The 57671-nt window shown below is 34.4% G+C and carries 64 protein-coding genes and 1 tRNA gene (2 of these 65 cut by a window edge); 8 read left to right on the top strand and 57 right to left on the bottom strand.

The window, feature by feature from the left end; genetic code table 11:
- The 11 genes from nusA to rpsB form a co-directional block, all read right to left on the bottom strand.
- A protein-coding gene (nusA, locus tag BLT22_RS05570; RefSeq protein WP_091761466.1) for a transcription termination factor NusA crosses the window boundary here: on the bottom strand, positions 1-561 show its 5' end (the start). 876 nt of this gene lie to the left of the window's left edge; 561 of the gene's 1437 nt are visible here — the first part of the coding sequence; the start codon lies at positions 559-561; its stop codon lies off the left edge, out of view.
- A gap of 47 nt (positions 562-608) precedes the next feature.
- Entirely contained in the window at positions 609-1100 is a 492-nt protein-coding gene (gene rimP, locus BLT22_RS05565) for a ribosome maturation factor RimP (RefSeq protein ID WP_091761464.1), read from the bottom strand.
- A gap of 162 nt (positions 1101-1262) precedes the next feature.
- Positions 1263-5594: a PolC-type DNA polymerase III gene (locus tag BLT22_RS05560; protein WP_091761462.1), complete on the bottom strand. Its 4332-nt coding sequence runs from the start codon at positions 5592-5594 to the stop codon at positions 1263-1265.
- Between the two features lie 174 nt (positions 5595-5768).
- Positions 5769-7478 carry a proline--tRNA ligase gene (locus BLT22_RS05555; protein WP_091761460.1) on the bottom strand — a complete coding sequence of 570 codons (1710 nt, stop codon included), beginning with the start codon at positions 7476-7478 and terminating at the stop codon, positions 5769-5771.
- A gap of 23 nt (positions 7479-7501) precedes the next feature.
- Entirely contained in the window at positions 7502-8776 is a 1275-nt protein-coding gene (gene rseP / locus BLT22_RS05550; protein ID WP_091761459.1) for an RIP metalloprotease RseP, read from the bottom strand.
- A gap of 26 nt (positions 8777-8802) precedes the next feature.
- Complete coding sequence (locus BLT22_RS05545) at positions 8803-9585, bottom strand: phosphatidate cytidylyltransferase (RefSeq protein ID WP_091761457.1); 783 nt, start codon at positions 9583-9585, stop codon at positions 8803-8805.
- Positions 9586-9609: 24 nt separating this feature from the next.
- A complete protein-coding gene (uppS, locus tag BLT22_RS05540) occupies positions 9610-10350 on the bottom strand; it encodes an undecaprenyl pyrophosphate synthase (RefSeq protein WP_236048869.1) in 741 nt (246 codons plus the stop codon).
- A gap of 400 nt (positions 10351-10750) precedes the next feature.
- Complete coding sequence (gene frr / locus BLT22_RS05535) at positions 10751-11308, bottom strand: ribosome recycling factor (RefSeq protein WP_087059046.1); 558 nt, start codon at positions 11306-11308, stop codon at positions 10751-10753.
- On the bottom strand, positions 11301-12032 hold the full coding sequence (gene pyrH / locus BLT22_RS05530; RefSeq protein ID WP_087059044.1) for a UMP kinase: 732 nt from the start codon (positions 12030-12032) through the stop codon (positions 11301-11303). Before pyrH ends, frr begins: the two co-directional genes overlap by 8 nt.
- A 146-nt stretch (positions 12033-12178) precedes the next feature.
- Positions 12179-13063 carry a translation elongation factor Ts gene (tsf, locus tag BLT22_RS05525; protein WP_091761455.1) on the bottom strand — a complete coding sequence of 295 codons (885 nt, stop codon included), beginning with the start codon at positions 13061-13063 and terminating at the stop codon, positions 12179-12181.
- A 52-nt stretch (positions 13064-13115) separates the two neighbouring features.
- Positions 13116-13874 (bottom strand): 30S ribosomal protein S2, encoded by a 759-nt coding sequence (rpsB, locus tag BLT22_RS05520; protein WP_087059040.1) that lies wholly within the window; start codon positions 13872-13874, stop codon positions 13116-13118.
- A 238-nt stretch (positions 13875-14112) separates the two neighbouring features.
- Between rpsB and BLT22_RS05515 the strand changes: the two genes are divergently transcribed.
- On the top strand, positions 14113-14703 hold the full coding sequence (locus tag BLT22_RS05515) for a lysophospholipid acyltransferase family protein (RefSeq protein WP_087059458.1): 591 nt from the start codon (positions 14113-14115) through the stop codon (positions 14701-14703).
- Positions 14704-14767: 64 nt separating this feature from the next.
- Here BLT22_RS05515 and BLT22_RS05510 read toward each other — a convergent pair whose 3' ends face one another.
- The 5 genes from BLT22_RS05510 to BLT22_RS05490 all read right to left on the bottom strand — a co-directional run bounded on the left by BLT22_RS05510 (position 14768) and on the right by BLT22_RS05490 (position 21366).
- On the bottom strand, positions 14768-16558 hold the full coding sequence (locus tag BLT22_RS05510) for an ABC transporter ATP-binding protein (RefSeq protein ID WP_091761453.1): 1791 nt from the start codon (positions 16556-16558) through the stop codon (positions 14768-14770).
- A complete protein-coding gene (locus BLT22_RS05505; protein WP_091761451.1) occupies positions 16558-18309 on the bottom strand; it encodes an ABC transporter ATP-binding protein in 1752 nt (583 codons plus the stop codon). The genes BLT22_RS05510 and BLT22_RS05505 overlap by 1 nt, the downstream gene beginning before the upstream one ends.
- Before the next feature lie 157 nt (positions 18310-18466).
- The gene (locus BLT22_RS05500) at positions 18467-18706 is read right to left on the bottom strand and encodes a YneF family protein (protein WP_087057096.1); all 240 of its coding nucleotides are present in this window, start codon (positions 18704-18706) and stop codon (positions 18467-18469) included.
- A gap of 295 nt (positions 18707-19001) precedes the next feature.
- Positions 19002-20999, bottom strand: a complete 1998-nt coding sequence (gene tkt / locus BLT22_RS05495) for a transketolase (protein ID WP_091761449.1) — start codon at positions 20997-20999, stop codon at positions 19002-19004.
- 124 nt (positions 21000-21123) lie between these two features.
- Positions 21124-21366, bottom strand: coding sequence for a DUF896 family protein (locus BLT22_RS05490; protein WP_087057098.1), 243 nt, complete (start codon positions 21364-21366; stop codon positions 21124-21126).
- Positions 21367-21670: 304 nt separating this feature from the next.
- Here BLT22_RS05490 and lexA point away from each other — a divergent pair, with 304 nt between their 5' ends.
- Complete coding sequence (gene lexA, locus BLT22_RS05485) at positions 21671-22306, top strand: transcriptional repressor LexA (RefSeq protein WP_087057099.1); 636 nt, start codon at positions 21671-21673, stop codon at positions 22304-22306.
- A 76-nt stretch (positions 22307-22382) separates the two neighbouring features.
- Here the strand turns inward: lexA and BLT22_RS05480 are convergent, their stop codons facing one another.
- Complete coding sequence (locus BLT22_RS05480; protein WP_091761447.1) at positions 22383-22952, bottom strand: NADPH-dependent FMN reductase; 570 nt, start codon at positions 22950-22952, stop codon at positions 22383-22385.
- Positions 22953-22966: 14 nt separating this feature from the next.
- The gene (locus tag BLT22_RS05475; protein ID WP_091761444.1) at positions 22967-24040 is read right to left on the bottom strand and encodes an LLM class flavin-dependent oxidoreductase; all 1074 of its coding nucleotides are present in this window, start codon (positions 24038-24040) and stop codon (positions 22967-22969) included.
- 114 nt (positions 24041-24154) lie between these two features.
- On the opposite strand from BLT22_RS05475, the gene BLT22_RS05470 reads away from it, so the two are divergent.
- Together BLT22_RS05470 and BLT22_RS05465 are read left to right on the top strand one after the other, a co-directional pair.
- Positions 24155-24496: a winged helix-turn-helix transcriptional regulator gene (locus BLT22_RS05470; protein WP_087057101.1), complete on the top strand. Its 342-nt coding sequence runs from the start codon at positions 24155-24157 to the stop codon at positions 24494-24496.
- Positions 24497-24531: 35 nt separating this feature from the next.
- The gene (locus tag BLT22_RS05465; protein WP_091761442.1) at positions 24532-24846 is read left to right on the top strand and encodes a hypothetical protein; all 315 of its coding nucleotides are present in this window, start codon (positions 24532-24534) and stop codon (positions 24844-24846) included.
- 237 nt (positions 24847-25083) lie between these two features.
- Here the strand turns inward: BLT22_RS05465 and BLT22_RS05460 are convergent, their stop codons facing one another.
- The 30 genes from BLT22_RS05460 to BLT22_RS05315 form a co-directional block, all read right to left on the bottom strand.
- On the bottom strand, positions 25084-25596 hold the full coding sequence (locus BLT22_RS05460) for an adenine phosphoribosyltransferase (RefSeq protein ID WP_091761440.1): 513 nt from the start codon (positions 25594-25596) through the stop codon (positions 25084-25086).
- A gap of 12 nt (positions 25597-25608) precedes the next feature.
- The gene (gene recJ / locus BLT22_RS05455; RefSeq protein WP_091761438.1) at positions 25609-27942 is read right to left on the bottom strand and encodes a single-stranded-DNA-specific exonuclease RecJ; all 2334 of its coding nucleotides are present in this window, start codon (positions 27940-27942) and stop codon (positions 25609-25611) included.
- A gap of 89 nt (positions 27943-28031) precedes the next feature.
- Positions 28032-28898, bottom strand: coding sequence for a DegV family protein (locus BLT22_RS05450; RefSeq protein WP_091761436.1), 867 nt, complete (start codon positions 28896-28898; stop codon positions 28032-28034).
- Positions 28899-28928: 30 nt separating this feature from the next.
- Positions 28929-29321: a LapA family protein gene (locus BLT22_RS05445; protein WP_091761434.1), complete on the bottom strand. Its 393-nt coding sequence runs from the start codon at positions 29319-29321 to the stop codon at positions 28929-28931.
- A 74-nt stretch (positions 29322-29395) separates the two neighbouring features.
- Positions 29396-30187: an SDR family NAD(P)-dependent oxidoreductase gene (locus BLT22_RS05440; RefSeq protein WP_087057107.1), complete on the bottom strand. Its 792-nt coding sequence runs from the start codon at positions 30185-30187 to the stop codon at positions 29396-29398.
- A complete protein-coding gene (gene rnz / locus BLT22_RS05435; protein ID WP_091761432.1) occupies positions 30188-31132 on the bottom strand; it encodes a ribonuclease Z in 945 nt (314 codons plus the stop codon).
- A 58-nt stretch (positions 31133-31190) separates the two neighbouring features.
- Entirely contained in the window at positions 31191-32492 is a 1302-nt protein-coding gene (gene obgE / locus BLT22_RS05430; RefSeq protein WP_280525129.1) for a GTPase ObgE, read from the bottom strand.
- 180 nt (positions 32493-32672) lie between these two features.
- Positions 32673-33818, bottom strand: coding sequence for a glutamyl-tRNA reductase (locus BLT22_RS05425; RefSeq protein WP_091761430.1), 1146 nt, complete (start codon positions 33816-33818; stop codon positions 32673-32675).
- Complete coding sequence (gene yihA / locus BLT22_RS05420) at positions 33815-34420, bottom strand: ribosome biogenesis GTP-binding protein YihA/YsxC (RefSeq protein WP_087057110.1); 606 nt, start codon at positions 34418-34420, stop codon at positions 33815-33817. The genes BLT22_RS05425 and yihA overlap by 4 nt, the downstream gene beginning before the upstream one ends.
- Before the next feature lie 232 nt (positions 34421-34652).
- Positions 34653-35906, bottom strand: coding sequence for an ATP-dependent Clp protease ATP-binding subunit ClpX (clpX, locus tag BLT22_RS05415; protein WP_091761428.1), 1254 nt, complete (start codon positions 35904-35906; stop codon positions 34653-34655).
- 165 nt (positions 35907-36071) lie between these two features.
- The gene (gene tig, locus BLT22_RS05410) at positions 36072-37385 is read right to left on the bottom strand and encodes a trigger factor (protein ID WP_087057112.1); all 1314 of its coding nucleotides are present in this window, start codon (positions 37383-37385) and stop codon (positions 36072-36074) included.
- 204 nt (positions 37386-37589) lie between these two features.
- Positions 37590-38537, bottom strand: a complete 948-nt coding sequence (locus BLT22_RS05405) for a tetratricopeptide repeat protein (RefSeq protein WP_091761426.1) — start codon at positions 38535-38537, stop codon at positions 37590-37592.
- A 116-nt stretch (positions 38538-38653) separates the two neighbouring features.
- Entirely contained in the window at positions 38654-39436 is a 783-nt protein-coding gene (locus BLT22_RS05400; protein ID WP_371861799.1) for an acetyl-CoA carboxylase carboxyl transferase subunit alpha, read from the bottom strand.
- Between the two features lie 58 nt (positions 39437-39494).
- The gene (gene accD, locus BLT22_RS05395) at positions 39495-40355 is read right to left on the bottom strand and encodes an acetyl-CoA carboxylase, carboxyltransferase subunit beta (RefSeq protein ID WP_091761422.1); all 861 of its coding nucleotides are present in this window, start codon (positions 40353-40355) and stop codon (positions 39495-39497) included.
- 3 nt (positions 40356-40358) lie between these two features.
- On the bottom strand, positions 40359-41732 hold the full coding sequence (locus BLT22_RS05390) for an acetyl-CoA carboxylase biotin carboxylase subunit (protein ID WP_091761420.1): 1374 nt from the start codon (positions 41730-41732) through the stop codon (positions 40359-40361).
- A 77-nt stretch (positions 41733-41809) separates the two neighbouring features.
- On the bottom strand, positions 41810-42241 hold the full coding sequence (fabZ, locus tag BLT22_RS05385; protein WP_091761418.1) for a 3-hydroxyacyl-ACP dehydratase FabZ: 432 nt from the start codon (positions 42239-42241) through the stop codon (positions 41810-41812).
- Positions 42242-42294: 53 nt separating this feature from the next.
- Positions 42295-42786 (bottom strand): acetyl-CoA carboxylase biotin carboxyl carrier protein, encoded by a 492-nt coding sequence (accB, locus tag BLT22_RS05380; RefSeq protein WP_091761416.1) that lies wholly within the window; start codon positions 42784-42786, stop codon positions 42295-42297.
- Positions 42787-42789: 3 nt separating this feature from the next.
- On the bottom strand, positions 42790-44031 hold the full coding sequence (fabF, locus tag BLT22_RS05375) for a beta-ketoacyl-ACP synthase II (RefSeq protein WP_091761414.1): 1242 nt from the start codon (positions 44029-44031) through the stop codon (positions 42790-42792).
- Between the two features lie 15 nt (positions 44032-44046).
- Positions 44047-44784, bottom strand: a complete 738-nt coding sequence (gene fabG / locus BLT22_RS05370) for a 3-oxoacyl-[acyl-carrier-protein] reductase (protein ID WP_371861798.1) — start codon at positions 44782-44784, stop codon at positions 44047-44049.
- Positions 44785-44801: 17 nt separating this feature from the next.
- Positions 44802-45737: an ACP S-malonyltransferase gene (gene fabD / locus BLT22_RS05365; protein WP_091761410.1), complete on the bottom strand. Its 936-nt coding sequence runs from the start codon at positions 45735-45737 to the stop codon at positions 44802-44804.
- A gap of 173 nt (positions 45738-45910) precedes the next feature.
- The gene (gene fabK, locus BLT22_RS05360; RefSeq protein WP_091761408.1) at positions 45911-46861 is read right to left on the bottom strand and encodes an enoyl-[acyl-carrier-protein] reductase FabK; all 951 of its coding nucleotides are present in this window, start codon (positions 46859-46861) and stop codon (positions 45911-45913) included.
- 28 nt (positions 46862-46889) lie between these two features.
- Complete coding sequence (locus tag BLT22_RS05355) at positions 46890-47117, bottom strand: acyl carrier protein (protein WP_087057128.1); 228 nt, start codon at positions 47115-47117, stop codon at positions 46890-46892.
- A gap of 20 nt (positions 47118-47137) precedes the next feature.
- Positions 47138-48124: a beta-ketoacyl-ACP synthase III gene (locus BLT22_RS05350; protein WP_091761406.1), complete on the bottom strand. Its 987-nt coding sequence runs from the start codon at positions 48122-48124 to the stop codon at positions 47138-47140.
- Positions 48121-48576: a fatty acid biosynthesis transcriptional regulator FabT gene (gene fabT / locus BLT22_RS05345; protein ID WP_087057124.1), complete on the bottom strand. Its 456-nt coding sequence runs from the start codon at positions 48574-48576 to the stop codon at positions 48121-48123. The genes BLT22_RS05350 and fabT overlap by 4 nt, the downstream gene beginning before the upstream one ends.
- A 289-nt stretch (positions 48577-48865) precedes the next feature.
- Positions 48866-49231: a DUF2187 family protein gene (locus BLT22_RS05340; protein WP_091761404.1), complete on the bottom strand. Its 366-nt coding sequence runs from the start codon at positions 49229-49231 to the stop codon at positions 48866-48868.
- Between the two features lie 125 nt (positions 49232-49356).
- Positions 49357-49974 carry an alpha/beta hydrolase gene (locus BLT22_RS05335; protein WP_226910347.1) on the bottom strand — a complete coding sequence of 206 codons (618 nt, stop codon included), beginning with the start codon at positions 49972-49974 and terminating at the stop codon, positions 49357-49359.
- Between the two features lie 16 nt (positions 49975-49990).
- Positions 49991-50431: a MarR family winged helix-turn-helix transcriptional regulator gene (locus tag BLT22_RS05330; protein WP_072694704.1), complete on the bottom strand. Its 441-nt coding sequence runs from the start codon at positions 50429-50431 to the stop codon at positions 49991-49993.
- 115 nt (positions 50432-50546) lie between these two features.
- Positions 50547-51131 carry an NADPH-dependent FMN reductase gene (locus tag BLT22_RS05325; protein WP_091761402.1) on the bottom strand — a complete coding sequence of 195 codons (585 nt, stop codon included), beginning with the start codon at positions 51129-51131 and terminating at the stop codon, positions 50547-50549.
- Between the two features lie 82 nt (positions 51132-51213).
- Entirely contained in the window at positions 51214-51786 is a 573-nt protein-coding gene (locus BLT22_RS05320; protein WP_072694702.1) for a CDP-alcohol phosphatidyltransferase family protein, read from the bottom strand.
- Positions 51787-51959: 173 nt separating this feature from the next.
- Positions 51960-52448, bottom strand: coding sequence for a hypothetical protein (locus BLT22_RS05315; RefSeq protein ID WP_091761400.1), 489 nt, complete (start codon positions 52446-52448; stop codon positions 51960-51962).
- 153 nt (positions 52449-52601) lie between these two features.
- On the opposite strand from BLT22_RS05315, the gene BLT22_RS05310 reads away from it, so the two are divergent.
- Positions 52602-52675: transfer RNA gene (locus tag BLT22_RS05310), tRNA-Arg, on the top strand.
- Between the two features lie 152 nt (positions 52676-52827).
- Here BLT22_RS05310 and BLT22_RS05305 read toward each other — a convergent pair.
- Together BLT22_RS05305 and BLT22_RS05300 are read right to left on the bottom strand one after the other, a co-directional pair.
- Positions 52828-53082, bottom strand: a complete 255-nt coding sequence (locus BLT22_RS05305; RefSeq protein ID WP_091761398.1) for a hypothetical protein — start codon at positions 53080-53082, stop codon at positions 52828-52830.
- A 73-nt stretch (positions 53083-53155) separates the two neighbouring features.
- The gene (locus BLT22_RS05300; protein ID WP_091761396.1) at positions 53156-53404 is read right to left on the bottom strand and encodes a hypothetical protein; all 249 of its coding nucleotides are present in this window, start codon (positions 53402-53404) and stop codon (positions 53156-53158) included.
- An 88-nt stretch (positions 53405-53492) separates the two neighbouring features.
- On the opposite strand from BLT22_RS05300, the gene BLT22_RS12330 reads away from it, so the two are divergent.
- The 3 genes from BLT22_RS12330 to BLT22_RS05290 are packed head-to-tail and all read left to right on the top strand — an operon-like array spanning position 53493 to position 54831.
- On the top strand, positions 53493-53645 hold the full coding sequence (locus BLT22_RS12330; RefSeq protein WP_176935348.1) for a hypothetical protein: 153 nt from the start codon (positions 53493-53495) through the stop codon (positions 53643-53645).
- Positions 53599-54012, top strand: a complete 414-nt coding sequence (locus tag BLT22_RS05295) for a hypothetical protein (RefSeq protein ID WP_143020630.1) — start codon at positions 53599-53601, stop codon at positions 54010-54012. The genes BLT22_RS12330 and BLT22_RS05295 overlap by 47 nt, the downstream gene beginning before the upstream one ends.
- A gap of 12 nt (positions 54013-54024) precedes the next feature.
- The gene (locus BLT22_RS05290; protein ID WP_091761392.1) at positions 54025-54831 is read left to right on the top strand and encodes a hypothetical protein; all 807 of its coding nucleotides are present in this window, start codon (positions 54025-54027) and stop codon (positions 54829-54831) included.
- A 59-nt stretch (positions 54832-54890) separates the two neighbouring features.
- On the opposite strand, the gene BLT22_RS05285 is transcribed toward BLT22_RS05290, so the two are convergent.
- The 7 genes in view from BLT22_RS05285 to BLT22_RS05255 are tightly spaced (at most 38 nt apart) and all read right to left on the bottom strand, a layout consistent with a single transcriptional unit that may run on beyond the window.
- Positions 54891-55838, bottom strand: coding sequence for an N-acetylmuramoyl-L-alanine amidase (locus tag BLT22_RS05285; protein WP_091761390.1), 948 nt, complete (start codon positions 55836-55838; stop codon positions 54891-54893).
- A gap of 1 nt (position 55839) precedes the next feature.
- A complete protein-coding gene (locus tag BLT22_RS05280) occupies positions 55840-56103 on the bottom strand; it encodes a holin (RefSeq protein ID WP_091761387.1) in 264 nt (87 codons plus the stop codon).
- Positions 56084-56488: a hypothetical protein gene (locus BLT22_RS05275; RefSeq protein ID WP_143020629.1), complete on the bottom strand. Its 405-nt coding sequence runs from the start codon at positions 56486-56488 to the stop codon at positions 56084-56086. Before BLT22_RS05275 ends, BLT22_RS05280 begins: the two co-directional genes overlap by 20 nt.
- Positions 56485-56862, bottom strand: a complete 378-nt coding sequence (locus BLT22_RS05270) for a hypothetical protein (protein ID WP_091761383.1) — start codon at positions 56860-56862, stop codon at positions 56485-56487. The genes BLT22_RS05275 and BLT22_RS05270 overlap by 4 nt, the downstream gene beginning before the upstream one ends.
- Positions 56863-56900: 38 nt before the next feature.
- Entirely contained in the window at positions 56901-57161 is a 261-nt protein-coding gene (locus tag BLT22_RS05265) for a hypothetical protein (protein ID WP_091761381.1), read from the bottom strand.
- Positions 57161-57457 (bottom strand): hypothetical protein, encoded by a 297-nt coding sequence (locus tag BLT22_RS05260; RefSeq protein WP_091761379.1) that lies wholly within the window; start codon positions 57455-57457, stop codon positions 57161-57163. Before BLT22_RS05260 ends, BLT22_RS05265 begins: the two co-directional genes overlap by 1 nt.
- On the bottom strand, positions 57457-57671 hold the end of the coding sequence (locus BLT22_RS05255) for a phage tail spike protein (protein ID WP_176935346.1). 3028 nt of this gene lie beyond the right edge of the window; the window shows 215 of its 3243 coding nt (coding positions 3029-3243); the start codon falls outside the window, past its right edge; the stop codon is at positions 57457-57459. Before BLT22_RS05255 ends, BLT22_RS05260 begins: the two co-directional genes overlap by 1 nt.

The raw sequence follows: 57671 nt of genomic DNA, 5'->3' as shown, positions 1-57671 counted from the left end.
ATTTTCAACATTACTTACATAAACTTTGATACGATCATGCGTATTATAACGTTCATTCTCTATTTGATCACGTTTAGATAAAACTGCTTCAACTTTGCCTAAATTGATGTATATAAACCGGTTATCCTGTCTTTCTACAGTACCCGTCATTAAATCATCAGCATACTCAATATACTCATTATATACTATTGAACGCTCAGCTTCGCGCATTCTTTGCATAATAACTTGTTTAGCTGTTTGAGCAGCAATTCTACCAAAGTTTTTTGGTGTAACTTCAAACCTTATCTTATCTCCAATTTCATATGCTTTATTAATTTCAAGAGCATCTGTCAAACTAATTTCTAGTTGTGAATCATATACCTCTTCTGAAACTTCTCTAACTTGGTATACTTTGATTTCGCCATTGTCGTCATCAAATTCTACTTCAACATTTTGTGCTGTACCGTAATTGCGTTTATATGCTGAAACTAACGCAGCTTCTAATGCCTCAATAACTATCTCTTTGGAAATGCCTTTTTCTTTTTCAAGTGTTTCAAGGGCTGCTACTAACTCTTTACTCATTATTTTACTCCCTTTGTTAATTTTTTTCATCTATTGAACAAATAAAATTAGAATTTGATCGCTAATCTAGCTTTAGCAATATTCTTTCTATCAATTATCAACTCTTTCTCTCTAGTCTTAATCCTAATAACTAGTGTAAGCGAGTCCTCATTCAATTCTTTCAAAGTACCTTCAAATGTGTTTTCACTTTCGATCTGCTGATACAAAGAAACGTGTATATACTGACCTAATGCTTCTTGAAAATCTTTTTCTTTTTTTAAAGGTCTTTCCGCTCCTGGTGAAGATACTTCAAGATAATAAGGATGCGGAATTGGATCAACTTTCTGTGAATCTAATGTCTCTCCTATCTTCTCACTGAAGCGAGTACAATCATCCAGATCAACGCCACCGTCTTTATCTATATATAAACGTAAAAACCAATTTTTACCTTCTTTAACATATTCCACATCCACTAACTCATATCCTAATTGTTGAGCAACTGGGTCCGCAAGGGATGTTACTTTATCTACTGTACTCAAAAAGCATCTCCTCTCAATCATTTTGATGGCTACTTTTCATTTTTTCATTAAAAAGAGTGAGCGGGATGCGCTCACTCTAAAAGAATATTACTTTACTCATAGAATATTTTACCATATATCCCGTAAACACGCAACTTACATGCCATTTTCAAGCTATTATAAAAGAGATTTAGAAATACTGTACTAAATATCGAATAGTGATAACTGATTTTCATCCGGTAGATGCTCTAAGACACCATTTAAATCCAAATATTCAATTACAGTTTTTGATACTTTACCTCTTTTGGAAAGGTCTTCCTTTGAAAGAAATGGACTTTCTTGTCTAGCATCTACAATTGCATTTGCTACGCTTCCTCCTAATGAAGGTACGCATCGAAAAGGAGCTAATAGGGAATCACCTTCAATTATAAAATCTGATGCATGCGATTTTTCAACATCAACCATTTTGAAGTTATAGCCTCTTTCAACCATTTCATTCGCTAATTCAAGAACAGTTAAAAGATTTTTTTCTTTTGTAGAAGCATCTAGTCCTTTATCTGTTATTTCTTTCATTTTTGCTTTTATCGATGCTTTACCTTGACTCATCGCTTGAAGGTCAAAATCACTTGCCCGAATAGAAAAATATGCAGCATAATAATATAAAGGATGATGTACTTTGAAATAAGCAACTCGCAAAGCCATCAAAACATATGCTGTAGCATGGGCCTTAGGAAACATGTATTTAATTTTAAGGCATGAATCAATATACCATTTCGGTACATTATTCTCACGCATGATTTGTTGCCATTCTTCAGGTATCCCTTTTCCTTTACGAACATGTTCCATAATTTGAAAGGCAATACTATCATCGATTCCTTTGTGCTGCAGATAAACCATGATATCATCCCGACAGCCAATTACTTCCGATAGCGGTATGTTCTGTTGTCGAATCAACTCTTCAGCATTTCCAAGCCAGACATCCGTTCCATGAGATAAACCAGAAATCTGTAGTAGCTCTGCAAAAGTAGTCGGGTTTGTTTGTTCAAGCATTTGACGAACAAATCGTGTTCCAAATTCTGGGACACCCAGTGTACCAGTTTTCGAAAATATTTGGCTTTCATCTACCCCTAGTACTTCTGTACCACTAAATAACTGCATAACTCCAGGATCATTAACAGGGATCGTTTTAGGATCAATACCTGATAAATCTTGAAGCATTCGAATCATTGTAGGATCATCATGGCCTAATATATCTAATTTCAAAACATTATCATGAATGGAATGGAAATCAAAATGTGTGGTCTTCCATTCTGAATTCTGATCATCCGCTGGATACTGAATAGGCGTAAAGTCATAAACATCCATATATTCAGGAATGACAATAATTCCACCGGGATGCTGACCTGTAGTCCTTTTAACCCCAGTTAATCCTTTAGCTAGTCTGTCAATTTCAGCTGAGCGAATTGTCATTTGGTTGTCTCTTTCGTATCCCTTAACAAATCCAAATGCTGTTCGATCTGCAATCGTTCCAATTGTTCCAGCACGGTAGACGTATTCCTCACCAAACAATTCTTTTGTATAATGATGGGCTTTAGCTTGGTATTCTCCTGAGAAGTTCAGATCAATATCAGGAACTTTATCTCCATTAAAACCTAAGAAAGTTTCAAAAGGAATATCATGTCCGTCCATCACCATCTGATGTTCACAATTCGGGCAGGTTTTTGGCGGTAAATCAAATCCAGAACCTACTTCACCTTCAGTAAAAAATTCAGAAAACTTACATTCAGGACAGCGATAATGAGGTGGCATAGGGTTAACTTCTGTAATTCCAGTCATAGTCGCTACAAAACTTGATCCAACTGAACCACGCGATCCAACAAGATACCCCTCATTTACGCTTTTATGAACTAACTTTTGAGATATCAGATAAATTACAGAAAACCCATTTCCGATAATACTATCCAATTCTTTTTCTAAACGCTTTTCAATAATCTCAGGCAGGGGATCTCCGTATAATCGATGAGCTTCAGTATAACTCATCTCACGGATTTCTTGCTCTGATCCTTCCATTTTCGGAGTAAACAGGTCTTGTTTAACCGGAGAAATATTATCCTCAACACTGTCAGCAATATTCTGTGAATTCGTAACGACAACTTCTTTAACTTTTGATTTACCTAAGAAAGATAAGTCTTCTAGCATTTCATCAGTCGTTCTGAAGTGAACTTCAGGATTCTTAGATTTATTGAAGCCACCTTTATTTAAAGTTTCTAGCAGAATATCACGATAAATGGCATCCTCAGGATTTGCATAATGAACATTTCCGGTAGCCACTACAGGAATAGATAATTCTTCACCAATTTTCACAATATTTGAGATAATATCTTCAAGATCTTTTTCAGAGTTTACCATTTCTCGGTCTATTAAATGTTTATAAGCCCCTTTAGGCATAATTTCCAGATAATCATAGTGTCTTGCTAATTTCTTTGCTTCGTCAAAACCTTTTTGCATCATCGCTTCAAAAACTTCACCTTGGGCACACCCTGAGCCCACTATCAAACCTTCTCTATACTTTTCAAGTAGAGACCGTGGTACTCTAGGAACTCTATAAAAATATTCGGTTAGAGAGGCTGAGATCAACTTAAATAGATTCTTTAATCCGATTTGAGATTGCGCAAGTATTGTAACATGACTTGGTCGTGTTCTTTTATAGGCATCACCCTGACCCATATAATCATTTAACTGATGATGAATCTCTATCGAGTATTCCTCTGAAGCTTCTTTAAGAAAGGCCCAAAGCAAATGTGCCGTTGTCTCTGAATCAAAAATAGCTCTGTGGTGTTGTTCTAAAGCGACACCATAGCGCTTCGCCAATGTATTCAAACGATGTGTTTTGAATGTCGGATGCAAAAATCTGGAAAGTTCCAGCGTATCAATTACTGGCAGCTTAGAAACAGGCATATCATTTTTCTGATAACCTGTATTTAAAAATCCCATGTCAAAACTGGCGTTATGAGCGACCAGGATCGACCCTTCACTGAAAGCTTTGAACTCTTCTAGTACTTTTTTTTCTGTTTTAGAACCTTTAACCATATCATCCGTTATACCAGTCAGATTGATTGTTGTATCTGATAAAGGATGACCAGGATCTATAAATTCTTGAAACTCTTCTATAATATTGCCTTTATGCATTTTTACTGCAGCCAATTCTATTATATTGTCATAAATGGCAGACAGCCCCGTCGTTTCCACATCAAAGACTACGTATGTAGCTTCTGGAAGATGATCATCCGAAACATTATAAGCAATTGGAACTCCATCATCGACAAGGTTAGCCTCTAGTCCATAAATAATTTTAACACTATGCTTTTTACCTGTGGAATGAGCGTCTGGATATGATTGAGCAACACCATGATCTGTAATCGCAATTGCCTTATGTCCCCATTTTGCAGCTTGTTCAACTAAATCAGTCGCTGTGATTGTTGCATCCATTTGACTCATGGTTGTATGAGCATGCAATTCGACCCGCTTTTCATCATCTGGTTGTGAATCTTTTCTTTCTACATGGCTGGTTTCTTGAACATCTTGAGCATTGACAACTAAATCTCTCATAAATGTATCTTCTTGAACGCTGCCGCGAACTTTTAGCCACATTCCTTTTTTGATACTTCCAAATATTTCTTCATCTGAAGCATTATTAGAAAATTTCTTACAGGTAAATGAAGAAGTATAGTCAGTAATTTTGAATATTAGTAATTTTCGTTTAGAGCGAAGTTCTCTTACTTCAACATCAAAAACATACCCTTCAAGAGTGACACTTCTTTCTTCTTCAATGACCGTACTCATTTGACGAACTGGATCGTTTTCTTGAATCGTTCTCCCTAATTTAACTGGTCCTGTCGGAGACGTTTCTCTTCTTTTCTCTTTATTGATATTAGCCTGCTCAATATTTTTAGTTAAACGCTCTGCTAACAATAAATCTTCTTCTTCTTTTTGTTGTTTAAAAGCCGATAACTTCTCATCACTAATTTTTTCATCTACTACTGCTTCAATCTTAAGTTGCTTTGGAAACCCCATTTTAATGTACTGATCTGCTATTTTCGGGAAAAAATCATCTTGAAATTTGTTCTTTGTCAGTTCATGTTCAATGTAAAATAAAATTTTTTTTCCTTTTAACTCTGGATAACTATTTTCAAAAATATCATTACACAAAGGAGAATCTACTTCACTACCCTTACAAGCTAATCTCCAGTAGTTTCTTAATTTTTCTGTGGTTATAACCGGTTGCTCAGTTAAAATGATTAATTCGATCTGAGCAATATCTTTAAATCCTCTTTGGAGTTGATCATTTAACAGAGTATAGGTCTCGAACGGCAAGATATCCGTAAAGGTCAAAGTGATCTGCCAAGTCTTAGAATGCTTGTGCACTATGACTGATTCCACCGAGCCACTTTCTAAACCTATCCTCTGATCTGGGGTAGGATTCAGATTGATTTGCTGAAGAAGTGTTTGAAATAGTTCTTGCTGATTTAGACTCAAAATAAGTGCCTTCTTTCTCGATCTTTAATTACAAATAAAAGGAGAATCCATTAATAAGCTAAGCATAATTGGCTATACTCTAGAGAAGAATCGTCCATTCAACTTAGCGAATATGACGATTTTTCCTGAATAGAAAACAATTATGGATTGCTTCGGTTTCTCCTCAACTACAAATTATTCACTATGATTTAAAATACTCAATGTATCCATCAAATCATCTTTTTTAATTTCCACCATTTCGCCGCTTTTTCTAAATGTTAATTCTACAATACCCTCTGAAGCTTTTTTCCCGACAGTTATACGTACCGGAATACCAATTAGTTCAGCATCTTTAAATTTGACTCCTGCACGTTCTTGTCTGTCATCAATTAATACGGAGAGTTCTTTAGCTTCAAGTACCTCATATAATTCCTTTGCTAGTTCTCTCTGTGCTTCGTCTTTCATCTGGATGGGAATGATATGCACATCAAATGGTGCAATTGAATTTGGCCATATCAAACCTTTTTCGTCAGAATATTGCTCTGCTACTGCTGATAGTAAACGGCTCACCCCTATACCATAACTGCCCATGATTACAGGAGTCTGTCTTCCGTTATTATCTAGAACTGTTGCATTCATTGATTCTGAGTATCTTGTACCTAATTTAAAGATATGTCCAATCTCAATTCCTCTCGCAAATTTAAGTTTACCATGCCCATCAGGAGATGGTTCATTTTCGTTTACGACTCTAACATCTGCATATTGATTAGGTATGAAGTCTTTACCTGGGTTTACATTTGTATAATGTTTCCCTTCTTGATTCGCTCCGGATACTGCATTAACTATATCTTGAATATATAAATCAGCAATAACAGTAACTTCTTCGCTTAAATCAATTGGTCCAACATAACCCGCTACAGTATGGAACAGCTCTTTTACTTGGCCTTCTGTCGCTGGCTCAATGTCTTGAGCACCGACGATTGTCCGTAATTTAACCTCATTCACTTCATGATCTCCACGAACAATTGCAAGTACAGGTTTTTGTTCATCCGTAACATACAAAACAGATTTCAATACTTGATTAAGGTTTACATTTAAATAATCTGCCACTTCTTTAACCGTTTTAACATCGGGTGTTTCCTTTAGTTCGAGATCATTTTGAACTTTTATTTTTGGCTGGGACTTATATAAGCTTGTTGCCATTTCCAAATTCGCAGCATATTCGCTTGAATCTGAGTAAACAACTACATCTTCTCCAGCTTCTGCTAATGCCATAAATTCAATAGAGTCTTTCCCACCCATTGCTCCAGCATCCCCGATGATTGACCGGAAATTCAAGCCAATACGGCTAAATGCATTAGTGTACGCTTCAGCAATTTGATTATAAGATTCATCTAGACTCTCGTAATTGTCATGAAACGTATAAGCATCTTTCATAATAAATTCTCGACCACGCATCAAACCAAATCTAGGTCTTTTTTCATCTCTAAATTTTGTCTGAAACTGATAAAGCATCAATGGTAATTTTTTGTATGATTTTACTTCATCTCTAATCAAACTTGTAAATGTTTCCTCATGTGTAGGACCTAAAATAAAATCCCGTTCATGTCGATCTTGTAATTTAATTAAATCTTCGCCATATGTCTCATATCTCCCAGATTCTTTCCATAAATCAGCAGGTAGCAGCGTTGGCAAAAGCATTTCTGACCCATCTATTTTATTCATTTCTTCTCTAATAATCGCTTTAATCTTCTCAAGGACTCTATGAGCTAGTGGAAGATACGTATAGATTCCTGAAGACAACTGTCTTATATACCCAGCTCTTAGTAAGAGCTGATGACTAATTACATCAGCATCATTTGGTGTGTCCCTTAAAGTGGGAACGAATAGTCTTGATTGTTTCATGAATTAAATCTCCTTTAAAATTACTAATTTAAGAAAAATGTTTGAATATCATTCCAAGTGACAGCTAACATTAAAATGAGCAGAAATCCTACCCCTATCAAAGTAAGGATTCCTTCTTTTTCTTCACTGATTGGTTTTTTGCGAATACCTTCAATAATGTTTAAAAGTAACTTACCTCCATCAAGCGCTGGGATAGGTAATAAATTCATAATTCCAAGGTTAACACTTAAAAAGCCAATGAAGCTGATAATACCTAATATTCCTGCTTGCGCTACGTTTTGACTTGTCGCAAATATTGCTACAGGTCCACCCAGTTTATCAATGCTAAATCCCCCAGTAAGAAATGAACCCAGGATCACAAAAATTTGTGAAACAATTGACCATGATTCAGTAAATCCAAATTTGATTTTACTGAAAAATGAACGATCAAAAGATACTTCAACACCAATTCTGCCAACTTGCTCGCCTTGTCCGTTGTCAACTGATTCTGGCATAATAGTTTCTTCAATGATAGTTCCATCTGCCTTTTCAATTGTGAAGGTTCTTTGAGTCTCAGGGGCCTCGCCAACAATCGTAATCATCTGTCTAAAAGACTCAATTTCAGTATTATCAATTGAAAGAATTTTGTCTCCACTTTCAATATTTGCTGCAGCTGCCGGTGTATCTTCTTGCACATTACCAACCAGCGCCTCTTCAGATGGGACACCACCTTGAACAAACGCCAATAGAATGAAGGCTATAATTGCCAGTATAAAATTATTCAAAGGCCCTGCAAAATTCGTGAGCATTCGATTAATTAAAGACGCAGACTGAAATTGTCTATCTTTAGGTGCAATTTGAAGGGTCGTTCCGTCTTTTTCAACGAGTAAAGCAGTTCGCGTAACTTGATAAGTTTGAATTGCATCAATCTGTCCTTCAATTCGGCCTTCTATAAATAGTTTTTCTTCGAGATCAAAGTTTGTTACTTCTATCGGAACGCTGTCCACACTCTGCAACTTATTTTGAAGATCAATTTTTTCTACTTTATTTTCTTCATTCAGAAAAAGTGAAACTGGCATACCTGCCCGAAGATCTGCTTCTTCCTCATATCCTGCCATCCTTACATACCCACCGACTGGAAGCAATCGCACGGTATAAGTAGTTTCTCCTTTTCTATGATAGAAAAGCTTGGGTCCGAATCCAATTGAAAATTCTCTTACTAGTATACCCGCTCTTTTAGCAAAATAAAAGTGACCAAATTCATGAACGATCACGATTATACCGAAAACAAGTAAAAAGACTAATATAGTTTTAACCATTTATGCTCTCCTTTAATACCTTGTCATTAAACTAAACCCATTATAAACATCACTGATAAAACGAATAGTAAACTATCAAAACGGTCAAATATACCGCCATGTCCTGGTAATATATTACCAGAGTCTTTAGTTCCGAAATGGCGCTTAATTGCTGATTCAATTAAATCCCCGATTTGTCCAGCTATTGAAAGCACCACCACTAAAGGTAACATTAATAAGATCGGCCAGTTGGTTGGGAATAATAGAAGATAAATCACCGAAACAATCATTGCAATAATAATGCCACCGATAGAGCCTTCAATTGTTTTATTTGGGGAAATAAGAGGTGCTAGTTTATTTTTTCCAAACTTCCTTCCAATTAGATAAGCTCCTGTATCTGTTGACCAAATAATCAATAAAGATAATATTAATAAGTGAATATTTGTTTCTCTAGTCAATATGAAGGAATGAAATCCAGTACCTATATATAAAATACCAACGAATGATATTCCAACATCTTCAATTGTGTAGTCCTTAACCACTAGTGTCAAGGATATTAGTATTAATATTAATAACGCAAATAAAGATCCATTATCTGGCAAAACTGGAAAAACTTCTAATATCCTTTTATATAAAATCACAAATATAAGTGCTACTGAAGAAACCAAGGTAGGGATGGAAATAGGATTTATCCCTTTCATTTGATGAATTTCCATCAAAGCAGTAATAGCCAGTAGAACTATAAACGCTTCCAGTACCCATGAACCGATATAAATAATCGGCACAAAAAATAATAGTGCAATAATTGCTGTCATAGAACGTTGTTTCATTCGTCTCCTCCTGAATCTATTTAATCAAATCGCCCCATAGCGACGGCTTCTATTTTGATAATCCAGTAGAGCTTTATCTAAAATTTCACCTGTGAAATCAGGCCAGAACAGTTTCGAAAAATAAAATTCGCTATAAGCATTTTGCCATAGCAGAAAATTACTTAATCTTTGCTCACCGCTGCTTCTTATTAAGAGATCTACATTATCGTATGGAGTAATAGAGTTTGTAAGTAATTCTGCCTGAAATATTTCTTCTGATATATCTTTCTTGTTTAGTTCTCCACTTGTAATTTTATCAAAAAGCGATTTTGTTGCTTCTACTATTTCAGCTCTTCCACCATAATTAAAAGCGAAATTCAATACCATCCCAGTATTATGTTTAGTTTCATCAATTGCTTTCTCTATAGCTTTCTTAGTAGATCCAGGTACTTTGTCCTTAAATCCAATCATGTTGACCCTTATATTATTTTCTTGCAACTCAGGTACAAATCGATCAAAGAATTTAACAGGAAGCTGCATAAGAAATTTAACCTCTTGAGGTGGTCTTTTCCAGTTTTCTGTGGAGAAAGCATATAGAGTTAGTACTTTGACGCCTCTTTCGCTTGCTCGAATCGAAACTCGTCTAATTGCTTCCATACCTTCTTGATGGCCATCCTTACGTTCTCTTCCTGTCTGCTGAGCCCAACGGCCATTTCCATCCATAATGATTGCTACGTGGTCAGGGATATGATCAATCACTGTATCTACCTGTGGATAATTCCCCACATCAAAACCTCCAAGTATTTATTCTACATCTATTCTATTGTAGTAAATAATATTTGAAATTACCATATCAAAATATATAAAATTCTTATAAGGATTTTTGGTTATGGATAAAATACAATATCCATAGTTTAGTCCAATTCTAAATCACAATCAAAAAATTATTCAAAATAAGGGAATTTTGGTATAATTATGTTATAGATTAAAGCACTGTATACGAGGAGGCAGTTAATTTGAAAACAAAATTAAAAAATTACATTATTGGGTTAATTATAACTACTATAGTGACAAAACTAGTAAATAAATTTATTATTGAAAAATTACAAAGTTAATTCTTCAACCCTATTATGTATCTAAAACAAATAATGCAAGGAGATAATCAAAATCTCCTTGCATTATTTAATTATACATCTAAAATTTCTTTTTCCTTTTCAGCTGATAATTTATCAATTGCTGCTACACTGCTATTCGTTAATTTTTGCACTTCTTCTTCATAATCTCTAAGATCATCTTTTGTTAAATCACCATTTTTTTCTGCTTTTTTCAATGAATCAATCGAATCACGTCTAATATTTCTAATAGAAATCTTTGCATTTTCAGCTTCTTTTCCTACTTGTTTAGCGATTTCTTTTCTACGTTCTTCAGTTAAAGCAGGAACAACTAATCGAATGACAGTGCCGTCGTTTGAAGGTGGGATACCAATATCTGATTGATTAATAGCTTTTTCAATATCCCCTACTGAATTTTGATCATACGGAGTAATTAATAAAACTCTTGCTTCAGGTACTGAAATTTGAGCTAATTGATTCAAAGGTGTTTCAGCTCCATAATACTCTACGTTCACACGATTCAACAAACTTGGATTTGCTCGTCCCGCTCTGATTGAACCTAATTCTCTAACATATGCTTGTTCTGCTTTTTTCATTCTAGTTTCTGTGTCTTTTAATATACTATCACTCATTATGAGTCCTCCTGACTGTTGTGCCGATTGTTTCTCCTAAAGCTACACGTTTGATATTTCCCGTTTGATTCAGATTAAATACGACCAATGGAATGTCATTATCCATACTAAATGAAGAAGCTGTGGTATCCATAACTTGAAGTGACTGATTGATAATTTCAAGATACGTAAGTTTTTCATATTTAACTGCCGTTTTATCAATATTAGGATCAGCAGAATAAATACCATCTACATTATTTTTGGCCATCATGATTACATCAGCATTAATTTCTGCTGCCCGTAGCGCAGCTGTGGTATCCGTTGAAAAATATGGACTACCAATTCCGCCCGCAAAAATTACCACTCGACCTTTTTCTAAATGTCTAATTGCTTTCCGACGGATATAAGGTTCAGCTACTTGTCTCATTTCGATCGATGTCTGAACACGTGTAGGGACGCCAGTATTTTCCAAACAATCTTGCAATGCTAGTGCATTCATAACGGTTGCAATCATCCCCATATAATCTGCTTGAGATCTTTCCATTCCCATTTCAGATCCTACATGACCTCTCCAGATATTTCCACCACCAACTACAATAGCGATTTCAACACCAAGATCATGTACATCTTTAATTTCTCGGCAAATTTCATCAATAGTAGGAGGCTGTATCCCAAACCCAGTATCTCCGGCTAAGGCTTCTCCACTTAATTTCAGTATAATTCTCTTATATTTAGGTTCTGTCATTATGATTTCCCTCCATCAGTCATACACATTTAGTTTACCATATTCCATCTTATAGTTCATTATAAAAAGGCGGTTTAGTATGTATTAGGCTGTAAAAAAGGCAGGAACGCTAACGATCACGTCCCTACCTAATTTAAAGACTAACTTTATTTCTTACCTAATTGGCTTTGTACTTCAGCCGCAAAGTCTTCTGAACGTTTTTCGATTCCTTCTCCAACTTCATAACGGATAAATGATTTAACAGTTGCGCCATTTTCTTTTAGATATTGGCCAACAGTTTTATCTGAATCTTTAACATATGGTTGATCTACAAGGCTAATTTCAGCTAACCATTTGTTCAAGCGACCTTGAACCATTTTTTCTACGATATTAGCTGGTTTACCTTCATTTTTAGCTTGTTCAGATAGAACATTTAATTCATGATCACGAGTCTCTTGAGGCACTTCATCACGAGTAATGTATTTAGGATCAATTGCTGCAATATGCATTGCAACATTGCGAGCCACTTCTTCATTATCTGTTCCTTCAACTAATGCAAGTACAGTGATACGACCACCCATGTGCTCGTAGTCTCCAAATACTTCGCCATCATTTTTTTCTAAAATTGCAAAACGACGTAAAGTAATTTTTTCTCCGATAGTTTGAGTAGCTTCAGTAATAACTGAACCAACTGTACCGTCTTCCATTTTCACTTCAAGTGCTTCTTCAACTGTAGCTGGTTTATTTTCCACAATTGTTTTAGAAATATTTTTAACTAAATTTTGAAATTTTTCATTTTTAGAAACGAAATCTGTTTCAGAGTTGATTTCTGCAATTGCTGCAGAGTTTCCACTAGAATAAACGTTAGCTAAGCCTTCTGCCGCAATGCGATCAGCTTTTTTAGCTGCTTTAGAAACACCTTTTTCGCGCAGGTAATCAATCGCTGCATCTAAATCTCCGTCTGTTTCTACAAGTGCTTTTTTAGCGTCCATCATTCCAACGCCTGTTTTATCGCGCAACTCTTTTACTTGTGCTGCTTTAATGTTTGCCAATGTAATTCCTCCTAATCGAAATGTAAAGAACTATTAGATATAGTTCTAAAAATTATTCGTTGTCGCCTTCTACAACTTCAACAATTTTATCAAGTGAGTCAGATTTAACTTCTTCTTCAAATCCTTCTTCACCTTGGTTTCCTTCAATTACAGCATCTGCAATAGTTTTAGTTAATAACTTAACTGCACGAATTGCATCATCGTTTGAAGGAATGATTACATCGATTTCATCTGGGTCACAGTTTGTGTCTACCATAGCAACGATAGGAATATTTAATTTTTGAGCTTCTTTAACTGCAATATGCTCTTTGCGAGGATCAACGACAAATAATACATCAGGGCGTTTAGGCATATCTTTGATTCCGCCTAAGAATTTATCTAAACGGTCACGCTCTTTCAGTAAGATCCCAACTTCTTTTTTAGGAAGGACTTCAAAAGTTCCATCTTCTTCCATTTTTTCAAGTTTTTTCAAACGAGTAATACGTTTTTGGATTGTATCCCAGTTAGTAAGTGTTCCACCTAACCAACGGTGATTGATGTAGTATGATCCAGCTCTAATTGCTTCTTCTTTAATAGCGTCTTGTGCTTGTTTTTTAGTTCCTACAAAAAGAACTGTTCCACCATCTTCAGCGATTTCACGGACATAGTTATATGCTTGATCGATCATACGAACTGTTTTTTGCAAGTCGATGATGTAGATTCCGTTTCTTTCTGTGAAGATATAACGTTTCATTTTTGGATTCCAGCGACGTGTCTGGTGACCAAAATGAACACCTGATTCTAATAGTTGTTTCATTGATACTACTGCCATTTGTACATTCCTCCATTATGGTTTTTTTCCGCCTTTGCTTTCGTTTGTATGAAGACTCCATGGCTACAGAGCACCTTTCACTACATCCAGCAAAGTGTGAAATTAGTGTATTTTTACACCGCCTTTAATTATACATAATCAATCTCTAAATAGCAAACCATTTAAAAAAACTTGCTTCTTTCTTTTGATTATCGCATAATTATAAAGATTAGAAATTAAATAAAGGAAGTGTCAATACGTGTTTTTTTCTTTTGTTAGAGGATTTATTCGAATTCTTATCTATATTTTTAATGGAAAACCTAAATTTATTAATCGAGAAAAATTACCCAAGGATGAAACCTACGTTCTAATAGCTCCGCACAGATCTCTGATTGATCCAGTTTTTATCGTTTTAGCGGCTAGTCCTCGTCAATTTTGCTTTATGGCTAAAAAAGAATTATTTAATAATAAAATATTTGGATGGTTCATTACTAAAATGAATGCATTTCCAGTCGATCGTGATAATCCACAACCTAGTGCCATAAAAAAACCAGTTAAAATATTAAAAGAAAACAAGCTTAGTTTAGTGATTTTCCCTTCTGGCACTAGACATTCACAAGAATTAAAAGGAGGAGCAGTAACAATTGCTAGAGCCAGCAAACGTCAAATTGTACCCGTTGTTTACGAGGGACCCTATACAATCAAAGATATTTTCAAGCGTAAAAAAGCAATTGTGAAAATCGGAGATCCTTTTTATGTTGAAAGAAAAATTGATGGTATTGAAGATATCAATCAGTATTACTCTGAAAAAATCCAAACCGCCTTTGAAGAACTAGACCGTATAAATTAATTAATCATTTTCATATTTAATAAATAAAAGTGGAAGGCTAGAGATACTTAGCCTTCCACTTTTATCATTTGGTTTGTAATCCAATATTTTGTAATTCATACATATCTTTATACTTACCGCCTTTAGAAATGAGGTCATCATGTGTTCCACGTTCGATAATTCTCCCATCTTCTAATACTAATATTTGGTCAGCATCCCGAATTGTTGAAAGTCTATGAGCAATTGCTACTGTAGTGCGACCTTTTCTCATTCTATTCAGCCCTTCTTGAATGAGTGCTTCTGTCTCGGTATCAATATTAGCAGTTGCTTCATCCAAAATCAGTATCTTCGGATCTCTAACAATTGTACTAGCAAAAGAAATCAACTGTTTTTGTCCGCTAGAGAAACTTGCTCCTCGCTCAACTACTCTTGCATCATAGTCTCCTGGCAAGTCTTCAATAAACTGATCAGCTTGAACAAACCTTGCAGCTTGAATAATCTCACGATCGTTTATTTCGTTATTTTTTATTCTAATATTATCTTTTATAGTGCCATAGAATAAGAAAGAATCTTGTAGAACAAGTCCAGTTTTTCTTCTTAACTCTCTCATAGGATAATCTTTTATAGATCTACCATCAATTAGAACTTCTCCTTTTTGGAAATCATAGAATCGCATAAGCACATTTATTATTGAAGATTTACCACTGCCTGTATGTCCTACTAGTGCTACTGTTTCTCCAGGATTCACATTGAAACTAATATTTTTTAGTACATCTGATTTGCCATCGTAAGAGAAAGAGACATTTTTAAATTCAATTTTTCCTATCTCTATTTCTGCTCCCGCTATATTGTTTTGTTGCGGCGTATATTCTTCATTATCCATCACTTTAAGGATTCGGCTACTTGAAACTATCCCATCTTGAAACAGACTCAAGCTATCCATTAATCTTGTTAATGGTCTAAAAAAGTCATTAGCATAAGAAGTAAAAGCGTAAATAATCCCTACTTCGATTGGACTATTTAAAGCATTAATCCCGAAAATTGCTAATATCAGAACTACTGCAATTGTATATAAGAAATTAATGATGGGGCTTAATAAAATTGCATTGATTCTAACCATTGAATATCTAGAATCAAAATAAGAACGATTAGTTTCTTCAAACTCTTTCTGTAAGCGTCGTTCTTGTCTAAATTGTTGTATAATCGACATTCCATTAATTGTTTCAGCCAACTTTGTATTTAATGAGCTCAACTTTGATTTCATGCTGACATAAGTCTTAGAACTATATACTTGATAAAACCTTATTACAATCAATAAAACAGGTGCAAACAATAAGATCCATACTGCAACAGAAGCATCCAAGATAAACATTGCGCTTAAAGAAATGACTACACCAAACACACCTTGCATAATCGTTAGGAAAACATTCCAGAAATCTTTCATAGCTTCTGTATCATTGGTTGCTCTAGTGATAATCCAGCCCGTTGAAGTCTGATCAAAAAATCTCATACCTAAACTATGAAGTTTTGTATAAAGACTTTCGCGAATATTTTTCACTGTTTTTTCTGATGCCATATTAAAGATATACAGTTCAAAATACCAGACGATCATCCGAATCAAGGTTACCCCAAAATGAAGTGCCGCAAAAAATAGAATAATTCTTAAAGTAGCATCTCCAGGGGTTATATGATCATCAATAAATACTTGAATAATTCTTGGTAAGATTGCATTAATAATCGCAAGTAATATACTGAAAATAATGGCTACAGTAAATTCCTTCCGATACGGATGAGCGAATTTCAAAATCCTTCTCAGTATATGCATCTGCTGTTTGAAAGGAATGGATCGATCTTTTATGATTTCTGGCTGTTCCATTATTCATCCTCTCCTTCCAATTTCTGCTCTAATTGTTGCTGACGATACATATCTTTATACCATCCACCAAATTTTAATAATTGTTCATGCGTTCCACGTTCTACAATTGTACCATCTTCAACTACCATAATTTCTTCTGCATGCATTACAGAACTAATTCGATGAGCTGCAATAATGGTTGTCTGTTTTTGTCTTTTTTCTTTCAATCCGGAAAGAATGCTTTCTTCCGTTTTAGCATCTACTGCTGACAATGAGTCATCCAATATCATTAACTCAGGATTCGTAATGATTGATCTTGCAATTGAGATTCTTTGTTTCTGTCCTCCAGATAACGATACGCCTCGTTCACCAACTTGTGTATCGTAACCATCGGGCAGATTCAAAATATCATTATGAATATCAGCTAATCGAGCTGCTGCTTCTACTTCTTCTTGGGATAAACTTGGATCGGCAAAACGAATATTATCTCTAATTGTGGTTGAGAATAAATAGTTGTCCTGAGGAACATATCCAATCTGTTTTAGTAGTGCATCTAAGGTATAGTCTCTTATATCATGAGAGCCGTATTGAATATTTCCTTTATAACGGTCATATTCTCTAAGAAGTAATTTAAGAATAGTGGTTTTCCCCGCACCGGTTTTACCTACAATTCCCAAAGTATGCCCTGCTCTTAGGCTGAAATGAATATCATGTAAAGTCATTACTTCATCATCTGGATAAGAGAATGTTTTAATTTCGAACTTTAGATCGCCCTTTACAGGCTCCTCAATTGAGCCTTTTCTTTCAACAATTGAAGATTCTTCTCGTAATAAATTTTCGATTCTATCATAACTAGCTGATCCTCTTTCAATAATATTGAAAAGTCGACCAATTGCAAACATTGGCCATACAAGCATACCAATGTAGTTGATAAACGTAACAAAATCTCCTATACTAATCTCGTTTTCAGTTATTAATAGTCCACCAATAAAAATGGTCAAAAAGTATGATACACCCATAATTAAAGTAATAGCAGGATCAAATAATGAATCTATTTTATATACTAGTCTATTTTTTGCCACGACATTAGCTGTCTGTTCTTTGAATTCTTCAATATCTTCTTTCTCTTGTCCAAATGTTTTTAGAACTTTAATTCCTTGAATACTTTCTTGAACTTTATCATTCAATTGAGAAAAGGACGCTTGAGCATCTCTAAACCTCATATGAAGTTTTCGGCCCAAAACTCTAGATGTAATAGCCAAAAGTGGTAAAGGGAAAACTGCAATTAAAGTCAATCTCCAATCAACTACAAATATCATAGCTAAAAGAGTAGTCAATCCCACACTTATAGCATCAGCCAGTGTAAGAATCCCGCCTCCAGCGACCATTCTTAATCCTCTCAAGTCATTTGTCGCGTGAGCCATTAAGTCTCCGGCACGATATTTTTGAAAAAACTGATTATCCATATTTGTAAAATGATTGTATAGTTGCTTTCTGACTGTTTGTTCCAATTTTGCAGCATTTCCCCAAATTTTCATCCGCCATATATATCTAAAGATATACTGAAGTAAAGCTGAAATAAGTAAAATACCCAACCAGAAAGACAAAGACTTAGAAGTGATGCTATTCGTTTCGATTTCATCTACTACTATCCCGATTATTCTTGGCGGAATTAGCTGCAGCAGTGCAACAACAACCAACGAGAATATTCCTATCATATATGATTTTTTCTCTTTAAGGAAAAACCAGCTTAATCGCTTAAATATATCCATCTATTGAACTCCTATTTTATTTTTTATCCTTCTAATAATATAACCAATTATGACACGGTGTCATAATATTATAAAAGAAAACGGGCAAACTCTGCCCGTTTTCTTAATTATTCCTTAAAGTAACAACTATATATTTTTGTTAGTAAATTTATACCTACTACTTATTAGTATTATTTTTTTTCTTTTGTTGAGATTTCATTTGACTCATCATTTGATTGATTTTTCGTTCAGATGGTTTTTGTCCCATTTGCAGCATCATCATCCGTAACATATTCTCATCGATCGGTGGATTTTTCTCGAAATAATCCATCATGTATTTTCTCGAAATGAAGAATCCTCCAACTGCTCCTCCGATAAGTGCTACAATAACTAAAATTATCCAGCCCCATGTTGGCATATTTTCACTCCTCCCCAATTTTCTTGTTAATATAGAATCAATGTATATAAATATCGTTCTTAATTGAAACGAAAGCACATATCGCTAATTCTAATTACTCACTCGACTATTTTACACAACTTTTAAACAAAAATAAACCTAAAGTGCAGTATTTGCATATTTAATTTAGAAAGATAGAGAAAAGCAGTGAATTTTACAGTTATTAAAGCGAATGAAGACAATTAATACACGAGTGCTCCATTCAAAATAATAGACTATAGTATTCACTGCCAGAATCCTTAGTTATTTCGAAAAATTAATTTAAAGATAAATAAGTTTTTACTACATTATCTGTAGTGAATCCATATTCTTCTACTACAGATGAACCATTTCCACTTGCCCCAAACTTATCTATAGATAGACTTGCGCCTTTAACACCAATGTAACGATCCCATCCGAAAGATGATCCCATTTCAATTGATACACGTTTCGTAACGCTTGATGGTAAAACAGCTTCTTTATATTCAGCTGATTGCAAGTCAAACAGATCTTGGCTTGGCATAGAGACTACTGAAACATCTTTTCCTTGAGCCTTCAGTTCTTTTTGAGCTGAAATAGCAAGAGAAACTTCTGAACCAGTAGCAATCAAAATACCTTCTGGCGTTTCCCCTTCAGATGGCGAAATTACATAAGCACCATTTTTCACATTATCTCTAGCCATATTAGCTGAGTTAGTCAATACTGGTAAGTTCTGACGAGTCAATACTAACATGGTTGGTCTATCAGTTGATTTAAGCGCGATTTCCCACGCTGCAGCAACTTCATTCCCGTCGGCTGGTCTAATTAAAGAAAGGTTATGCATACCTCTGAAACTTGAGATTTGCTCTACTGGTTCGTGAGTAGGCCCATCTTCTCCAACTGCAATTGAATCATGAGTCAGTACATAAATAGCTGGAATTTTAGATAATGCTGCTAAACGGACGGCTGGACGTAAATAATCACTAAATACAAAGAACGTTCCTACATAAGATTTTGTTCCGCCATGGAGTAATATACCATTCAAAGCGGCAGCCATTGCAAATTCACGAACACCATACCAGATATTTCTTCCTTCATAGTGACCAGGCTGGAAATCAGATTGTTCTTTCATCATCGTGTTATTAGAACCTGATAGATCCGCTGAGCCGCCCCATAAATTAGGAATGGATTGTGATAATGCATTTAGTACTTCCCCGCTTGTTGCACGAGTAGCAGCTGCTTTATCTCCTTCAGAATAAACCGGTAAATATTCATCCCAATTCTCAGGAAGTTCTCCACTTAATGCTAAACTGAATTTTTCAGCCAGCTCAGCGTGTGTTTCTTTATATTCCTCAACCAATTTATTCCATTCTTTTTCAGCTTTACTTCCCTGATCAACAATCTGTTCTTTAAATCTTGCAGCAACTTCATCAGGAACGAAGAAATCTTCGCCTTCCCATCCATATGCTTCTTTAGCGGCTGTTACACCTTCAGGTCCAAGTGGAGCTCCATGAACTGTATGAGTCCCTGCATTAGGAGCACCAAAACCGATAATAGTCTTAACTTCAATTAACGTTGGTTTATCTTTTGTTTCTTTAGCAGCCGTAATGGCTTTATCTATTGCATCAAGATCATTTCCATCTTCGACTAGAATATGTTCCCACCCGTATGCTTCAAAGCGTTTTCCTACATCTTCAGTAAATGCTTTAGAGGTAGGGCCATCTAGTGATATATCGTTAGAATCATACAACATAATCATTTTTCCTAATTTCAAGTGTCCAGCTAGTGAAGCCGCTTCTTGGGATACACCTTCCATCAAATCGCCATCACCACATAAAGCGTAAGTATAATGATCGACAATATTAAAGTTATCTTTATTATAAGTTGAAGCAAGATGTGCTTCGGCCATTGCCATACCTACAGCATTAGCAACACCTTGTCCAAGTGGTCCAGTAGTAGCTTCTACACCATCTGTTACATGAACTTCGGGGTGCCCAGGTGTACGGCTTTCTAACTGACGGAAGTTTTTCAGATCTTCAATCTTAACATCATAACCCGACAAATGTAAAAGACTATAAAGCAACATAGATCCGTGTCCAGCTGACAGGATGAAACGGTCACGGTCAAACCACTTAGTATTTTTTGGATTAACATTTAAATGTCGCGTCCAAAGGGTGTAAGCCATTGGTGCAGCTCCCATCGGTAATCCAGGGTGACCTGAGTTTGCTTTTTGAACTCCGTCAATGCTTAAAGTTCGGATTGTATCTACTGCCATTTGATCAATTTTATCAAACAAATATATTCATTCCTTCCTATTGCTAAAATGATAACGCTCTTAATCATTGTACTATCTAAACTAGTTTTTTTCAACGCTTTCATAAAAGATAAATTACTTATAAAGTAGAATTTACTGACTATACCTATTTTCTATCATGAATACCTTTTTCTTGCTGAATTTTCTTTAATTTATGCGGGGTAACATCCTTACCCTCTGGGTCTACGACTTTCATTCCTTCAATATGATTTCTCATTCCAGAACGAAACGCTTTGATATATTTTTCTCTAAGGTCTTTTTGTTCGGCTTTTTCTTCAGGTGTCAATCCCTCAGTTCTATCTTTGCGAACTAATTCATTTATGCGATCTAATTGTTTTTTAGGTAACATACTTATTCTCCTTTAAAATTTCTAAAAGACTGGTGTATAAAGTCTTTATTATCAAAGTATACCATTATTTCAAATTGAATCATAACCATTCGCGAATTTTCAGCATAGTATTAAATTTTTATGAGTTCCACTTTCATTTAAAAAAACTTCTATTTCGAACATTCGTTTGATTCAATGTTCGGTTTATGATATAATTTTTTTATAGTTTATATTCTTATAAGCTAAGCAATCATTATGACTTATATTATATTACTTATACATGACTGAATACCTACTAAACTCTGAAAGGACGAGGTGTCACTTTATGACAACTAGAGGCCGTAAAGGTGAAAAGCAAATTGAAATATTGCGTTATATACACGAACAAGTAAATAAACGAGGATATCCACCTACTGTTCGAGAAATTGGTTCAGCTACCGATCTTTCTTCTACTTCAACTGTTCATGGTCACTTAGCAAGGCTAGAAAAAAATGGGTTTATTTTAAGAGACCCTTCTAAACCTCGAGCAATTGAGTTTACAAAAGAAGGATTGATTAAAATCGGGATTGATGAATTCGAAAACCACATTCCACTTCTAGGTGTTGTTACAGCTGGAGAACCGATTCTAGCTGTTGAAGAAGCAATTGATTATTTTCCTATCCCAAATGATTTAGAAATTGAAAAAGGCAATTTATTCATGCTGACTATCCGAGGCAATAGTATGATTAATGCTGGTATATTAGATGGAGACCAAGTGATCGTTAAGAAACAAGAGTCTGCTCAAAATGGTGATGTAGTGATTGCTATGACAGATGAAGAAGAAGCAACCTGTAAAAGATTTTATAAAGAAAAAGGTCATATTCGTCTACAGCCCGAAAATGATACGATGAATCCAATTATTTTGCCAAATGTCTCTATTTTAGGAAAAGTTATTTCTCTATATAGAAGCCATATCTATTAAAAATTAACCATGCAGTATGTAAATGCTCGGATCAATATGATCTGAATACATCAACATACTGCATGGTTTTTTTATTTTAAAATCCGTACGAATCTTCTTGTTGGGCCCAAATATCTTTATAGGCCTTAGCTAAAACGATTGTATCCTCAACTAGTTTGTCTATTCGAAAATGAATATCATCATTAATGATCTCTCCATTATCAAAATCAGTATCTAATATATATACATAATTAGGCACAATATTAGCTTTCATATAGCCCAGTATAGGTTTCAATTGTTGCTCTGGAATAAGATAATGTTTATTTGACCCAGCAGTTGTCACGATACTGCAAGTTTTATATTCAAATGCTTTTTGAGGTAGAAGATCAAAAAGATTTTTAAGTGAAGCTGGAATAGAAGCTTGGAAAATTGGTGTACCAAAAAAAATAATATCTGCATTCATTAAGGTCTGCGTAACATACTTTGTATCTCCAGTATAATCCAAATAATTTCTTCCATCGCTAAATTCCAAGGTAAGTTCTTTTAAATCAAGCAAGTTAACGCTGTTATCTTCTGAATATTTTTCTTTTAATACATTCATCACCTTATTAGCAGCAATACTCGTTTTTTCTCCAACATTTGATCCTGATACTACGACTATGTTCACTAAGATACTCTCCTTTATTTTTTAGTATATTTTTTTATAGCAGGAAGAATTTTTTCTCCGATAATATCAATATTTTTTTTGATACTTTCCATCGGAACTCCACCAAAATCTAATTGAGCAATATAACGTTGATTCCCAAATAACTCATGCTGATACAATATTTTTTCAATAATTAATTCTGGATCTCCTACATTGATCACACTTCTATAATCTTGACCATGGGCAAAAGCTTGCTTTGGAAATCCTTGACCATTCGTGATCTTCATTCCTTCATTTACATGAGGATAATATTCTTTAAAGGCATCCATTTTATTATCACTGGCATAGAAAAAACCAGCTGTTGCTACAGGCAAAGTATCTGTATCAAAACCAGAATTTGCTGCTGTTTCCCTATATAAATCGATAGGTTTTTTAAATTCAGATGCTGGCCCTCCAAGATGAGCTTGATACATAGGAACGCCAATACGTCCAGCTTTTTGTGCAGAAGCATAGGATCCTCCAACTGCCCTCCAAATCGGTAGCCCTTTTTCTTTGTTGTCAGGTCTAGGAATAACTTGAGCATTTCTTAATGGTGCCCGAAATTCTCCCTTCCAATTCAAAACTTCTTTTTCATTAATTTTAAGAAATAAATCAAATTTTTCTTCAAATAACGCTTCATAATCTTGTAGATCATAACCAAGTAAATCAAACAGCCCCACTCTTGAAGCTCTACCAGCTACAACTTCCATTCTCCCATTAGACAAAAGATCAATCGTGGCAGCATCCTCAAATACCCGTACTGGATCAGAAGTGCTGATAATTGTAGCGCCCGACGATAATTTGATTTTATTTGTAGCTTGAGCAATCGCTGAGAGAAGAATCATATGTGCTTGTGAAATAAAGGAATCTTGATGCGATTCTCCTATTTGGAAAACATCTAATCCTGCCTCTTCCGCTAATACAGCAGTTTCAATAATTTCATTAATTCTTTGTTTAGCTGATATTCTTTTACCAGTATGTGGGTTCGGTAAATGGTCTCCTAGTGTATATAATCCGAACTCCATTCCTTTTGACTGATCGATTTTTGGTAAGATTCTAGGATTGTTCATCTTAGCACTCTCCTTATTTTATGTAAGTATAGTATACTAAAAGTATAACCTGATTTGAAGTAGGTACTTTTTAGTGCTATAGTATACAAAATATACTATAGGACGTGTGAACATATGACGAACTTAAATCCGGATTTCTGCGAAGTAAACGAATCGCTTGATATTTTAGTTGGTAAGTGGAAACCTATTATTCTTTTAAACCTCTTAGCAGAGAGCCCTATGCGTTTTAGTGAACTAAAAAAAGCCATACCTAAAATTACTCAAAAAATGTTGACCAAACAATTACGAGAATTAGAATCTCAAGAAATCATAATACGTAAAGTATATGCACAAGTTCCTCCGCGTGTAGAGTATTCGATAACTAAATATGGAAAAACGCTTCAACCAATTTTAGATGCCATGCATGAATGGGGTTTAAAGCATAAAGAACGAACCAATTCCAAAATCACTATTTGATCAGTTGGATTAATCTATAAAAAAGGAGTACTCATTTGAATCATAAAAATATCAATTTGCTCTTATTAATGTTTGTTCCGATTATTCTAGGAATCATTGCCCACTTCGTCTGGAATACTCACGTAAGTTTAATAGCTGGTATCATCTATTTTATTTTGTTCTTGTTTAATCTACCCAATGGTAGCTTCATGAGTACGAATAGTAATTATCAGACCAAACGAGCTAACCCTAATTATAAAATAGAAAAACAAGATATCCGTTCGTTAGATAAACAAAAATTAATTCCTATACTTATACTAGTTTCTTTAATTATTTTAAACTTCTTAATTTATTTTCAACAAATAAATTAGTTGAAAATGGACGTTTTATATTATTCTTATGAAAAAATCGCATAATCAATTTGCTATTCAAGCAAGTAACTCTTTATTTTTCTTTTTAGTAAAACATATATTGACGTTATTCAAACTAGATCGCAAGACGGTTAACTATCTATATATTTTCATAAACCCTAACAAAAAGTGTTGAATCAGTTTCTTAACGGATTTGTATAAATCCGTTAAGACTGACCCAACACTTTTTTAAAATGATTAATATTCCATTAAAGTAAAAATATCGTACCCTTTGATTTTATCTCTACCCTTCAAATCTTTTAATTCAATAAAAAATGCTGTTCCCACTACATCTCCGCCAAGTTTTTCAACCAACTCAATCGTAGCAGCTATTGTTCCACCGGTAGCAAGTAAATCATCACAAACTAATACTTTTTGTCCGGGTTTAATAGAATCTTTGTGTAACTGCAAGGCATCGCTACCATATTCAAGACCATAGCTAACTTCAATCGTTTCTCTAGGTAGTTTACCTTTTTTACGGCAAGGAGCAAATCCAATACCCAATTCAAAAGCTACTGGACACCCTACAATAAACCCTCTCGCTTCAGGTCCAACAATCATATCTACTTCTTTATCTTTAGCATAATTCACAATCTGCTGAGTTGCTTCTCCATAGGCCTTTCCATCAGCCATGAGTGGTGAGATATCTCGAAAAGTGATACCTGGTTGTGGAAAATCAGGAACATCAGCAACAAAATCTTTTAAATTCATTTTTACTCTCCTTTATTGTTCGATCGGAATTTGATTTAAGCTTTTAAGCAGTTTAGTCAATTCATTAAACGAACTGTAAATCAGCAATTCTTCAACTTTGATTTTTTCTTTTCTTTGTTTATAGACTTGTGTATCAGCTACATCCATTTTCTTGACTTCTGCATTTATATTAAGCAGCCCGTCTTCTATTGTAACAAATCCCGCCTCTAAAAACACCCTGATTATGAATTTCAAAATAGATTTATCAAAATTTAAATATTTAGAAAGTAATGCTCCTTTTTCTTTAAGATCAATACTTTTATGCTTAGCAAGAAATTTGTATAACTTTGTAAATTGCTCTCTTGAAGGCATTCCTAATAAATAGTTATTCTCATTAGCATAAAATATGCAATACAGTTCATGTTCTTTATTACCTTCAAGAGTATACTTTAAGAGCTCCAGCGAATCTGGACAATCTACCAATACAGAAGATGTGTTTAATTTTAAATCCTCTGCATCTTTTATATTCTCTATCAGAAATACTTGTGATTCTTCTGTTACATATTTACTATATTTAGCATAATTCTTTTTATTAAAGAATACATATGTGGCATGCTTAATAGAAAAATCAGATTTTTTTAATTCAGATGTTCTTTTATCGAGAATAACCGCCTCTTGAAAATCCAAATCCATTAATTGTAATTGTGGCTTTTTATTTCCATTCCACTCATTGATTTCCAAGGTTCCTACTACGGATACACTTGAATCTGATTTTAATGCTTCGGCTTTTCCACCATAATTAAAAGCAATAATGTCCAAAAGTGAATCCTCTTGACTGACTTTCAGCTTCAAGTGCGCATGATCTACCCCTATGGCTCGTGACTCCACCGGATGAACATTCGAGAATAGAAATGCTGGTCTTGGATTTTCTGTTCCAAAAGGTTTTAAAGAATCAATTTCTTTGATTGCTTCCAAACTAATATCTGCTATCGCACATTCTTCTTCAATTTCAATTTCTTCAAAAAAATCTGTGGTTTCTTGAATAGCTTTTGCTGCTTCATTAAGTGCTTCATGCAATACACTGATATTTTCAATTGGCAAAGTCATTCCTGCCGCCATATGATGTCCTCCAAAATGCCTAAACAAGCCCCTCACATCGTTACAATGCTTAAACAAGTTGAAAGCTTTGATACTTCTCCCAGAGCCCTTAGCTTCTCCCGTTTCAGAATCTATATTCAAGATTATAGTCGGTTTTCCTGTCTCATGAACGATTTTACTTGCTACTATTCCCAGAACTCCAGGATGCCAATTTTCTTTGGCAAGGATATTAACAAGCGAATCCTCTTGTCCTACTAACTGATTCATCGCCTCAACAAAAATATCAGAAACAATTGTTTTACGTTCCTTATTTTTATTTTCAAGAAGAGCAGCAATTTTTGAAGCCTTTTCTTCATCAAATGTTGTCAGTAATTCAACAACAGGACTTGCATTTTCAATACGGCCTATTGCATTGATTGGTGGAGCAATTTTAAATCCAATAGTGGTTTCATCCACTTCTTTTAAGGACAAAGCTAATGTATCAAATAAACTTAGTATACCGATTCTTTGAGTCTGTCTGATAGCTTTAAGGCCATAGCTAACGATTGCTCGATTCTCATCTCTTAAAGATACAAGATCAGCAATCGTTCCAATCGCTGCTAAATCTAGCAGTTCTGCCGGAAAATCCCCTAATAAAGCAGTCGCTACTTTTAATGCCACTCCCGCTCCTGATAAATCTTTAAAAGGATAATGTCCCTTAGGATGATTGGGGTGAATAATGGCATAAGCGTCTGGCAGTGTTTCAGGAAGTTCATGATGATCTGTGACAACAACATCTACACCTTTATCTTGTATGTAATGAATAGCATCATGTCCAGCTACTCCGTTATCCACAGTAATAATTAAGCTTGTTTCATTATTAAGAAAAGTATCAAAAGCTTCTTTATTCGGACCATACCCTTCAACAAAGCGATTAGGAATAAAATATTCTACATTTCCGCCAATTGCTTCAATTGTTTCATATAAAATTGCTGTACTTGTAACACCATCTGCATCATAATCTCCATAAATCATGATTTTTTCCCCAGTTTCAATTGCACTTGTTATTCTTTCAATTACTTTTTCCATATCATACAATAGAAAAGGATCATGGAACCATGATTCATCTGGATTTATGAAACGTTCGATCTCTTCTTTAGAATGCAGCCCTCTATTTAAACAGAGTTTAACAAACAAAGGAGAAACATCTAGTTCTTCGGATAATAAATCGATTTTTTTTTGATCAAATTCTGAATTAATAATCCATTTTTTTCTTTGCTTAAAGCTCAATAATTTCACTCCTTGGAAATAATTTACTTACAATAAAAAAAGCAAGAGCTATGGTTAATGCAAATCCATTGCTCTTGCTTTTACTTTTATTAATCGTCTAAAAGTTGGACACCTATTCCGATTAGTCCTGGGCCTGTATGGACACCTAGCGCAGGGCTAACTTGATCGAAAAAGAAATGTTCGAATTTTGGTAATTTCTTCTTCAATACTTCTCGAACAGATTTGGCTTCTTCTAAAGCAGTTTCTCCACCATAAGCAACAGCCAAGTTATATTTATTAGATTTAGCTGCATATTTTTCAACTAATTCAATTGTCTTATTAACTGATTTTGCTTTACCACGAACTTTTGCAACAGTATGATAAATTCCTTCATCGTTACAAGTAATGATTGGTTTAAGATTCATAACATTCCCCAAAACTGATTGGACTAATCCAATTCTACCTCCTTTTTGGAGATATTCTAGTGTGGGAACGTGAAAATATACTTTTGCTTTTTCTATTCCTTTTTGTAAATTAGCTTTTATTTCATCAAATGGTATCCCTTGGTCTACTTGAAAGGCAGCTTTAACAGCGGATAATCCGGATCCTATACCAATATTCTTAGTATCCAGCACAAAAACATCTAAGTCTTTATAATCTTCTGCCACGATTCGTACCATATTATTTGTACCACTTAAACCACTTGATATCGTTATAGCAATAACTTTCTCATATCCTTCTGATTTGATTTCATCAAAAATGCCTTTAATCATTTCTCCATCAGGCAAAGAAGTTTTTGGAATCTCTTTACTCATACGTTTATAAACTTCTTCTGCAGTAATATTCAGCTTATCAATATATTCTCCATCTTTAAATATTATCTTTAATGGAATTACTTTTATATCAAATTGATCTTTTATAGTTTCAGGAACATCTGCACCAGAATCTGTTAATATAGCAACTTTTTCTTTATTCATACGTCCTCCCGTCCTTCTTTACTAATAATATTACTCTTGTACAGAATTTATTGTATTATTGTTCGAGTTATTTAATTCTTGAATTTTTGTATTTTTTTGACGTAACTCTTCTTTTAGCTGATCTATTTGAGTTTCATATCTATTTTCTAACTCTTTAACTCGTTCATTTCCCTTTTCATCAGCTGTACTAGCAGTTTTTTCAGCATCTTTGCGCATCTTAGTTTCTTGATAGATCTTCATGGTCGAAAGCAATGAGGCAATCAACGCACCTAACAATATAGATCCTAAAATTACGATGATTAATGGCCATTCATATGTTGCAAAATAAAAGTTAACTGGAACTGGATCTACATTTAAGACAGATAATACGGCTCCAATAAATAATAATATAAATGCCCCTACAAAACTCCATTGTTTTTTCATGATATTATATCCCCTTTTACAAACTTATTATTAGAAGAATACCATTTTAAATAAGAAACTGCATTGATTATGTTTTATTTTTTATCAAATTGGCTAAGAATAAGATAATCACCTAATGAGGGAAATAAAGAATACAATCTAGCTGCCACTCCTAAACTCCATGGTAGATTAACTTCTCTTTTATTTGTACCAATAATATTAATAGTCTTTTTAGCAACTTCTTCACTAGTCAAGACAAATGCACCGATTTTTTCCAAGTAGCTGCCAGAAGGATCAAATTCATCAAAAAAGGCTGTATCAACTGGACCAGGATTAATAGTCGTTACTTTAATATTTAAAGGTTTCAACTCTAACCTTAATGCATTACTAAACCCAATAACAGCAAATTTCGAAGCGGAATACACCGCAGATTTTGGAGTGGCAATCTTACCAGCAATGGATCCAACATTAATAATATGTCCACTTTTCCTATCAGCCATCTGTATCGCAACAAGTTGAGATAAATACATTACCCCTAATACATTTACTCTGAACATGTTTTCAGCTTTGTTTAAATCATAAGCGATAAATTCTTCAGTATGACCGAAACCTGCATTATTGATTAGTACATCGATCTTACCAACGCTGCTTTCGATTTTTACCATTGTTTCTTCAATTGCATCAGGGTCAGACATATCTAAAGGATAAACATAAACGTCAGAGGTACTAATTTTATTACATTGCTCTTTCACTTCTTTGAGTCTGTTTTCTCTTCTGGCCGATAAAATAAGTGTCGCACCTTTTTTTGCGGCTTCATAAGCCAAAGATTCACCAATTCCTGAAGATGCTCCGGTGATCATCACAATTTTTCCGTACAAATCATTCATTTAATATTCAGCTCCTGTTTTCTCAAGTGGAATATTTATTTCTTTCAAATCATACATTACGTGCGTATTCTTAAAAACCGCTCTGGCTTCTTTTTGAAGTGCTTGTACATCTTTAGTGAGATATCTAGCACTAATATGAGTCAATAACAACATTTTTGCTTTCGCTTCTTTAGCTACCATAGCGGCTTGGACATTTGTTGAATGGTTATAGCTAGTAGCAAGTTTAATATCACTATGATTAAAAGTACTTTCATGAACCAATACATCTGTATCTTTGGATAACTCAATACTATTATCGGTTTTAAGCGTATCGCCTAATATAGTGACTATTCTGCCCTTTTGGGTTGGTCCAATATAATTTTTCCCGTCTATCACTCTTCCATCTTGAAGAGTTACAGTTTCACCGTTTTTCAGTTTCCCAAAAAGAGGCCCGAAGGGAACACCCAAATCTTTTAAATTTTCAGCCAATAGGGTCCCTTCATGATCTGACTCTTCAATTCTAAAGCCATAAGAAGGGATGCCATGTTTTAATTTTTTTACTATAACCTTAAATTGATTATCTTGAAATATAACTCCCTCTTCATTAAATTCAATAAAGTTAATAGGATATTTAATGTGTGATGCTGAAAACCGAAAACTAGATAACACATACTGTTTGATTCCTTTGGGTCCATAAATGGTTAAAGGAGTCTCGCCTCCTTGAAATGCTCTACTACTCAGCATACCAGGTAATCCAAAAATATGATCTCCATGCATATGTGTGATAAAAATTTTCTCGATTTTACGCGGTTTCAAGGTTGTATTTAATATCTGATGTTGGGTGGCTTCACCACAATCAAACATCCAGATACTATTTCGTTCTTCTAGTAATTTTAAAGCAATGCTTGAAACATTTCTATGTTTAGCTGGCACACCTGATCCAGTTCCTAAAAATAATAAATCCATAACTATCCTCGACTTCTAATTGTGTCTCATTATTTTTCATACAATTCATTACATACTATTATTCTACAAATTCAAATTCAAATGAATCGATACGCACAATATCACCGTTTTTAGCACCTTTCTTTCTTAATGCCTCGTCAATTCCCATACCTCTAATTTGACGAGCAAAACGCATAACTGATTCATCGTGCGCAAAATTTGTCATTTTGTATAACTTCTCTAGTTTTTGTCCAGTCAATACCCATGTGCCATCTGGTTCTCTAAGAATGTTAAAGTGATCTGTTGAAGGAGTATGTTTGTACAATACTCTTTCTTCTTCGTTTGTTTCCTCATCATATAATGGAAATTCTGGAGTAGATTCAAGCAGATCAGCCGTTCTAGTTAATACTGCTGTTAACCCTTTTTGAGAAATGGCAGAAACTTCAAATATCTCAATTTTTTCTCCGGACTCTTCAATCTTTTCTTTGAATTCTGCTAGATTTTTTTGAGAGTCAGGCATATCCATTTTATTTGCTATAACAAGTTGTGGTCTTTCTCTTAATTTTAAATCATATTCTCTTAATTCATTATTAATCGTATCGTAGTCATCTATCGGAACTCGACCTTCTATTCCGCTCATATCAATTACATGAAGCAATACTCTTGTACGTTCAATATGACGTAGAAATTCAATTCCCAATCCTACTCCTTGAGAAGCACCTTCAATTAGTCCCGGCATATCTGCTAAGACAAAACTTCTTCCATCTTCTGTTTCCACCATTCCTAAATTAGGTACAATTGTTGTAAAATGGTATGCTCCAATTTTAGGTCGAGCAGCTGAAACAACTGATAACAATGTTGATTTCCCTACTGAAGGAAACCCGATTAGACCAACATCTGCTAATACTTTTAATTCTAATTCAATTTCTTTTTCTTCTCCTGGTTCACCATTTTCTGCAATTTCGGGTGCCGGATTTCTAGGAGTTGCGAATCTTATATTTCCTCTTCCGCCTCTACCACCTTTAGCAATTACCGCTTCTTGTCCATGGCTGACTAAATCAGCATACAATTGACCGGTCTCTGCGTTTTTTACAATAGTTCCAGGTGGGACTTTGACAAACAAATCTTTTGCACCTCGTCCATGCATTCCTTTAGACATACCATTTTCACCATTTTTTGCTTTAAAATGTCTGTTGTACCTAAAATCCATTAAGGTTCTTAACCCTTCGTCAACAACAAAAATAATGTTTCCACCAGTTCCGCCGTCTCCTCCAGCTGGTCCACCATCAGGTACGTATTTCTCACGTCTGAAAGCAACCATTCCATCTCCACCGTTACCTGCCTTGACATTGACAGTTACTTGATCTAAAAACATCGACATGTATTAATCCTTCTCTCCTGTACATTTCTCTTAATTTTATTTTACACTATTGCGGAATGATTTACTAATATTCTTAAAAGACTGCATAATAAAAGCGGGTCATGCCCGCGTTTTGAAACTGCTATTTTAAATAAGAAAATGAAAAAGCCCGAAATGTTCGAGCTAATCATATTACAAAAATCATGTCATGGATTTACGAATTCTTTCAGTCCCAACCGGCTGATGTAGTGAACTCCATTTATTTACATTTTCTTGTGCATGTTTCTCATTAAGCAGTTGATAGTTCCCCATAAACTTTTCTGTTTCGTTTATTAGGTTTTCATCAAAAAAGATATCAGCTTGATTCAATTCATGCTCTGTAAAATCTTTTGTGTTTTCATTTTCAATAGAAGTATAGCTAACTAAATGACCAAGCATATTGAATAGATCTCGGTTAATTTGATTAAAATCAACAATTATTTGTTTTTTCATGGTCTGCCTGATTGTTTCGACCTTTTCAAATAATTCCTGGTTCAAGCACTCATTATTAAAAGATTGAGAAAAAACTATTCCATCAGCATTCGAAAATCTATAACCTACAGATAACAAATCTGCTGCATGCAATCTAGTAGAAACTGGACCATCTATTGTTAAATCGATCCATTCTCTCAATGAATCAATCATTTCTGTACTATCAGCACTGTCTTCATTAGCAATGGTTAAAGACTGTATATTTAATGTTAACAATAATTTAGCTATATGGAGTACATCATAACCGTTACCAAATAATACACATTTCTTGTCATCTAATTGACCTAACGAATTTTGAAGCAGATCAATCGCTCTAGATGGCTGAGCACAATAGAGAGGCTTCATTATCTCGGACAATCTCATTTTTCTTGAGAATTTAATCGCATTTTTAAAAAGATCTTTTATCATAATTCCTATAGTTTTCTCTTTATATCCTAAATCCAATGCCTTTTCTACTGGTTGAAGCGTAGTATGCGAACCCTTAGGCTTTGCTTCCATTCCACTAACGATCGTGAATAGATGATTTACTACATCTTTATTAAACTTACTATATGTTTCTAAAATGGTCTCTTTCAGTGGCTTACCAGTAAATGCAGATAAATACCTTAAAAGATCTCCATGTTTGAAGACTGTTTCATCAACGTTTAAATAGTATTCACTACGAACTTCAGAAGATAGTATACAGACTTCTTCTACACCATCAAATTTTTTGATATCATGCAAATGTCTTATTTTCTGGCTTTCGTTTAATGTATATTTATCAATGTCTTCAATCGAAACAGTGTCCTTATTTACTCCATACATTAAGATTTTCAAATAGAATCATTCCTTGTACTCGCAAGTATTTCATTCCAGACCTCGTCTCTTCCTTCTCTAGTTTCAGCAGAAAACACCATAACTTTATCTTCTGTCGCTAGTTCAAGAGTCTGAATGACTTGGTTAATATGTTTATTACGTTTAGATTTCTTTATTTTATCTGCTTTTGTTGCAACAACTAATACTGGAAGATTATAATACTTTAAAAAATCATACATCTGAACATCTAGTTCTGTCGGATGGTGTCTTAAATCAACCAGCAAGATACTTAATGAAAGTTCATCTCGACTAGAAAAATAAACATTCATCATTTCTCCCCATTTTTCTTGTTCAGCATTAGATACTTTAGCATATCCATATCCTGGAACATCGACAAAGAACAACTCATTTTCAATATTAAAATAATTCAATGTCCTAGTTTTACCTGGTTTACCGGATGTTCTTGCTAGTTTTTTTCTATTTACCATAGCATTGATAAACGAAGACTTGCCAACATTAGAACGGCCAGCTAAAGCAACCTCAGGTAGTCCATCATCGGGATACTGTTTTGGAGAAACTGCACTGATTGTAATTTCTGCATAATGAATTTTATTGATATCCATATTATTTTCTCCTAACGTTAAATTTACACACTTTAAATATAATCCTGTATAAGTATATCATAATTTAGATGATTTAAAAGAATTTCTTTGGTTTTTATGACATCTGTCTTCCAATCTTTACAGTTATATGACAAATACTAAAGTTAAATATATTCAAATGTTTTGTAAAATATACAAAAAAACAGTATCTCTCCAAACAAAGAGATACTGTTTTTGAAATTATTTTAATAAATTAACTGATCAATTCGCCCTCATTATTATAGTAGAATGGATCTCCTGATCCTTCAACGGCTTCTTCAGTAATGATGACTTTTTTAATATCTTCACGACTAGGAACTTCAAACATGATTTCCATCATTATACTTTCTATAATTGATCGAAGCCCACGTGCTCCAGTATCACGTTCAATCGCTTTTTTACCAATTCCTCTTAATGCTTCTTTTTCAAATTCTAGTTCTACATTGTCTATTTGCAGTAACTTTTTGTATTGTTTAACGAGAGCACTCTTAGGTTGAGTAAGAATTTGTACTAAATCATCTTCTGATAATTTTTCTAAAACAGCCGTTATCGGTAAACGACCAATAAATTCTGGGATTAGACCATATTTCAGTAAATCCTCAGGAATAATTTGCTGCATCATACTTGCATTTTCAGCAAAACCTTTACGTGTATTTGAAGCACCAAAGCCTATAACCTTATCTCCTAAACGATTTTTGACCATGGTCTCAATTCCGTCAAAAGCACCACCAACGATAAACAAGATATTTGTTGTATCAATTTGGATTAATTCTTGATGCGGATGCTTGCGACCGCCTTGCGGTGGAACACTAGCTGTTGTTCCTTCAAGAATTTTCAACAATGCTTGTTGAACGCCTTCACCACTAACATCTCTGGTGATTGATACGTTTTCTGATTTTCTAGCAATTTTATCGATTTCATCCACGTAAATAATACCATGCTGTGCACGTTCCACATCATAATCCGCAGATTGAAGAAGTTTGAGTAGAATATTTTCAACATCTTCTCCTACATATCCTGCTTCAGTTAAGTTAGTAGCATCTGCAATCGCAAAAGGTACATTTAATATTCTAGCTAAAGTTTGTGCTAGATATGTTTTACCAGAACCAGTTGGACCAATAAGACAGATATTACTTTTCTGCAATTCGATATCATCATCTTGGTCAGAAAGATTATTTACACGTTTATAATGATTATAAACTGCTACAGATAATGCTTTTTTCGCAGCATCCTGTCCTATAATATAATCATTTAATATGGAACGAATCTCTTGGGGTTTTGGAACTTCAGTGTCATCTGCATAAACTTGCTTATTAAATTCTTCATCCATAATTTCTTTGCATAAATCTATACACTCATTACAAATATAAACTCCTGGACCTGCGACAATTTTTTTCACTTGATCTTGTGATTTACCACAAAATGAACAAGAGATATTACCTGATTGTTCCTCATCATTGTCAAACATAGGCAGGTTCACCTCAATTCCTAAAATCTTTTAACATTTTATATAGTAACATAGAACATTTGTGCTTGCCAATAGGTTGGCTTTAGACACTAATCGTTTATAAAAAACGGGAATGCTACTACAGCATCCCCCTTTTTCATTTTATATCAACTAAAGCCGTTAAAATTATTCTGCTGTATCTTTTGAATCAGTAGGTTCTAATGTTTCTTTAGCAGTTGATGTAATTAAATCAATTGCTTTTTTAAGTGAGATATCCTTCGTTAACATATCCACAGATAATACGCTGCGTACTTGTTCTTCTGGCATGTTATATTGAGCAGCTAAATCTTTGATTTCTTTTTCGATATCTTCTTCATTCGCTTCAAGATTCTCAGCTTCAACGATTGCTTCTAATACAAGGTTAGTGCGAACGTTGAACTCTGCTTCGCCTTCAAATTGTTTGTGAAGATCAGATTCAGAAGAGTTTGTCATTTGATAATACATTTCTGCAGAAATACCTTGTTGTTGAAGGTTATTCAGGAACATATCCATTTGACGGTGAACTTCGTCATGTGCCATTTCATGAGGAATCTCTTCGATTTTAGCATTCAATACTGCTTTACGGATTGCTTCGTCATCACGAGCATCATTAGCAGAATTTTCACGACCTTCTTCAAGATTTTCACGGATTTTAGCTTTCAATTCATCTAAAGTTTCAACATCTTCATCTGCATCTTTAGCAAATTCATCGTCAAGCTCTGGAAGTTCTTTTGATTTTACTTCATGAACTTTAACATTAAATACGGCTTCTTTTCCTGCAAGATCTTCAGCTTGATACTCTTCTGGGAAAGTAACTGTGACTTCTTTTTCTTCTCCAGCTTTAATTCCTACAAGTTGCTCTTCAAATCCAGGAATAAAAGAATTAGAACCTAATTCAAGTGAATGGTTTTCGCCTTTTCCACCTTCAAATGCTACACCATCATTGAAACCTTCGAAGTCAATAACCACTGTATCGCCTTCTTCTGCTGCATCTTCTTTAACTGTTAATTCAGCTAAGTTTTCGCGACGAGATTCAAGATTTTTTTCAACCGCTTCTTCTGTTACTTCACGGTCTTGTTTTGTTACTTCAAGTCCTTTATATTCTCCAAGCTCAACTTCTGGTTTTAAAGTAACTTCTGCTATTAATTTCCAGTCTTGTCCTTTTTCAACTGACTCAATATCAATATTTGGCTGAGCAACCGGTTCAATACCAGCTTCTTCAACTGCTTTAGAGTAAGCATCAGGTAGTAAATCGTTTAAAGTATCTTCATATAATGCTGCTTCACCATACATTTGGTTAAACATTTTACGAGGAACACGACCTTTACGGAAACCTGGTACATTAAGTGTTTTTTGAACTTTTTTAAATGTTTTATCTAGTCCATCTTTAACTGTTTCTTGGTCGATTGAAAAAGTCAAACGACCAGAAGTAGCTCCTGTTTTCTCAAAATTAGTTGTCATAATTATTTACCCTCCGAATTTCTTTTTTATCTGTAATAAGTGAAGAACGATTGTCTAATAACAACAATTAGTTCAAGTTGAATCTCGTAATACATTTATCCTAAAAAATAAGAGTGCATACGGGCATTTAAATCACTTAGCACGTTGCGCATACTAGCTTATCATACAATAGTTATATGAAAAAGTAAACAATAACTATATAAGTTAACTTTCTATTTCGCCTAATTTTTTTATCCATTCCATCATCTTCTTTTCACTAGAAGAAAACTCTAAATCATAATTAAATTCTTCTGACTCGTGAGAATAGCGATAGATATATAATTCCACCCATCTAATTGGATTATCTACAATTTCCATTGCAAAAGGATACATTTTTAACAAATGAAAATTAAGTTCCGGTTTAATCGACATTAACATACTAGGATTTTTCTCAAGCTGTATATCTAGCTGTCTATTTATCTCCACTACCATAGGTTCTTCATTGAAGGTATTCAATTTAGCAGGATTGATACTCCTAGAAATTCCTAAAGTTTCAAATTCAAAGTTAATATCTACATTAAGTGAAACCAAATTTTGTAAATAAAATGATTTGGCAAGCGAATCAACAAAAGGATTATTCATAACAAAAGGAATTGCTCTAGCCAATTCATCCGAACTTAGCAGACTTACTTCATCGACAATCTTTAACTGTTCTTCTCTAGCTAAATCAGATAGAGCAAACAATTTCTTCTTTAATTCATTTTTTTTATGCATACGTTGCTGCTCTTCTATTTGTAATTCTTTTTCTAATAACTTTTCCATATGCATTAATTCTTTTTTCGCTATTTGTCCTGTATCTTTTAATTGAGCTAAAAAAGCTTCTGCTTGAATAAATCGTTGATTTTTGATAAGCAAGTGTACATAAAGTGAAAGGTGCTCTATTTTCTTGATATTTATCTCTTTAAAATCCTCAAAAATTTCTAAAGCTTCCTCATACCTCTCTAGTTGTACCAAAACAGATACATAAAACGCATTGATATTCAGCTCTTTGTTTATTGCATAAGCTAATTCTATATAATGTAGAGCTTTAATTGGTTCGTTTTTCTTTAGCTGTATTTCTGCATTTTTAAGATACATTGAATAATTATTTGGAAATTCGATTTTTTCTCCCATTATTTCCCTTCTTTCTTGTACTATTATAAGTACAAAGAATAAACCGTCAAATCTTTATTGAAATAGTATAGAAAAGAATAAAAACCGATATGAGAGAAACTCAAATCGGTTTATTGTTAAAATTTTCTGAATCTGTTATATCTTTGCTCAATTAATTGATCTTTTGATTTGGAGGTTAACTGTTTGATCTCAATTTCTATATCCTCTTTTAACGAATTTAGCAATTGGGCATAACTAATTTTCTCGCCCTCTTTTTCTTCATAGATGATGCGATCAATTACGCCTAATTCAAGCAAGTCATATGACGTCAGCTTCATTATTTCTGCGGCTTCTCCAGCCCTTTTGGAATCTTTCCAGAGTATCGAAGCAAATCCTTCTGGAGAAAGAATAGAATAGATAGAAAATTCCATCATCCACACTTTATTTCCCGCAGCAAGAGCAAGGGCTCCACCACTCCCTCCCTCACCGACTATAATCGAAAGAATTGGGACAGAAAGATCACTCATTTCAAGCAGGTTCTTTGCTAATGCTTCTCCTTGACCACGTTCTTCAGCTTCTACACCACAATAGGCACCAGAAGTGTTTACAAAAGTGATGATTGGTCGATTGAACTTTTCAGCTTGCTTCATCAATCGTAAAGATTTCCGGTAGCCTTCTGGATGTGGTGATCCAAAGTTTCTTTTTAAATTTTCTTCTAAATCATGACCTTTTTGGTTACCGATAATTGTTACAGGTTGACCATTTAGCATACCGATACCCCCCACAATTGCAGCATCATCTTTATATGAACGATCTCCATGTAGTTCAATAAAATCATCAAAGATTGCTTCAATTAATTCCGTAGTTGTGATGCGGTCTGTTTGTCTAGCAATTGAAACGATATCCATTGCTTCCGCCATTTGATCACCTCTTTTTCTATTATTATTTACTATCAACCTACTAGATTTCTGATTATCTTTAAAAATGGGAATTAGAGACTGCATGCATCATCAAAAGTTTGTTAATAACTTCTTTCAATTCTGTTCGTGGCACAATTTCATCTATAAACCCATGTTCCAAAACTTTTTCCGCAGATTGAAAATCATCTGGGACAGATTCTTTAATGGTTTGTTCAATTACTCTTCTACCTGCAAAACCAATTAATGCACCTGGTTCAGCAAGAATAATATCTCCCTGCATAGCGAAACTAGCCGTCACACCACCCGTTGTAGGGTCGGTCAATACTGTAAGATAAAACAGGCCCATATCAGAGTGTTTTTTTACCGCAGCGCTAGTTTTTGCCATTTGCATGAGAGATAAAATACCTTCCTGCATTCGAGCTCCACCGGAAGCAGTAAATAAAACAACTGGTAATCCTTTATCAGTAGCTTTTTCGAATAAACGCGTGACTTTTTCACCTACTGCTTGTCCCATACTGCCCATTATAAAGTTAGAATCCATAATGCCTACCGCTAAATCAACTCCATTTAGTTTAGCACTGCCCGTTAATACTGCTTCCCTTAATCCAGAATTTATTTGAGCTTTTTTAAGCTTCTCATCATACCCAGGAAAGCTTAAAGGGTCTGACGAAACAATATCTTCATCCCACTCTTCAAATGTTCCTTCATCAATAGTTAAATGTAGTCTTTCCTGAGCGCTAATTCTAAACGCATACTGACAATTAGGACAGATGCTTTCATTTCCTAAATCTTTGGAGTAAATCGATTGTTTACAGTTGGGGCATTTGACAAACATACCATCTGGCACAAAAGGAGCTCGCTCTGAATCATTCGTGACTTTCTGCAAAGAAATGTAAGGACGCTTTTTAAATAGTCGCAACGATTACTCCTCCTTTAAACGATTTTGCCATTTTGGTATAAATATATTTTCCAGATACTCCGTATCATATTTTCCGTTTATAAACTCTGCATCATCTAGCAAATCTAATTGAAAAGCTAGATTTGTCTGAATACCATCCACAACCATCTCTTTAAGTGCTCGTTTCATTTTAGCAATTGCAATTTCTCGAGTTTTTCCATGAGTAATCACTTTAGCAATCATCGCATCGTAATATGGAGGAATCTCTCCCCCGGCAAATAAGGCTGTATCCACTCTTAAACCATTTCCCCCAGAAGGAAGATTCAAATATTTTATTACTCCCGGTGAAGGAGCAAAATTGAAAGCTGGATTTTCTGCATTAATCCGACATTCAATTGAATGTCCTTTCAATTCCAAAGAATCCTGATTAATTGAAAGTGGTTCATTGTTTGCAATTTTGATTTGTTCTTGTACAATATCAAACTCTGAAATCATTTCAGTGATTGGATGCTCTACCTGAATTCTAGTATTCATTTCCATGAAGTAAAATTTCCCGTTTGGATCAAGTAAAAATTCAACGGTACCAGCATTCTTATATCCAACATACTCTGCAGCTCTTACAGCCGCTGCTCCAATATGTTTTCTTTGTTCTTCTGATAAAATGTGAGAAGGGGCTTCTTCAAGAATTTTTTGGTGGTTTCTTTGCATAGAGCAATCTCGTTCCCCTAAATGAATAACATTCCCAAAATGGTCTCCTAATAATTGGATCTCAATATGCTTAGCAGGGGAAATGATTTTTTCCATGTACATACGGTCGTCTCCAAATGCAGCTTTTGCTTCGGACTTCGCAGAACTAAATGCTTGTAGCAAATGCTCAGCAGAAATTACTACCCTCATTCCTTTACCGCCGCCTCCAGCTACGGCTTTAACGATAACTGGATACCCAATTGCTTCAGCTGTTTCAATTACTTCTTCATCGCTTTCTAAAAAACCGTCACTACCAGGCACAATGGGAACATCAGCCTTACGCATCATTTCTCTAGCATTAGCTTTATTTCCCATCTGGTCAATTGTTTCTTTGTCTGGACCAATAAAGACAATATTAACTTCTTCACACATCGCAGCAAAAGTACTATTCTCAGAAAGAAATCCAAATCCTGGATGAATTGCTTGTGCACCAGTAATAACAGCTGCGCTTAATATATTTTGCATATTCAAATAAGAATCGCTAGCTTTTGATGGTCCTATACAAACCGCTTCATCTGCTAGTTGCATGTGTAAAGCATCTTCATCCGCCTCAGAATAAACAGCAACCGTTTGAATGCCCATCTCTTGGCACGCACGGATAATTCGTACAGCTATCTCTCCTCGATTGGCTACTAATATTTTTTGAAACATGTTATTACCTTCCTTAAATCAGATTGTATGTCTATTTAAAATAGATCATAACGTATACTTTTAAAAATTAAAGTACATTAACGGCCGATAATAAATGTCATTTCTACTTCACAAACTTTTTTACCATCAACATATGCAACGCCTTTACCTATTCCAGCGTACTCTTTTAATTTTACAATATCTACTTTAAGTTCTAAAACATCGCCAGGAACAACTTTTTTTCTGAATTTAACCTTGTTCAATCCGCCTAAGTAAGCTGTTTGTCCTTTAAATTGATCCATTTTAAGTAATGGAATAGACCCCGCTTGAGCTAAACTTTCTACGATTAATACTCCTGGCATTACCGGCTCTCCAGGAAAATGTCCTTGGAAAAACTCTTCATTAATTGTAACATTTTTTATAGCTGTTACATGTTCACCTGGAATCATTTCAGTAACTTTGTCAATAAAATAAATTGGATAACGATTTGGAATCAATTCTTGAATTTCTTTTATGTTCATTGTAGTCATTTTGAGTTCTCCTTAAAATTAATAATAGTATATTTCAATTATTTTCAACCGCTTTATTCTACATCAGTGATTTGAATAAGTGGTTGCCCAAATTCTATCGGTTGACCATCTTCAACCAATACTTTATGAACAGTTCCACTTACATCACTTTTTATTTCATTCATAACTTTCATTGCTTCGATGATGACTAATGGCTGTCCTTTTTCAACTCTGTCTCCAGCTTTGACAAACGGTGGCTTTTCAGGTGATGAAGCAAGATATGAAGTTCCTACAATTGGCGCACCGATTTCATGGATATTCTCTAATGTTTCAGCCACTTGAACTTGCTCATCTACTTCTGAATCCACAACATTTCGTTCGTTAGATACAAAATTCCCTGCTTGAGTAGGGTTACTGATTCTCTCTGGAGTTTCCGTTTGGGCAGAAATAGTTGTTGAATCATTCTTGCTCATTTTGATAGAAACCAAATCGTTGTCTAGTTCAAATATTTTCAAACTTGATGCATCGATTTTTTCTATTAATTCTTTTATCTGGTCAAAATTCATTTCTTATGCATCCTCCCATTTTTTGAAAAGGGTGACTGCATTGTGTCCTCCAAAGCCTAATGAGTTATTCATAGCATACTGAATACCTTTTTCTCTTGCTTCATTAGGAATGTAATCTAAATCACATTTTTCATCCGGAGTTTCTAACCCAATTGTTGGAGGCAATATACCTTCTTGTAAAGCTTTAATACAAGCTACCGCTTCAATTGCACCTGCGCCTCCAAGTAAGTGTCCTGTACTACCTTTTGTACTGGAAATAGCAACTGTATGAGCAACTTCTTCTCCAAGCGCTCTCTTGATCGCAACTGTCTCAGATGAATCATTTGCTGGTGTTGCAGTACCATGAGCATTGATATATCCAACTTGGTTCGGTTCAATATTTGCTTCAGCCATTGCATGAATCATCGCATTAGCAGCGCCTTCACCATCTGGTGTAGGGGCTGTCATGTGGTAGCTGTCTCCAGTTGCCCCATATCCAACAATTTCTGCATAAATTTTAGCGCCACGTTCTTGAGCACTTTCAAGGCTTTCAAGTAAAATGACCGCTCCACCTTCACCCATTACAAATCCTTGACGATTTTTGTCAAATGGTGTTGAAGCTTTATCTGGATCTTCGCTATTTGATAATGCTGTTAATGCTGCAAATCCTGACATTCCAATCTCATTGATACTCGCTTCTGATCCACCGGCCAGCATATAGTCAGCATAGCCATGCTTAATATTTCTGTATGCTTCCCCTATTGAATTGTTACCTGAAGCACAAGCAGTAACGATAGACAAGTTCGGTCCTTTAGCCCCTGTAGCGATAGAGATATTTCCAGCTACCATGTTTCCAATTGCCATTGGTACAAATAAAGGAGCTACACGATCTAAACCTTTTTCATGCATTTTAATGATTTGATTTTGCATAGCGTTTAATCCGCCAATACCTGATCCTACCATTACACCTAAACGAGTTGCATCGATTTCAGCAGCATCTAATTTAGCATCTTCCATTGCTTCAAGAGCAGCAGCAACACCATATTGAGAGAAAACATCCATTCTTTTTGCTAATTTACGGTCCATTCGTTCTTTTGCTACGAAATCTTTAACTTCTCCTGCTACGTGAACATTGATAGATGTCCCGTCAAATTTGGTCAACGGCCCAATACCATTTTTCCCTGTTTTTAGCCCATTCCAAAAATCTTCTACGTTATTTCCAAGAGGAGTGACTGCTCCTAATCCTGTTATTACGACTCTACGCATTTTTATTCCTCCTAATTATCCATTCATAACCATACCACCGTCGACATTAATAACTTGTCCAGTGATATACTTTTGATTGCTTAAAAATAATGCTGTTTCCGCTACTTCCTCAGGTTGACCTAAACGTTTTAAAGGAATTTGAGTTAAAATGGTCTCTTTAACTTTATCGCTCAAAACATCTGTCATATCAGAGTCAACGAATCCGGGTGCTATTGCATTAACAGTGATTCCTCTAGGCGCTAATTCTCTAGCAACTGATTTAGTAAATCCAATTATCCCTGCTTTACTAGCGGCATAGTTTGCTTGACCTGCGTTACCTACTTGACCGACAACACTAGCAAGATTAATGATACAACCACTCTTTTGCTTCAACATGTATTTTGAAGCAGCTTTAGTTGTATAGAATGTACCTTTCAAGTTAATATCGATTGTTTGATCAAATTCTTCTTCAGTCATTCTAAGCAAAAGATTATCTCTTGTAATTCCTGCATTATTAACTAATACATCCACACTACCAAATTTATCCTTAGTCTCTTTAATTAAGCGACTAGCAAAATCTGGAACGCTTATGTCTCCTATACAAGTATGGATCTCTCCACCAAAATGACTCAATTCTGATAATTGTTCTTCTGAAATTTCTTTACGTCCATTTAATACAACATTATGTCCGGCATTTGCAAAAGCATAAGCAATTGCTCTGCCAATCCCTCTAGAACTTCCAGTAACGATAACTGTTTTTATATTTTCTATCACAATTTCACCTCTTACAATTAGTTGTTAGATGCAATTTTTTCGATTGCTTTGTGCAACTGTTTCAGATTCTCGACATTTAAAACAGTTACACTTTTATCAATTTTTTTTACAAATGTCTTTAGAGTTTTCCCTGGGCCGAGTTCGATAAAGGTACCTGCTCCATCTAGAATCATTTGCTTAATCATCTGTTCAAATCTTACAGGAGACATGACTTGTTGAACTAACGTTGAAGTCACTTCTTCTTTGTTTTCATAAACAGCTGCTGTGGTATTACTATAGACAGGATAAGTGAAGTCATTTATTTTTACTGACTTCAACTCTTCCTCTAATTTCTTAGCTGCTGGTTCAAGTAATTTTGTATGGAAAGGTCCACTAACATTAAGTGGAATGATTTTTTTCACTTCTGTTTTTTCTAATTCAGTGATTGCAGCTGCTACGCCTTCTTTTACACCCGCGATCACAATCTGTCCAGGCATATTATAATTAGCGATTTGCACAAAATGCTTTTCACTGATCTCGTCACATATTTTTTCAATAACTTCAGATTTCAATCCCATAATTGCAGCCATTGCACCTACACCTTTGGGAACAGCTTGGTCCATATAAGTTCCACGTTTATGTACAAGCTTTACTGCATCTTCAAATGTAAAAACCTCTGAGGAAACCAGTGCGGTATATTCTCCTAAACTTAAACCCGCTACCATGTCCGGTTTAATTCCAGCATCTCTCATTAAATGTTCTATAGCATGACTAAGCGTTAATATTGCTGGCTGAGTTAATGGTGTCCAGTTTAGCTTTTCATCATCATTGAATGATAAAGCAGCCAAATCAATATCTAAGGCTCTGCTCGCTTGATCAAAAATTTTCCTGACACTTTCATATTCCTCATATAATTCTTTTCCCATTCCATTATATTGAGCGCCTTGCCCGCTAAACAAAAATGCTGTAGACATATTAAATATCCTTTCTTTACTTAACTCTATTAAAAGATTAATCAAGGGAATGAAACAAGTTTATTAGATAAATAAGAGTCATATATATTGCTTACTAGCTTGCTTCGATTCCCAATTTCAATCTTATGATAATAATCTGCATACTTTGAGTATCAAAGTATCACTGAAAAAAATTAGAATACAACAGGGTTTGAGGTTAGTTCTTTGTATTCACTCATTAATTCTTCAACAATTTCCTTACAGCTTTGTTCTTTTTTCACAAGTCCTGCACTCTGTCCGGACATAAATGATCCAGTATCTTTGTCTCCATCAACCACTGCTCGTTTCAGAGCCCCTTTTCCCAATGCTTCTAAACGAGAAAAATCTGGGTTTTCATCACTTGTGATTTCTTTTTCTACTTTTAAGTACTCATTTGTTAATTTATTTCTTAAGACACGTACTGGGTGACCAGTAATCATTCCTGTTACTACAGTATCAATATCTCTCGCTTTTATGACTCTCTTTTTAAAGTTATCATGAGCAATACTTTCTGTAGCTACAACGAATCTAGTACCAAGTTGAACTGCTGAAGCTCCCAACATGATCCCAGCTGCCATTCCTCTTCCGTCAGCAATACCTCCTGCTGCAATAACTGGAATGTTAACCGCGTCAACTACTTGAGGAACTAGTGTCATCGTTGTTGATTTACCTATGTGTCCTCCTGCTTCCATTCCTTCACAGATAATTGCATCTGCCTCGTCTTTTTCCATACGTTTGGCTAAAGCAACTGAAGCGACAACAGGAATAACTACGATGCCAGCTTCTTTGAATTTTTTCATGTATCTTCCTGGACTACCAGCACCTGTTGAGATGACACTGACTTTTTCTTCACAGACTACATTGACTACTTCGTCAACATACGGGGATAGTAATAGTACATTTACTCCAAATGGTTTATCAGTCATTTCTTTTGTTTCACGGATTAATTTACGTACATATTCTCCTGGTTCGTGTCCAGCTCCAATCATACCTAATCCGCCGGCATTTGAAACTCCAGCAGCTAAGCTAGGAGTTCCAACCCATGACATTGCTCCTTGAATAATAGGATATTGAATCCCGATTTTTTCCATTAGTGACAGATTCATATAGGAGCTCCCTTCCAATGATATTTACTTATGCAAGTTGTGCTTCAACATATTTAACGATATCTCCTACAGTGTTTAAGCCTTCTTCAGTTTCAATTTTAATATCAAATTCATCTTCGATATCATTAATAATTTGAAATAGATCTAGACTATCTGCTTCTAACTCTTCACGGAAATTTGTTTCCATTTGTACTTCTTCTGTTTCTTTATCTAATTGGTCCACGATAATTTCTTGAATTTTTTCGAAAGTTGACATATTTTGTTCCTCCAAATTTTTTATAGTTTTATTAATAGAGATCCCCATGTTAATCCGCCACCAAATCCAGTTAACACTATGGTTTGATTACTGCCAAGTTGAATGTCTCCATTTGTAATTAATTCTTCCAATAGAATCGGAATACTAGCCGCCGATGTGTTTCCATATTGATCAATATTTTTGGGAAACTTTTCGATAGGCTGCTTCAATTTTTTAGATACTGCTTTGATCAATCTTGCATTAGCCTGATGTAATAAAAAGAAATCAACCTCTTCAAGTCTTAGCTGGTTGGCTTCAACAACTTCAGTAATACTTTTAGGAACAGACCTAACCACAAAATCAAATATATCTCTACCGTTCATCTGTAGATAGGGATTTACCTCATTACCTGAAGTCAGTAAATTATTGACTGCAACTTCTCCAGAAGTCAATGATTGACCTCTTGATCCGTCTGCATGTATATCTTCACCAATAAAACTATGTGTGTGGTTGTTTTTTTCAAGCAATACACATCCAGCTCCATCACCAAATAATACTGCGGTTGAACGGTCTTTCCAATCCACAACTTTAGACATAACTTCTCCACCGATAACAAGTGCATATTGATAAGGACCGACAGATAACATTTTTTCTGCAACAGAACACGCATAGACAAATCCCGAACAGGCAGCATTGATATCAAATGCCATTGCATTTTCAGCTTGGATGTTTGACTGAACGGTACAAGCAACAGAAGGTGAATGCGCATCAGGTGACATTGTTGCTACAATAATCAATCCTACTTCTTCAGCTTTTACCTTAACCTTATCCAATGCTTTTAATGCAGCTTCAGTACATAGATCAGAAGTGTTTTCTGTCGTACTGATATGTCTTTGTTTAATTCCCGTGCGTGATGTAATCCATTCATCGGAAGTATCTAACCATTCTGTTAAATCCTCATTCGTAAGAATTCTTTTAGGAATATATTTTCCCACTGAACGGATCCTAACTTTTCCTTGATTACTCACTCTGGCAACTGCTCCTTTGTACGCTCTAAAAATTCATGAAGATTTCTTAGACCTATCATTAATATTTCTGACTGCTCTTTATCCATTTCTGCAATTGTTTCCTTGACCATATCTCGGTGAAACTTATCATGTAAACGATACAGCAATCGACCATTTGGAGTTAAAGCAAGTTTCACAACACGTCTGTCTGAATCTGTACGTATTCTTTCTACATAACCTTTACGTACAAGATTATTTACTGAAACAGTTAGCGTTCCTGCTGTCACACCTAATTTTTTAGCTACTTCACTAGTCGTATGCTGATGATACATTCCTACTGCTTCGATCGTATGCATTTCTTTTATTGAAACATCTTTAAATCGACTTGACTGTAGAGTTTTCTCTTCAATCATCAATACATCATTAAAGATTGTAACCAAGAAACTATTGATTTCATTAACTAATGGATCCACATCAACTCCTCCATTTCTATTACATAGTCAATATAGTTTGATCATCAAAGTATTTGACTATCAAAATATTATCTTACATTTCTACTCCTGTCAAGAATAAATTTTTTTCTAGCGTATTGTTATAATTAAAAAGTGATTAAGTGTTATAAGAACAGCGACAATACAAATTTTTAAAGATTTCTAATTTAAATTTTAATTATAAAAAAACAGACTGTTTTAAATAGTAAACTCAATGAGTAACTTTACTCTAAATTGAGATAGCTATTTAAAACAGTCCTAATCTTAATACTTATTCAACGTCTTCTGTATCTTCATTAACTTGTTTTTTGAATCCCTCGATATCTTTAAAATTAACAACCGTTTTTTCTTCCATTAAATCATGCATTCTTTCTGCTGACTGGTCCCAGTTAATTTTAACAATTGCACTATTTGTAAGCAATTTTTCGATAATACCTTCCATCGGCTCATCTCTAAAAAAGAAAATGATTTCATCTCCAATATCCGGTCTTAAATCCTCTTTGATCGTCTCTATAATTTCGACAGCTTCTTTATAAGGCAAATCCAGTAAATTAGCAATTCGGGAGTTGCTGGCACCTTTTCGAAGTTCTGTTTCGACTAAAACTTGAACTTCCTCGGTAATTTTTTCTTTAGCCATAAAAATCTCCTTAGTCTTAAATTTCAGATCTTTATTAAATGTTTCTAATCTATTATATCATAAACTAGCAATAAAATCGATAAATCAATGTGATTATCTACGGAAATTTAAGATTTAAATACTACTTATAGATTTTCATACCAAATAGCAGCTGCATCTATCTCACTTTTCGATAAGTTATGTCCATCTTTTCCCCAATACGTTGTTATACTCGCTCCAGCTTCAATAAAAATTTGCTCCAATTCTTTTGTTTCTTCCGGCAAACAAAGTGGATCGTTTTCTCCTGCTCCAATAAACAAACGCTGATTTGATAAATCAGGAAGCTCTGTATTTCTGGTAGGAACCATCGGATGTAAAAGCATTCCTTGGTATAAAACATCATTGTAGTGGAAAAGCAAACTAGATGCTATGTTTGCACCATTCGAGTATCCTAAAACGACAAGCTGTTTCGTTTTAAACCCATAATGTGCTGCTGCTGCATTTAAAAATTCAAATAATTTATCTGTTTCTTTTTTCAAGCTTACTTCGTCTAAAATGCCCATCGCTTTTCTTTCAAAAAAGCGATTCATCCCATTTTCATTAATGTTTCCTCTCAGACTTAAAATACCCGCTTGTGGATCAATCATTTTTGCTAACTGGATCATGTCATGCTCATCTCCTCCAGTTCCGTGCAATAATAAAAAGACAGTGGTGTTTCCCATTAAAGGTTCATTATAAACATGGATAAATGATTCAAGTGACAATATAAGCGTCCTCTCTTTATTTAATTAGTTTAGCTGATTCATATCCAACTTCTTTCAATAATGTTCGTAATTTATTTAAATCATCATCAGAAAGATTCTTAAATATTTTTTCAATTGTTTGGGCATGCTTAGGAAAAATATCTTCCATTTTAAGATAACCTTCTGCAGTCAGTTCTGCAAAAGTAACTCTTCTATCTTTAACATCTGCAATTCTTTGAACCAGTCCTTTTTCTTCTAAACGATCAATTACATAAGTTATACTGCTTGAAGCTAGTAATATTTTTTTCCCAATCATTTGAATCGGTTGCTTTCCTTTATTATATAGATATTCCATCACTGTAAATTCGGTAGCATTCAACCCATAAGAAATCATATCTTCTTTTACAACTCTTTCTACACTAGAGGCCGCTCTCAAAATTGTTGTTAATGCTTTTAATGAGTCTTCATTTCTTGTCATAATTTCACCTACTTATTTATCTTTAATAATATACGAATTCGTACTAAAAAACAATAGGTAACAAAGCTAATATAGACTATTAGCTTTGTTACAGTTCCTATTTATAGTTAACTTTCTAACTGTTCGCGGATTTCTTATTGCGTACTTCTATCATTGCTTCAGTCCAAGGTATCAATTGATCAATCATTGTCTCAACAGCCTCTTTTTGAGCATTGGAAGGATTAAGATTCGGGTAATCAAAATCATAAAAAATGGATAGTGCTGGGTTTGTTCTAACATGTGCAACTTGAAACTCTGACAACACTGATCTTAGCTGTTCAGCTGAACGAACCCCACCAGAAGAACCATAGCTTACGATTCCTGCTGCCTTATCATTTAATTCATGATATAAAAAGTCTAAAGCATTTTTCAAAGCACTTGGTATACCATGATTATATTCTGGTGCAATAAAGATATAGCCATCTTGATCCGTCATTTTTTGAGACCATGGAAGTTGTTTCTCTTTTTCAATTAATTCATCTGTATATGCGGGAGAAGTTGGTTCAGCAAAAACAGGTAAATCAAACTGTTTGATATCTATAATTTCATATTCTACATCATCATTATCTTGTCTGTTTATCGCTAGTTTTTTAACCCATTCTGCAACATCTAGATTGACACGATTCTCTCTAATTGAACCAGTAATAATCCCAATTTTCATTCTGTTTCCTCCTTCTTTAAGTTATTTTAATTATAACACTCAAAAAAACAGAATTAAAAAGTTAGCCCTTCTTTATTCGACTTTAGTTTAGAACATTCGAATCATTGTACATTTCTATAAATACTTTCATATACCTGATGAAAGCAAATATTTGAAAAAGAGCAGTAATAATTATAAGAGACCAAAGGAATCCCCGACTAATCTCCGGTAATAAAACCAGTATAAACATACATAGATAAAAGACAATTGTACCAATTTTCCCGAACCATTTAGCTCCATCTACCATTTTTCCTTTTTTTAGCAATATATAACTAAAAATAAACATACTAGTCTCTTTTACGATAAATATACCTAGTAAGTACCCCATAACAGGCCATTTAACAAGCAGTACCGATGCAACTGCCAACTGTGTTAATTTATCGGCAATAGGATCAAATATTTTCCCTAAATTTGTAATTTGATTAAATTTCCGCGCGATAATACCATCCATCGCATCAGTAAGCCCCGAAACAAATAATATACCTGCAGCAATCAAGTAACCATTTATGTCTGTCGCTATAAGATATGAATAGATAAACAGAGGAATTAATAGTATTCTGAAATATGATAATATATTTGGTACTTTAAACCATTCATTACGATATATATTTTTCATTATCGCCTCACCTTTACTTTACAAATAAAAAAGAGGAGCCTAGAATGGTTCCTCCTTTTCTGCGATACTTCTTTCATTTTTAAAAAAAAGCACATGCTAATTGTCTATTTTTATACTTATTAAAAGTTTGTTTCTTTTAACTAACTTTAGTATATTCCATTAAAGTACTAGATTCAATTTGTTTCTGGATTTTCACTATGGTTATCAGGATTAAAATTATCTTCATGTGTCTGAGCATCTGTACCAGGGTCTTTAAAATTGACGCCAAATCCTGGCGCTGACAGATGATCATCTAATGAACTTTCAAAATCCCCTTTTTCTTTTTCGTCTTCTCTAGAAGGAGTTTTTTGATCATTTAATTTTTGCTTAGTGCTATGCTTTGGCATCTCTTGAAGCATAACATATCCCCCTCTTTTTAACTTATCCATAAATAGTTCTGTATCTTTTTCAGATAATTTATACTTTTCAGCAATATCATTATCTCTAAGTTCTAATTTACTCACACCATCGACCTGCAAATTGATTAGCGCAGCTATCGAATCTCTTTGTTCTTCTTTGGTAACTATAGTAAGTTTATTTTCAGGAATATGCTTTTCTTTTGTCGCTTGTTCAATATTAGATGTTACGTCTTCTTCTAATTGAAACATTGACAGTAACTTCATACTATTGTCCTCCTTGTATCATTTTCAATAAGTTTATGATATCAAAGTAAATCATTCCCGCCAAACAAGAAGCCTTGTTTTGATTTATATTTTTAATAGAAGTATTGACTTTTCCTGGAGAACCTTATATAATATGTTCTGTTGCTGTTAATTGTTCTGATAGCTCAGCTGGATAGAGCATTCGCCTTCTAAGCGAACGGTCGGGGGTTCGAATCCCTCTCAGAACGTAATAATCACCTTTCAAACATTGATATGAAGGTATATTTAGAATTACCTCGCCAAATATTCGCCGAATTTTAAAAAAAACACTCAATCTATAAAATGATTGAGTGTTTTTTTTGCGTCTTCTTAATATAGAAGATACCCGATCATGCTCAAGCTACTTATCTGTTTCATCATATTGTTTAATCAATTTCTTGTACATATACAGTAAATTATAAGTATGCACTATTATTTCTACATTAAATTTATTCTCAAACCTCTTTATAGTAGCTCTGTTACACTGAGTATCTAACAGCAAATCAAATGAGTTTTTTTCTCCTTTCAAGTATAAACATAATATATTTTGTTCTTCTCCATATTTCTCTATTAATGAACTTATTGCTAATAATGCAGATGTGATTTCTTTATCCATTAATTCCATCTCCTTTTTAGTTTCTACCTATATAAATTTCAAAAGAAATGGAATCTAACGAAAATATTTTAAATTATTTTATTTCTCTGTATTTATTATATGAAGAAAGAGAAAAATCTGTCTGTCTCATGATCTGCTTTTGAATATGCTTGAACATTTCAATTTTTTTATGTCCTTTCTGCATTCCCTCTTCTCCTTCTTTCACAGCGTATCTAATATCAGATATTGACTCATCTAATACTTTGTTCATCCATACTTGAAAGTCTTTGTATTCATCTAAATCTGCTTGTGTCTTAATTGTTTGATCAAAATGATTACTCATAACCTTTCTCCTCTCGCTTGACTATTCGAACGTGCGTTCCTATAATATACCATATACGGAACAAACATTCGAGTGAAGGAGTACATATATGGAAGATGACAATACAATAACTGATGATGATATTTGGGGATTGGGAGAAAGTAGCTTGATACTTATGGAGAATGAAATCGAAGAATTACTAAAGGAGCCTACCGATGAAAGAAGAAGTGAGACTATTAACCCCGGACAAAATGGGATATAAAGATAGAGGTATAATGAAGTGGCAAGGGATGATTTTATCGGAACAAAAAGATTATATAAGGAAGATGAAAGCCGAAGCTCTTAAAGCTGACATCCAACCTAAAGAGGAAATGACAGAGGAAGAGATTGCTGAGGTACTGTATACGGCATACGTGACTAAGTTACCCGTAGTAATTCAAGCAGCTATACTAAAAAATGGCCTGTACTATCCTGATGTAATTGGAATGGTAATGGGTTTTGCTCAAAACAAAGTAGTGCTTGATGTTAGAAAGAAGGATGGTAGTAATGTAGAGAAAAGAGTCACGTTAGATATGATTCGAAACGTAGAGTTGTATGATATACTGAAATGGAAAAAATTATCTAAATAGGAGTAGTAATTTATGAAAGTAAATAAACTATCAAAAGTGCTTTTAATTATGTTATTCATACTCATTGTTTTAATCATATCTAATGATACTATCTTAGACTTCCTTTTAGAAGATAGAATGTTTTCTCTTTATGGTTCTATGGTAGGTGTTTTGGGTTCTTATTCATTATTCAGATTTCAGTTAAAAAAAGAAAGAGAAAAAGAAGAATTAGATAAGCTCCCATTGTTATTCTTGAATAACATTAAAAGTAAAATCAAAAATTTATTACCAGGTCAAGATCTTGTTCAAAATGGAATGTTTTTGAATGATAGTGGAGTTTTTAGTGAGTTAACATTACCTCTTATTAATGCGGGTAAAACTGCTATAACTAAAGTAGATTATAACTACGAAGTTAAAAATTTGGATCATATTAACTCCATTATAAGTCAGGAAGCACGTAAAGATATTAGTTTTTACCTATCTAATAAAAATGATATATTTGATTTTGATAATTTTTCATTCACACATAAGAACCAAAATCATTCTATATATCATATAGCGGAAAACCTTCCCGCACACAAGTATATACCTGTAGTAATGCCAGGAGAAACAGTTGATTTACAAGTTACTTCATTTATTAGTCTATTATGGAATTATATGTTGTTACCCTACCCTATAAAAATCAAACCTGAAATTGAACTTGAAATTTCTTATATAGACTTTCAAAATAAAAAAAACTTTATTCTTTTTAAAATAGAGTTGTTTGAGGTACAAAAAAAGTATAATGACGAAACAACTGACATCATTTTTGAAATCCATACAGAAAAAATAGATAAATAAAAAAAGCCCCCGATTATGGAGGCTTACTTACTTTTTATAACTGGTAGAAATCGACTAGTTTAAAATGTTCCGTTGTTCAATCGTCTTTGCATTTCTCTAATTAAAGCTGAAGGATAAGAAATATATCCATCCACAGGTGTGCCATATTTGCGTTGTAAGGCCCTAATCATTGTAGACTTGTAAGAAACTATTCCATCTACTGGTGTGTTTAGGTCGCGTTGAATTGCTCTAATAAGCGTTGAACCGCCACTACCGTAGGATGTGCTAAATATATATCTAGTATTATTATTTTTAGGCTGTCCGCTGATAATTCCGTCTACTGGCGTGCCATAGTGTTTTTGTAAAGCTTTAGTGGTATCAGATCCCAACGCACCATCTTCTTTTAGTTTTGTTGGTTTAGGCGCTGGTTTCGACTTGTTAACTATTGGTTTAGCAACTGGCTTAGCCTCTACGTTAGTATTCAAAATAGCTTCCACTAACTTTCTAGCATACTCATCTACATGATTAACTAAAATATCCGCTTCTTCTTTATGCGTTCCAAATCCTAATTCTACCAATCTATAGTTCACGCCACCTTTTGCCGCCATTCTAGCGTTTCCTAAGTTAGTCCGTGCGCTAATTCCTTTTTCGCCATATGCTGCAAAACGTAACCCAACCATATCTTTGATTACATCTCTTAATCGTAGATCAAGTGAATCTGGTTTGTAGTTACCCCAAATAATCACGTGGCCATCTTCTGATCCAGGAGTGAATGCATCATAATGGAATTCGATTACCTTAGTATCTTTTCCGTAGCTATTAGCCAATTTAACGAGATCCCCATAATGCAATACATTATGTTCTGAAAAGAAAACGACATCTGCGCCTTTTGGCAAATGTCGTTTCATTGCGGGAAATAGATTTTCTTTCATATATCTGTGTTCGCCTTTTTTGATATATCCTGTTGCTCCTGGATCGAATGATCCATCTGGTTTCAATCCGTGTCCTGCAATACATAAAGTTGTCATATTATTTTCCGCCTTTCGTATTGACTACCAAGTCATACAATCCACTTGCGGCTGCTCCTGATAAAAATCCAGCTAATCCGTAGATAAAATAGTCTGCTCCCATCGCTACAGCAAAGATAATTCCTACTACAGTACCAGCTACTACAGATACATGAGGTAGCCATTTATTATTAATTTCTGACTGTTTAATTAGTTGGATTACAATTCCGATAATCGGAGCCATTACAAACGCTATTCCTACTGCTTCATTCATTAAGTTTTCCATTGTTCATTTCTCCTTTTAAAGTGTTTTTTAATCCGTGGATTAAGTCGTCTTTCTCTTCGATTACATCATTCAACCGTTCGATTTCTTCGTCTTTTCTTTCTATTTCTTCATCTTTTAAATCTATTTGGTGTTTATAAAAATTTTCCTTCTTTTCGTTTTCTTCCTTCATTAGATTAACTTCTTGTCTTACGGTTTTTAACTCTTCTCTTAACTCGTTAACTTGGTTTCTTAAATCTTCGTTCATTGATTTATATTGATCGTAAAGGCTATTTGCGTTCTCTATATTCGTTTTCGTTAGTGTGGTTTTGTTCGTCCATCTACCTACTAAAATAGTTCCAGATATCGAAATAACTGCCACAAAAACAGGTATAAATATCTCCATCAATCTAACAACTCCTTAAGTGCTATTCCAAAGCATAAAATCACAATGAGATAGCAATAAGCATAAAGGGTATTGCTGACGGGAGACATAAGAAACCCTGTACCAAACAACGCCCATAGACCTGTTAACATGGATATTGATATCACTCTCAAGTTTTTAAGATTGTAGAATATAGATAGAATTTTTGAAGAAGCACTAATGATAAATAATGTTGCGAAAACGCCATTACTAAATATTTTTCCAATCAAATCATATAGTTCATACGTATTTATAAATTGTGGATTTAAAAACATAATAAATCCGAAATATATAGAAAAAAGCGAGACAGCAAGCGCATCCCACTTTTTTAAAATTATGATTAGTTGATTGTATTTCATGGCTCATCTCCTTTCTGGGTAAATATAAAGAAACAAGCTTATTCGCTCGTCTCCTCCGCTTGTTTAGCTGCTAGCCTGTCTTCTGTCTCCCAAACTAAATTTTGAAACTCTCGTTGGTCATTTCGTACTTGTGTTTTGTTCGCTTCGTATAGATCGACATTTCGTATCCTAATCGTAACGCTATTTCCAGACCCAGATACGTTTTCTACTGTAACATTACAACTAAAGCTTACCGCTGTTTCTTCTCCTATTTTTGATTCTGCTTGTAAGGTTGCACTTTCTTGTATATTTGCCAACATTATTTATCCTCTCCTTTTAGTATTGGTTGTAGTGCTGATAATTGTCTTATAGATAATTCTAAATTCTCTAGGTCACTCTCTTCAAAGGTCTCAAACGATACTTCTTGTTCTTCATTAATGATTTCTGTACGTTCTTCTTCGTCGTCTACATCCTTTAAAGTTTCAGACACTACTTTCAATTTATTCTCTAGTTCGACCTTCAACTTAAACAACTTAAATTTTAACTTACCTTTGATTGGTTGATCTAGTAATTCCATTAACACACCATTAATATTAGCTATTTCATAGTTTTTCATTATCGTTCTCCTTTTAATAATTTGAGTTCTGCTTCTAACACTTCGATTCTTTCTTCATTTGATCCAGCTTTTAAATAGGCTTTGCTTGCTAACTTAGTTAAATTTTCGATTTTAATATTGTGGTCTGCAACAACAGGAACCAATGGAATCCATAAACGATCATAGTAGATTCCTTCTATTTCTCCATCCACATAATCTACGAAATTTGTTAGTC

Origin of the sequence: Marinilactibacillus psychrotolerans (assembly GCF_900101525.1) — a bacterium.
GTDB classification, from domain to species: Bacteria; Bacillota; Bacilli; order Lactobacillales; family Carnobacteriaceae_A; genus Marinilactibacillus; species Marinilactibacillus psychrotolerans.
The sequence above is the reverse complement of the archived record's forward strand: the minus strand, read 5'-3'. Positions and strand labels throughout refer to the sequence as shown.

Bases quoted from the DNA above. Each gene is read 5' to 3' on its own strand.
- BLT22_RS05315 (WP_091761400.1), bottom strand. From the start codon at position 52,448: ATGAAGTTACTGTCAATGTTTCAATTAGAAGAAGACGTAACATCTAAT.
- BLT22_RS05320 (WP_072694702.1), bottom strand. From the start codon at position 51,786: ATGAAAAATATATATCGTAATGAATGGTTTAAAGTACCAAATATATTA.
- BLT22_RS05325 (WP_091761402.1), bottom strand. From the start codon at position 51,131: ATGAAAATTGGGATTATTACTGGTTCAATTAGAGAGAATCGTGTCAAT.
- pyrH (WP_087059044.1), bottom strand. From the start codon at position 12,032: ATGACAGAACCTAAATATAAGAGAATTATACTGAAATTAAGTGGAGAA.
- BLT22_RS05355 (WP_087057128.1), bottom strand. From the start codon at position 47,117: ATGTCAACTTTCGAAAAAATTCAAGAAATTATCGTGGACCAATTAGAT.
- BLT22_RS05260 (WP_091761379.1), bottom strand. From the start codon at position 57,457: ATGAAAAACTATGAAATAGCTAATATTAATGGTGTGTTAATGGAATTA.
- rnz (WP_091761432.1), bottom strand. From the start codon at position 31,132: ATGGATTTATTATTTTTAGGAACTGGATCAGGTGTGCCAGCTAAACAT.
- BLT22_RS05460 (WP_091761440.1), bottom strand. From the start codon at position 25,596: ATGAATTTAAAAGATTTTGTTGCTGATGTTCCTGATTTTCCACAACCA.
- BLT22_RS05490 (WP_087057098.1), bottom strand. From the start codon at position 21,366: ATGTTACCTAAAAAACAATTAGATCGCATAAATGAATTAGTTCGCAAA.
- BLT22_RS05340 (WP_091761404.1), bottom strand. From the start codon at position 49,231: ATGGCTAAAGAAAAAATTACCGAGGAAGTTCAAGTTTTAGTCGAAACA.
- BLT22_RS05440 (WP_087057107.1), bottom strand. From the start codon at position 30,187: ATGAATGATTTGTACGGAAAAATTGTGATGATCACCGGAGCATCTTCA.
- BLT22_RS05510 (WP_091761453.1), bottom strand. From the start codon at position 16,558: ATGGAACAGCCAGAAATCATAAAAGATCGATCCATTCCTTTCAAACAG.
- BLT22_RS05500 (WP_087057096.1), bottom strand. From the start codon at position 18,706: ATGCCAACATGGGGCTGGATAATTTTAGTTATTGTAGCACTTATCGGA.
- lexA (WP_087057099.1), top strand. From the start codon at position 21,671: ATGACAACTAGAGGCCGTAAAGGTGAAAAGCAAATTGAAATATTGCGT.
- BLT22_RS05470 (WP_087057101.1), top strand. From the start codon at position 24,155: ATGACGAACTTAAATCCGGATTTCTGCGAAGTAAACGAATCGCTTGAT.
- BLT22_RS05305 (WP_091761398.1), bottom strand. From the start codon at position 53,082: ATGGATAAAGAAATCACATCTGCATTATTAGCAATAAGTTCATTAATA.
- BLT22_RS05450 (WP_091761436.1), bottom strand. From the start codon at position 28,898: ATGAATAAAGAAAAAGTTGCTATATTAACAGATTCTGGTGCAGATGTT.
- BLT22_RS05265 (WP_091761381.1), bottom strand. From the start codon at position 57,161: ATGTTGGCAAATATACAAGAAAGTGCAACCTTACAAGCAGAATCAAAA.
- rpsB (WP_087059040.1), bottom strand. From the start codon at position 13,874: ATGGCAGTAGTATCAATGAAACAACTATTAGAATCAGGTGTTCATTTT.
- rseP (WP_091761459.1), bottom strand. From the start codon at position 8,776: ATGGTTAAAACTATATTAGTCTTTTTACTTGTTTTCGGTATAATCGTG.
- BLT22_RS05405 (WP_091761426.1), bottom strand. From the start codon at position 38,537: ATGGGAGAAAAAATCGAATTTCCAAATAATTATTCAATGTATCTTAAA.
- obgE (WP_280525129.1), bottom strand. From the start codon at position 32,492: ATGTCGATGTTTTTAGATCAAGTAACTGTCAATGTCAAGGCAGGTAAC.
- fabK (WP_091761408.1), bottom strand. From the start codon at position 46,861: ATGAATCTGTCACTAATGGAAAAAATCGGGATTCAATATCCTATTATT.
- frr (WP_087059046.1), bottom strand. From the start codon at position 11,308: ATGAGTGATAGTATATTAAAAGACACAGAAACTAGAATGAAAAAAGCA.
- rimP (WP_091761464.1), bottom strand. From the start codon at position 1,100: ATGATTGAGAGGAGATGCTTTTTGAGTACAGTAGATAAAGTAACATCC.
- fabF (WP_091761414.1), bottom strand. From the start codon at position 44,031: ATGCGTAGAGTCGTAATAACAGGATTAGGAGCAGTCACTCCTCTTGGA.
- yihA (WP_087057110.1), bottom strand. From the start codon at position 34,420: ATGGATATCAATAAAATTCATTATGCAGAAATTACAATCAGTGCAGTT.
- BLT22_RS05545 (WP_091761457.1), bottom strand. From the start codon at position 9,585: ATGAAACAACGTTCTATGACAGCAATTATTGCACTATTATTTTTTGTG.
- tig (WP_087057112.1), bottom strand. From the start codon at position 37,385: ATGACAACTAATTTTGAGAAAACAGGAGCTACTTCTGGTCGTTTGACT.
- BLT22_RS05270 (WP_091761383.1), bottom strand. From the start codon at position 56,862: ATGAAATACAATCAACTAATCATAATTTTAAAAAAGTGGGATGCGCTT.
- BLT22_RS05390 (WP_091761420.1), bottom strand. From the start codon at position 41,732: ATGTTTCAAAAAATATTAGTAGCCAATCGAGGAGAGATAGCTGTACGA.
- BLT22_RS05285 (WP_091761390.1), bottom strand. From the start codon at position 55,838: ATGACAACTTTATGTATTGCAGGACACGGATTGAAACCAGATGGATCA.
- BLT22_RS05280 (WP_091761387.1), bottom strand. From the start codon at position 56,103: ATGGAAAACTTAATGAATGAAGCAGTAGGAATAGCGTTTGTAATGGCT.
- BLT22_RS05295 (WP_143020630.1), top strand. From the start codon at position 53,599: ATGAAAGAAGAAGTGAGACTATTAACCCCGGACAAAATGGGATATAAA.
- BLT22_RS05400 (WP_371861799.1), bottom strand. From the start codon at position 39,436: ATGGCGGAAGCAATGGATATCGTTTCAATTGCTAGACAAACAGACCGC.
- BLT22_RS05330 (WP_072694704.1), bottom strand. From the start codon at position 50,431: ATGACAAGAAATGAAGACTCATTAAAAGCATTAACAACAATTTTGAGA.
- clpX (WP_091761428.1), bottom strand. From the start codon at position 35,906: ATGTTTGACAATGATGAGGAACAATCAGGTAATATCTCTTGTTCATTT.
- BLT22_RS05445 (WP_091761434.1), bottom strand. From the start codon at position 29,321: ATGAAAAAACAATGGAGTTTTGTAGGGGCATTTATATTATTATTTATT.
- BLT22_RS05505 (WP_091761451.1), bottom strand. From the start codon at position 18,309: ATGGATATATTTAAGCGATTAAGCTGGTTTTTCCTTAAAGAGAAAAAA.
- fabD (WP_091761410.1), bottom strand. From the start codon at position 45,737: ATGTCTACAGCATTTTTGTTTAGCGGGCAAGGCGCTCAATATAATGGA.
- fabZ (WP_091761418.1), bottom strand. From the start codon at position 42,241: ATGACTACAATGAACATAAAAGAAATTCAAGAATTGATTCCAAATCGT.
- BLT22_RS05475 (WP_091761444.1), bottom strand. From the start codon at position 24,040: ATGAACAATCCTAGAATCTTACCAAAAATCGATCAGTCAAAAGGAATG.
- BLT22_RS12330 (WP_176935348.1), top strand. From the start codon at position 53,493: ATGGAAGATGACAATACAATAACTGATGATGATATTTGGGGATTGGGA.
- accB (WP_091761416.1), bottom strand. From the start codon at position 42,786: ATGAATTTTGACCAGATAAAAGAATTAATAGAAAAAATCGATGCATCA.
- BLT22_RS05555 (WP_091761460.1), bottom strand. From the start codon at position 7,478: ATGAAACAATCAAGACTATTCGTTCCCACTTTAAGGGACACACCAAAT.
- BLT22_RS05290 (WP_091761392.1), top strand. From the start codon at position 54,025: ATGAAAGTAAATAAACTATCAAAAGTGCTTTTAATTATGTTATTCATA.
- BLT22_RS05300 (WP_091761396.1), bottom strand. From the start codon at position 53,404: ATGAGTAATCATTTTGATCAAACAATTAAGACACAAGCAGATTTAGAT.